Here is a 54,848-nt window from a genome sequence, read left to right as displayed (position 1 = left end):
CGTGCCGCTCTGGGGCCTCGCGCTGCTCTTCAACTGGTTGCAGACCGAGGCGCTGACCAGCGGGAACATGGGCGAGGTGCCGGCCGACCAGGCGGACCAGGTGCAGGCCGTCTCCAGCGCCGACAGCCTGGCCGCCAACCTCTACACCAACGGCCAGTTCTTCGGGCTGCTCATCGTGATGCTGCTCGGCATCGTGGTGGTGACCAGCGAGTTCTTCCACCAGACGGTGACCACCACCTTCCTCACCGCGCCGCACCGCACCGCGGTGATGCTGGCCAAGCTGGCCGCCGCCGGGACGCTGGCACTGCTCTTCTGGCTGGGCACCACGCTGCTGAACCTGATCTTCGCGCCGCTGATCCTGAGCGCGACGGACGTCGGCGCCCAGCTGGGCAGCGGAGCGGTGTGGCGGGCGGTGGCCCTCAACGGGCTGGCCTACCTGCTCTGGTCGGTGCTGGGCGTCGGGCTCGGCGTGCTGATCCGCAGCCAGATCGGCGCCACGGTGACCGGCATCCTGCTCTACCTGGGCGGCGCCATCGGCGCGGCCATCGCGATCGGCCTGCTGGCCGCGAAGTTCGGTGACTGGATCAACCAGCTCCAACTCCTCGTGCCGTCGCTGGCGTCGTCGCTGATGGTGAGCGGCGCCGAGATCCCCGGCAACCCGCCGCGCTGGGCAGGTGCCGCCGTGCTGGTCGGGTACGCCGTGGTGGCCGGCGTGATCGGCGTGCTCACGATCCGCCGCCGCGACATCTCCTGAGTCGGCTGCCCGACACGGCCCCGGCCGGTGACTCCACGTCACCGACCGGGGCCGTCCGTGCCTAGCAGGAGTGGACGGGACACGCAGCGTTTGCCGAACTTCTGGCATCTTCTGTGAAACGGACCACCAGCCGGAGGCGAGAATGCCTGCGCCAATCGCACGGCGTAGCCTGGGACCCGTCTCCCGCGCGTAGCGAAACGGGCACGGGAGCCACCGCGTGACATTCACAACCGCGTGAAAGAGGCGATTAGCGGCCGTGTCGACCCAGCAGACTTCGCAGGAGAACCCACTGGCGGGTTTCGGCCCGAACGAGTGGATCGTCGAGGAGATGTACCAGCGCTATCTCGCCGACCCCTCGAGCGTCGACTCGGCCTGGCACGATTTCTTCGCCGACTACCGGCCGGCGCCCGGCGCCGCCACCCCGCGCCCCGAGGCCCAGGCCGCCCCGGCCGCTCGTCCCGAGCCGGCCGAGCAGCAGGAGGCCGTCGCCACGGTCACCCAGGAGCCCGCCGCCAAGCCCGCGCCCGCGCCCGCCCCGGCCAAGCCGGCCGCCAAGCCGGCGGCGAAGGCGCCGGAGCAGCCCCCGGCGAAGAAGGCCGCCCCGGCCAAGCCGGCGGCCAAGGCGCCGACCGTGAGCGCCGCCGGCACCACGCCGCTGCGCGGCGTCGCCGCCAAGATCGTGCAGAACATGGACGCCTCGCTCGCCGTGCCGACCGCCACCAGCGTCCGCGCGGTGCCGGCGAAGCTGCTGGTGGACAACCGCATCGTGATCAACAACCACCTGGCCCGCGGTCGCGGCGGCAAGGTGAGCTTCACCCACCTGATCGGCTACGCGATGGTCCGGGCGCTGGTCGAGCACCCGGAGATGAACAACTCCTTCGCCGAGGTCGACGGCAAGCCGGCGGTGGTCCGCCCGGAGCACGTCAACCTGGGCATCGCCATCGACCTGGCCAAGCCGGACGGCTCCCGCAACCTGGTGGTGCCCTCCATCAAGGGCTGCGAGCAGATGGACTTCCGGCAGTTCTGGCAGGCGTACGAGGACGTGGTCCGGCGCGCCCGCCGCAACGAGCTGACCATGGAGGACTACGCCGGCACCACGATCTCGCTGACCAACCCGGGCGGCATCGGCACGGTCCACTCGATCCCGCGGCTCATGCAGGGCCAGAGCGCCATCATCGGCGTCGGCGCCATGGAATACCCGGCGCCCTACCAGGGCATGAGCGAGGCGACCCTGGCCGAGCTGGCGGTCAGCAAGATCATCACGCTGACCAGCACCTACGACCACCGGATCATCCAGGGCGCCCAGTCGGGCGAGTTCCTCAAGGTGATGCACGAGCTGCTGCTCGGTGAGCGCGGCTTCTACGACCAGATCTTCACCTCGCTGCGCATCCCCTACGAGCCGGTCCGCTGGGTGCGGGACGTGGCGGTCGACTCCGAGGGTCAGATCAACAAGACCGCCCGGGTGCACGAGCTGATCCACGCGTACCGGGTGCGCGGCCACCTGATGGCCGACACCGACCCGCTCGAGTTCAAGATCCGCAAGCACCCGGACCTGGACGTCCTCCAGCACGGGCTGACCCTGTGGGACCTGGACCGGGTCTTCCCGGTAAACGGCTTCGCCGGCCGGCAGCGGATGAAGCTGCGCGAGATCCTCGGCGTGCTGCGCGACTCCTACTGCCGCCGGGTCGGCATCGAGTACATGCACATCCAGGACCCGGAGGAGCGGCGCTGGATCCAGGAGCGGATCGAGCGCAAGTACGAGAAGCCCACCGCGGACGAGCAGAAGCACGTGCTCAACCGGCTCAACGCCGCCGAGGCGTTCGAGACCTTCCTGCAGACCAAGTACGTCGGGCAGAAGCGCTTCTCGCTGGAGGGTGGCGAGTCGCTGATCCCGCTGCTCGGCGAGGTCCTGGAGTGCTCCGCCGAGGGCGGCCTCGACGAGGTCGTCATCGGCATGGCCCACCGCGGCCGGCTCAACGTGCTGGCCAACATCGTCGGCAAGCCGTACGAGAAGATCTTCTCCGAGTTCGAGGGGCACCTCGACCCGCGCTCCACGCAGGGCTCGGGCGACGTGAAGTACCACCTCGGCCAGAACGGCAAGTTCACCACGCCTGACGGCGACCACGCGGTCAAGGTGTCGGTGGTGGCGAACCCGTCGCACCTGGAGGCCGTGGACCCGGTGCTGGAGGGCATCGTCCGGGCCAAGCAGGACCGGATCGACCTCAAGCTGGAGGGCTACACCGTACTGCCGCTGGCGGTGCACGGTGACGCCGCCTTCGCCGGCCAGGGCGTGGTCGCCGAGACGCTCAACCTGTCCCAACTGCGCGGCTACCGCACCGGCGGCACCGTGCACGTCGTGGTCAACAACCAGGTCGGCTTCACCACCGCCCCGGAATACAGCCGGTCCAGCCTCTACAGCACCGACGTGGCCCGGATGATCCAGGCGCCGATCTTCCACGTCAACGGCGACGACCCCGAGGCCGTCGTCCGGGTGGCCCGGCTCGCCTTCGAGTACCGGCAGGCGTTCAACAAGGACGTCGTGATCGACCTGGTCTGCTACCGCCGGCGCGGGCACAACGAGGGCGACGACCCGTCGATGTCCAACCCGCAGATGTACAAGATCATCGACTCGAAGCGGTCGGTCCGGAAGCTCTACACCGAGGAGCTCATCGGGCGGGGTGACATCACCGTGGAGGACGCGGAGGAGCTGCTGCGCGACTACCAGTCGCAGCTGGAGCGGGTCTTCAAGGCCACCCGGGACGCCGCCACCACGCCGCGCCAGCTCAGCCGCCCGCGCCGCGAGGACGAGCCGGAGCCGCAGGTCGACACCGCCACCGACGTCGCCGTGGTCAAGGCGATCGGCGAGGCGCACGTCGACCTGCCGGAGGGCTTCACCCCGCACAAGCGGATCCAGCAGCTGCTGGAGCGGCGGCGCAAGATGTCCGTCGAGGGCACCATCGACTGGGGCTTCGGCGAGATCATCGCGTTCGGCGCGCTGCTGCACGACGGGGTCACCGTCCGGCTCGCCGGGCAGGACTCCCGCCGCGGCACCTTCGTCCAGCGGCACGCGTCGGTGGTCGACGCGAAGACCGGCGACGACTACCTGCCGTTGAAGTCGCTCACCGCCGACGGCGAGCGGTCCCGCTTCTTCGTGCACGACTCGCTGCTCTCGGAATACGCGGCCATGGGCTTCGAGTACGGCTACTCGGTGGAGAACGTCAACGCGCTGGTCTGCTGGGAGGCCCAGTTCGGTGACTTCGTCAACGGCGCCCAGTCGGTGATCGACGAGTTCATCTCCTCGGGCGAGGTGAAGTGGGGCCAGCGCTCCGCCGTCACCCTGCTGCTGCCGCACGGCCACGAGGGCCAGGGCCCGGACCACACCTCCGGTCGCCCGGAGCGCTTCCTGCAGCTCTGCGCCGAGGACAACATGCGGGTAGCCATCCCGACCACCCCGGCGAACTACTTCCACCTGCTGCGCCGCCAGGCCCTGTCGCCGAAGCGCAAGCCGCTGGTGGTGTTCACCCCGAAGTCGCTGCTGCGGCACAAGCTCTGCGTGTCGCAGGTGGAGGACTTCACCACGGGCACCTTCCAGCCGGTGCTGGCCGACACCGCCGCCCCGGCGCCGGAGCAGGTGAAGCGGGTGCTGCTCTGCTCGGGCAAGGTCTACTACGACCTGTTCCAGGCCCGGCAGGAGCGGGGCGTCACCGACACCGTGATCCTCCGCATGGAGCAGCTCTACCCGCTGCCCGTCGAGGAGGTCCGGGCCGCCCTGTCGCAGTACCCGAACGCCGAGGACTTCGCCTGGGTCCAGGAAGAGCCGGCCAACCAGGGCGCCTGGTCGTTCGTCGCGCTCAACCTGCTGGAGCACCTGCCCGAGGTCCGGCTGCGCCGCATCTCCCGCCCGGCCGCCGCCGCCCCGGCGGTCGGCTCGGCGAAGATGCACGAGGTCGAGCAGAACGCCCTGATCGAGGCGGCTCTTCCGCGCCGGTGATCTGACCGCACCGCCAGCACGAGGGGCAGCGACCGCACGACGGCCGCTGCCCCTCGTGGCGTGGCCCTTCTCCGCCGAGAGGACGCACATGTACTTCACCGACCGTGGCATCGAGGAGCTGGTCGAACGCCGGGGCGACGAGCAGGTCAGCCTGGAGTGGCTGGGCGAGCGGCTGCGCGACTTCGTCGACCTGAACCCGGAGTTCGAGACCCCGATCGAGCGGTTCGCCACCTGGCTCGCCCGGCTGGACGACGAGGACGACGAGTAGGCGCGGCCCGGTTCAGCGGGCCGCCGCCCCGAGCAGGCCCAGGTAGCGCTCGACGACCGCGGTCGTCCGTTCGGCGTCGCCGGTGGCCAGCAGGTCGAGCAGGGCGCCGCGCAGCAGCGCCAGGTCGAGGGCCAGATCCTCGCCGCCGCTGTCGGCCGCGCCATGGACCTCGGCCAGCAACCCGAGCCAGTCCTCCACCGTCTGCCGGGCGAATCCCGCCCACGGCCCGTCCGCCTCGCTGAGCGAGCGGGCGTACGCCTGAACCCAGAGGACCAGCATCGGGCGGTGCGCCGGATCCACGAGCCAGCCCCAGGTCGTCCGCACCGCCGCCGCGAAGTCGTCGACGCCGCCCGCCTCCCGGGCCTGCCGGAGCGCGGCCAGCTCGTCGGCCCGGGCCCGCCCGAGCAGGGCGCGGATGAGCTGGTCCTTGGAGCCGAAGAGGAAGAGCAGCACGCGGGGGCTGGACCCGATGGCGGCGGCGAGCGGGCGCAGCGACAGCTCGGCCAGCCCGTGCGCGAGGGCGTACGCGTACGCCCGCTCCAGGAGTTCGTCGCGGCGGGCGCTCCCGGGTCGCTCGTTCTGGCTCACGGCGCTACTCTGCCACTGAAACGACTGTTTCAGTAATGGAGGGGTGCCGATGAGCGCGGAGGTTCTCATTCGTCCGCTGGGCCGTCCCGGTGACCTCGGCTGGGTGGTGCAGGCCCACGGCGAGACGTACGCCGCAGAGTTCGGTTGGGACACCAGCTTCGAGGCGCTCGTGGCGCGGATCGTCGCCGACTACGCCGCCGGCCACGACCCGGCACGGGAGGCCGCCTGGATCGCCGAGGTCGACGGGGAGCGGGTCGGCTGCGTCTTCTGCGTCGCGGCCGACGAGCAGACCGCCCAGCTGCGGATCCTGCTGGTCGATCCCGCGGCCCGGGGGCGGTCTCTCGGCGGCCGGCTGGTCGACGAGTGCCTCGCCTTCGCCCGGCGGGCGGGATACGCCCGGATGCGCCTCTGGACCAACCACCCGCTGGTCGCCGCCCGCCGGATCTATCTCTCCCGCGGCTTCCGCCTGGTCCAGGAGGAGCCGCACCACAGCTTCGGCACGGACCTGACCGGGCAGGTCTACGAACGGGAACTGGCACCGGCGGGCGGGTGACGCCGGGGCGGGCAGACCGTTGACGCGGGCGGCCGCATCCCGTCCACTGGAGAGCAGAACCGACCAGGACACGGGCGGACCACCCGCCGCCCGACGACGGGGAGGCGGCGATGAATCCCGAGCCCCGCAGGCGACCGCAGGACGCCGTGACCGTCCGCCACCTGCGCCTCGGCGTCGGATCCGTCGGCATCGCGCTGCCCGTGGTGCTGGTGGTCGGTCACGCGATCGTCGCCCGCCGGCTCACCCTGCTCGACTCGCTCAGCGGCTACTACCACACCGAACTGCGGGACGTCTTCGTCGGCGCGCTCTGCGCCATCGGGGTGTTCCTGATCAGCTACCGGTACCGCTGGCCCGACGACCTGCTCGGCACGGTCGCCGGCGGGCTGGCGATCCTGGTGGCGCTCTTCCCCACCACGGTCGGCGCGCCGGCCCACACCGTCGGCCCCGGCGACCGGATCGTCGGGGTGGTGCACCAGGTGGCCGCCGCGGCGCTCTTCGTGCTCCTCGCCGTCTTCTGCCTCGTCCTCTTCACCCGGCCGGACCGCGTCGGGGTGCCGCCGCGCCGGTCCGCGGTCCGGTTCTACCGGATCTGCGGCGGGGTGATCCTGCTGGCCATCGTGCTCGCGCTGGCCGGCTCCCAGCTCCCGGCGGAGGTGCGGCACACGCTCAAGCCGGTGCTGTGGTGCGAGACGCTCGCCGTCTTCGCCTTCGGCGCGGCCTGGGTGGCGAAGAGCGACGCACTCTTCCGGGCCGCCGGTGACGGGTCCAAGGACCCGGGCGAGGCGTCCCGCGATCTTGTAGCGTGAGGTCGTGGCGCGCAGCGTGTACCTGACCAGCGTGGGGTCGGGCGGGGGCAAGTCGACGATCGCGCTCGGGCTGGCCGAGCTGCTGTCCCGGCAGGTCGAGCGGATCGGCGCGTTCCGGCCGCTGGTCTCCGGTCAGGGCCCCGACCCGATCCTCGCCCTGCTCACCGAGCGCTACCGGGTGGAGCTGCCGGTCGACGAGCTGCACGGCGCCACGTACGCCGAGGCGACCGCACTGGTCGCGGACGGCCGCCGGGAGGAGCTGATCTCCCGCATCGTGGCCCGCTACCGGGCGGTCGAGCGGCGCTGCCCGGCGGTGGTCGTGGTGGGCAGCGACTTCGCCGACGGGGACGGCGCCGGCCCTCGCGAGCTGGCCTTCAACGCCCGGCTGGCGACCGAGTTCAGCAGCGTGGTGGTGCCCGTGGTGGACGGGTTCGGGCAGCCGCCCGAGGCGATCGCGGCGGCGCTGCGCGGGGCGTACCACGACGTGGAGGACCTGGGCGCCACGGTGGTGGCGGTGGTCGCCAACCGGGTGCCCGAGCCGATGACGCTGCCCGAGCTGCCCGTTCCCGCGTACGCCATCCCGGAGGTGCCGACCGTGTCGGCGCCGACGGTGGCCGAGGTGGCGGCGGCGCTCGGCGCCACCCTGCTCGCGGGCGACCGGGCCGCGCTGGACCGCGACGTGCTCGACTACGTGGTCGGCGCGGCGCACGTGCCCACGCTGCTGGACCACCTGACCGACGGCGCGCTGGTCATCACCCCCGGCGACCGGGCCGACCTGCTGGTGGCGGCGAGCGCCGCGCACGTGGCCGGGCAGGTGTCGGTGGCCGGGCTGGTGCTCACGCTCGGCGAGCAGCCCGACCCCCGGGCCATGCGGCTGGTCGAGCGGATGAACACCGGGCTGGCCGTGCTCTCGGTGACCAGCGACAGCTACGACACGGTCGCGGCGTCCAGCCGGATCGAGGGGCGGCCCAGCGTGGCGAACCCGCGCAAGGTGGAGGCCGCGCTGGGCGCCTTCGAGCGCTGCGTGGACACCGTCGACCTGGCCCGCCGCCTGCGGGTCAGCCGGTCGGAACGGGTCACCCCGCTGATGTTCGAGAACGACCTGATCGACCGGGCCCGGGCGCAGCGGCGGCGGCTGGTGCTCCCCGAGGGCACCGACGAGCGGATCCTGCGCGCCGCGGAGGTGCTGCTGCGCCGGGGCGTGGCCGACCTGACCCTGCTCGGGCGTTCCGACGAGGTGGCGCGGCGCACCCGCGAGCTGGGCATCGACATCGGCGACGCCCAGGTGATCGACCCGGTCACCAGCGAGTGGCGGGACGAGTTCGCCGCCGGGTACGCGAAGCTGCGCGCCCACCGCGGCGTCACCGCCGAACTGGCGCACGACATCGTGGCCCAGCCCAACTACTTCGGCACCATGATGGTGGGAACCGGCCGCGCCGACGGCATGGTCTCCGGGGCCACCCACACCACGGCGGCCACCATCCGGCCCGCCTTCGAGATCATCCGCACCGTGCCGGGCGTTTCGGTCGCCTCCAGCGTGTTCTTCATGCTGCTCGCCGACCGGGTGCTGGTCTACGGCGACTGCGCGGTCAACCCCGACCCGGACGCCGCCCAACTCGCCGACATCGCCCTCTCGTCGGCCGACACCGCCGCCCGGTTCGGCATCGAGCCACGGGTGGCGATGCTGTCCTACTCGACCGGCGACTCCGGCTTCGGGGCCGACGTGGAGAAGGTCGCGGCAGCCACCAAGCTGGTCCGGGAGCGCCGGCCGGAGCTGCTGGTCGAGGGCCCGATCCAGTACGACGCGGCGATCGACCCGCAGGTGGCGGCCACCAAGCTGCCGGACAGCCCGGTGGCGGGGCGGGCCACGGTGTTCATCTTCCCGGACCTGAACACCGGCAACAACACCTACAAGGCGGTGCAGCGCTCGGCCGGCGCGGTGGCGGTCGGCCCGGTCATGCAGGGCCTGCGCCGGCCGGTCAACGACCTGTCCCGGGGCGCCACGGTGCCCGACATCGTCAACACGGTGGCGATCACCGCCATCCAGGCCGCCGCCGGGGAGACGGAATGACCCGGATTCTGGTCCTCAACTGCGGTTCCTCGTCGGTCAAGTACCGGCTGTACGACGACGACGAGACGCGCGACAAGGGCACCGTCGAGCGGATCGGCGAGCCGGGCGGCGGGCCGGCCGACCACGAGAGCGCGGTGCGGCAGATCATCGAGGGGCTCGACCTGGCGGGACTGGCCGGCGTGGGGCACCGGGTGGTGCACGGCGGGCGCACGTTCAGCGCGCCCGTGCGGATCGACGACCAGGTCATCGCCGCCATCGAGGCCCTCGTCCCCCTCGCCCCGCTGCACAACCCGGCGAACCTGGCCGGCATCCGGGTCGCCCGGGAGGCGCTGCCGGACACCCCGCAGGTCGCCGTCTTCGACACCGCGTTCCACCACACGCTGCCCGAGGCCGGCGCCACGTACGCCATCGACCGGGAGATCGCCGAGCGGTACGGCGTGCGCCGGTACGGCTTCCACGGCACCTCGCACGCGTACGTCTCGCGGCGCACCGCGGAGCTGCTCGACCGGCCGTACGACGAGCTGAACACCATCACCCTGCACCTGGGCAATGGGGCGAGCGCCTGCGCGGTGCAGGGCGGGCGGAGCGTGGCCACCTCGATGGGCATGTCACCGCTGGAGGGCCTGGTCATGGGCACCCGCAGCGGGGACCTCGACCCGACCATCATCTTCCACCTGCGCCGCGAGGCCGGGATGCGCGTGGACGACATCGACGACCTGCTCAACCACCGCAGCGGTCTGCTCGGGCTGTCCGGGGTCAACGACATGCGGGAGGTACTGGCCCGCCGGGACGCCGGCGACCCGGCCGCCGCGCTCGCCTTCGACGTCTACCGCCGCCGGCTCACCGGCTACGTGGGCGCGTACTACGCCCTGCTCGGGCGGGTCGACGCGATCACCTTCACGGCCGGGGTCGGCGAGCACGCCGCCCCGGTCCGCGCGGCGGCGCTGGCCGGCCTGGACCGGCTCGGCATCGCCGTCGACCCGGCTCGCAACGCCGGCAGCGGTGACCGGGTCATCTCCCCCGACGGCAGCGAGGTCACGGTCTGCGTGATCGCCACCGACGAGGAGCGCGAGATCGCCCGCCAGACCCGAGACGTCCTCAACGCCTGACCCCCTCCCCCGCACCCGCACCGCCTCCACACACCCGGCACCGCCTCGGCGATCATGAGGTTGGCGGCGACAGATCCGGCAGATCGCGCCGCTAACCTCATGATCAACGGGGCCGGCCGGGGGCGGCCGGGCGGACAGGGGGTTGCGGAGGAGGCGGGCGGGAGGGCGGCGGGTCAGCCCAGGGCGAGCCAGGCGACGAGGGCGACCACCACGACGGCGGCGACGCCGATGCCGACGATCAGCGGCAGTCGGGACGGGGTCTCCGCCGGCGTCGCCGCGCTGTCGGGCGCGTCGACGAACGCGCGGAACTGCGCGGTGTTGCCACTCGGGTCGGTGTAGTTCTCAGCCATGCGCGTGACCCTAGCGAAGCCGGTCGAGCCGCCGCGCCCCGCCGGGCCGGTGGCGGCGTACCCGGTCCGGCCGGTGGAGGGGCGTCGGCCCGGTCGGCGGGGCCGGACCGGCCGGCCGGCCGCCTACCGTGAGGGGGTGAGGGTGCAGCGGCTGGTCGCCGCGCTGCTGGTGGCGCTGGTGGCCGGTTGCGGCCCGGCCGCCGCCGCCACCGACGGCGGGGTCCCGTCCTTCCGCCCGGCGCCGCCGCGGGCGTACGCCGTGGGCGTGCGGCAGTTCGTCCTCGACCCCGGCGGCCCCCGGCCGCTGCCGGTCACCGTCTGGTACCCGGTGGAGCCCGGCGCCCCGGTGGTCGCCACCGCCCCGGCGGCCGCGACGAGCAGCGGTGCGCAGGCGGGGCCGGTGCCGCGGCCCGACGCGCCGGTCGCCCCCGGCCGGTTCCCGGTGGTGGTCCACAGCCACGGGCTGCGTAGCCTCCCGGAGCTGCACGCCCCGCTGACCACCCGTTGGGCGGCGGCCGGGTTCGTGGTGGCCGCGCCGACCTACCCGCGGACCAACCTGCGGGCGCGCGACTTCACCCGGGCCGACGTACGGAACCAGCCGGCCGACGGCTGGCGGCTGATCCGCCACCTGGTCCGCCTCGACGCCCGGCGCGGGGACCCGCTCGCCGGGCACCTCGCGGTCGACCGGTTCGCCGCCTCCGGGCACTCGGCCGGCGGTTTCACCACGGCCGGCATGTTCACCTCGGGGCACTCGCCCCGGCTGCGCGCCGGCATCATCATCGCCGGCGGCGGGCTGGCCGGCAGCTTCGCCGGACCGGCCGCGCCCCTGCTGTTCGTGCACGGCGGCGCGGACCCCGTCGTGCCCGAGTCGGTGGGCCGGGCCGCGTACGCCCGCAGCCTCGGGCCGGCCGCCTTCCTGGGCCTCCCCGGCCAGGGCCACGGCGAGTACCTGAACCCGGGCCGCCCCGGGTTCGCCCAGGTCGTCGCCGCCACCACCGACTTCCTCCGGTGGACCCTCTACGACGACCGCGCCGCCCTCCGCCGCCTCCCCGCCGACGCCCGCCTCCCCGGCACCACCACCCTCACCACCCGCGCCCTGCCCGACTGAGCGCGGGGCGGCGCGGCCGGTCGGCGGGCGGTAGCGTCGCCCGGATGGACGGGCTGGCCGGGCGGCAAGTCGACGCGATCCGCGAGGTGGTCGAGCTGACCGGCGCGGCCGGGATCGCCGTGTGGCTGCGCGGCGGGTGGGCCATGGACTTCCACCTCGGCGCGGTGAGCCGGCCCCACGTGGACGTCGACTGGTACTGCTGGCGACACGACGCCGGCCCGCTGGCGGCCCGGCTCGGCGGGCAGGGCTGGCGCCCCGACGCCCGGATGCCGGTCGAGAAGCAGCTCGACCTCGTCCGGCGTGACGTCGAGCTGAGCTTCGCGTACCTGGACCGGGACCCGGCGGGCCGGGTGGTGGTCGGGGCCGGGCCGTGGGCCGGCACCCCGCTGCCGGAGGGGATGCTGAACGCCCCGCCGGGCCGGATCGGGCCGCTCACCGCCCCGGTGATCAGCGTCGCCGCCCAGATCGAGTTCAAGGAGATGTACCCGGTCTGGATGCCCGAGCGGCCCCGCCGGTCCAAGGACGCCGCCGACCTGGCCCGGCTGCGCGCGGGCCGGCCGCCAGCCGGCTGAGGCGATCGCGTCACGCTGCGTGCGATGCCGGCCGGTCACCCCCGCGCGCGAGGCACAATCGTGTTCATGCGCCGACGCCCCGCCGCCCTGGTCACCGCCGCCCTGCTCAGCGCCGGTCTGGCCGGCTGCTCGGGCGGGACCGCCCCGGCCGCGCGACCCGCGCCCGACGCCCCGCCGAAGGCCACCACGCCCGCGCCGCGGGTACCCGCCGGGCACGCCCCCACCGAGAGCTTCGCGGTCGGCGTACGCCAGCTGAAGCTGAACCGCGACGGCGACCGCCCGCTGCCGGTGACCCTCTGGTACCCGGCTCGGGGCGAGGCCGGCGGCGTGGCCGAGCGGTCCGCGCCGGTGGCGGACGGGCGGTTCCCGGTGGTGCTGTTCAGCCACGGGCTGGGCGCCCGGCCGGAGGACTACCACCTGCTGCTGAGTCGCTGGGCGGCCGCCGGGTTCGTGGTGGCCGCGCCGAAGTTCCCGCACACCGGCGCCGGCGGCGACGGCAACCCGCTCGACGTGCTCAACCAGCCGGCCGACGTGTCGTACGTGCTGACCCAGGTGCTCGCCCTCGACGGCCGGGCGGGCGACCCGCTGCGCGGCCGGCTGGACCCGGAGCGGGTGGCCGCCACCGGGCACAGCGCGGGCGGGGTGACCACGATCGGGCTGTTCACCGCGGGCCGGGACGAGCGCCTGGACGCGGGCATCGTCTTCGCCGGCACGGCGCTCGGTGTCGGCACCGCGTTCGCCGGGGCGGCCGCGCCGCAGCTCTTCGTGCACGGCGAGGCCGACGAGGTGGTGGGCTACGCCGCGGGCAAGGCGGTCTACGACGCGGTGCCCTGGCCGAAGGCGATGCTCAGCCTGCCGAACGGCGACCACGGGCGGGCCCTGCTCGGCGACTCCACGGCGCTCCGGGTGGTCGCCGACACCACCGTGGAGTTCCTCCGCTGGACGCTCTACGGCGACGCGGCGGCGAAGAAGCGGCTGCCCGCCGACGCCACCCGCGGCGGCCTGGCCACCCTGGACGACCACCTCTGACCGGTCGTCCAGGGCGGCGACGCCGGTCAGGCGGTGTGGTCGATGACCACCTTGCCGAAGACGTCGCCGGAGTTCAGGCGGGCGAACGCCTCCTCGATCCGGCCGAACGGCACCACGCGGTCCACCACCGGGCGCACCTCGTGCTCGGCGCAGAACGCCAGGAGCTGGGTCAGCTCGTCGGGGGTGCCCATCGAGGTGCCGAGGATCTCCAGCTGCATGGCGAAGACCCGGCGCAGGTTGACCTTGGCCTCGTGGCCGGCGGTGGCGCCGGAGACCACGATCCGGGCCATCGGGGCGGCCGACTTGAGCGAGTGGTCGAAGGTGGCCGCGCCGACCGTCTCGATCACCACGTCGACCCGCTCGGGCAGCCGGGCGCCGGGCTCCAGCGCGGTCGCGCCCAGCTCGGTGATCCGCTCCCGCTTGTCGGCGTGGCGGCTGGTCGCGTACACCCGCTTGCCGAGCGCGACGCCGAGCGCCACGGCGGCGGTGGCCACGCCGCCGCCGGCCCCCTGGACCAGCACCGACTCGCCGTCGCCGACCCGGCCCTTGGTGGTGAGCATCCGCCACGCGGTGAGCCAGGCCGTGGGCAGGCAGGCCGCGTCGATCGCGGAGAGGCCGTCGGGCAGCGGCAGCAGGTTCATCTGGGGTACGGCCACCCGCTCGGCGAAGGTGCCCGCGAAGTGCTCGGAGAGGATGGAGACCCCGCGGGGGTCGCCTGGGGTGGGCACCACCGGGTAGATGACCACCTCGTTGCCGTCCGGGTCGGTGCCGACCGCGTCGCAGCCGAGGATCATCGGGAGCTGGTCGGCACTGAGGCCCACCCCGCGCAACGACCAGAGGTCGTGGTGGTTGAGCGAGCTGGCCCGGACCTGCACGGTGACCCAGTCCTCCTGCGGATGGGTCGGCTCGGGGCGGTCGCCGACGGTGAGCGCGGCGAGCGGGTTGTCGGCGTCGAAGGCCGAGGCGAAGGCGGCACGCATGATCGGCACCGTAACAAGCTCAGCGCTCGTCAAGAAGGCGACCTTCCCCACCGGCGCCGTTTCTTCCCGTCGCTCAGCGGCGGGCGACCCCGTCCCGCCGGGCGGCCTCCGCGACCGCCTCGGCGACCGCGGGGGCGACCCGCGGGTCCAGCGGGGAGGGCACGATCGCCTCCGGCGTCAGCGACTCGGCCACCACGTTGGCGATGGCGTCGGCCGCGGCCACCTTCATCCCGTCGGTGATCCGGGTGGCCCTTGAGTCCAGCGCGCCCCGGAACACGCCCGGGAAGGCGAGCACGTTGTTGATCTGGTTGGGGTAGTCGCTGCGCCCGGTGGCGACCACGGCCACGTGCCGGGCGGCCACCTCGGGGTGCACCTCCGGGGTGGGGTTGGCCAGCGCGAAGACGATGCCGCTCGGGGCCATGCCGGCCACCGCCGCCTCGGGGATCTGCCCACCGGAGACGCCGACCAGGACGTCCGCGCCGCGCAGCGCCTCGGTGATGTCGCCCTGCCGCCCCTCGGCGTTGGTGATCTCGGCCAACTCGGCCTTGGTCCCGGTCAGCTCGCGGTGCCGCCCGATGATGCCCTTGGAGTCGCAGACCACCACCTGGTCCGGGTTGACACCCCCGGCGACCAGCATCTTCGTCACCGCCACACCGGCCGCGCCGGCCCCGCTGACCGCCACCCGCAGGTCGCCCAGCTTGCGGTTGAGCAGGGTGGCGGCGTTGCGCAGCGCGGCCAGCACCACGATCGCGGTGCCGTGCTGGTCGTCGTGGAAGACCGGGATGGAGAGCGCCTCGTCCAGCCGGCGCTCCACCTCGAAGCAGCGCGGGGCGCTGATGTCCTCCAGGTTGATCCCGCCGAACGAGGGGGCGAGCGCCCGCACGATCGCCACGATCTCGTCCACGTCCTGGGTGTCCAGGCAGACCGGAACCGCGTCCACGCCCCCGAACTGCTTGAACAGCACCGCCTTGCCCTCCATCACCGGCAGCGCCGCGCGCGGACCGATGTTGCCCAGGCCGAGCACGGCGGAGCCGTCGGTGACCACCGCGACGGTGTGCGACACCCAGGTGTAGTCGTCGGCGAGGTCGGGGTCGGCGGCGATCGCCTCGCAGACCCGGGCCACGCCCGGGGTGTACGCGAGGGACAGGTCCTCCCGGCTGGTGAGCGGCACCGTCGAGGCGACGGCCATCTTGCCGCCGAGGTGCAGCCGGAAGACGGGATCAGCGGGGTCCGGGGTGGACGCAGACATTGGTGACTCCAGGATCTGTCGAGCAGACGGACCGGCCGGCTCGGCACGCGTGGTCAGCGGCCAGCGGGGCGGCGGTGCGGGGGGTCACCCGGGCACTTTCCGAGCATAGTCAGCCATCCGGCACCGGGATGTGAGCGGGGTCATATCACCGGCGAACGAGCTTTGACCAGCCCGGGACGCGGCCAGTACCGCGCCACCACCCGGCCCCGGACGTCGGCCACCCCGTACGCCCGGGAGTCGTCGGTCACCAGATCGTTGTCGCCGCGCAGCCACCAGCCGCCGTCCTGCCGGCGGACCACGCGCTTGACCACGAGCAGGTCGGGGCGGCTGCGGAAGACGGCGACGACCACGTCGCCGGGGCGTACCGGCCGGCCCCCGGTCCGCACCAGCACGGCGTCGCCGTGCCGCAGAGTGGGCGCCATGGACGGGCCGGTCACCAGGACGGCGGCCAGCGGCCCGCGGAGCACTGGCGCGGCCGGGCCGTTCGCGGCGTGCACCGGGTTTCACCTCCCGCCCGCCGGGGAGCATGTCCAGGAGTAATGTCGTCTCGGATCATCGCAAACATCCCATGGAGGACCCTGATGCGCCTTCCTCGCATCCTCACGCCCCGTGTGACCGCCAGCGCGCACTGCGACCTGCCGTGCGGCGTGTACGACCCGGCGCAGGCCCGGATCGAGGCCGAGTCGGTCAAAATGATCTGCGAGAAGTACCAGGCCAACACCGACCCGGAGTACCGCACGCGCGCCATCCTCATCAAGGAGCAGCGGGCCGAGCTGGTCAAGCACCACCTGTGGGTGCTCTGGACCGACTACTTCAAGCCGCAGCACTTCGAGAAGTACCCGCACCTGCACGAACTGTTCAACGAGACCACCAAGCTCGCCGGCTCCGCCGGCGCGAAGGGCAGCATGGACCCGGCCGTGGCCGACAAGCTGCTGCAGAAGATCGACGAGATCTCGAAGATCTTCTGGGAGACCAAGCAGGCGTGAGCCTGCCCGCCCAGGCACCGACGATCCGGCCGGCGCGTCCCGAGGACGTGCCGGCCGTCGTCGCGATGGTGCACGAACTCGCCGACTACGAGCGCGCCCCCGAGCAGTGCCACCTCACCGAGGAGCAGCTCACCGCCGCCCTCTTCGGTCCCGCGCCGGCGCTGTACGGGCACGTCGCCGTGGATCCCGCCGACCAGCCGATCGGCTTCGCCCTCTGGTTCCTCAACTTCTCCACCTGGGAGGGCGTGCACGGCATCTACCTGGAGGACCTGTACCTCCGGCCGGCCGCCCGCGGCACCGGCGCGGGCCGCCTGCTGCTCGCCACCCTCGCCGCGATCTGCGTCGAGCGCGGCTACCGGCGGCTGGAGTGGTGGATGATCAACTGGAACCCCGCCGCCCGCTTCTACGCCGCCATCGGGGCCGCACCGATGGACGAGTGGGTGCCCTACCGGCTGGCCGGGACGGCGCTGCACGACCTCGCGGCGCAGGCCGCGGCCACCCCCACGCGGCCGGACGCCTGACCGGGTAGAGTCCCGCACCGGGGGGATGAGGCGTGACTCAACTGACCGGCCAGCCGACGACCGACGACGACGTCGTGCACCTCACGGTGCCCGCGGACGGCGGCTACCTCGGCGTGCTGCGCACCGCCACCGCCGGTCTCGCGGCCCGGCTCCAGTTCGCCCTCGACGAGATCGAGGACCTGCGCATCGCGGTCGACGAGGCGTGCGCCATGCTGCTCGCCATCGCCACTCGCGACGCCGAGCTGGAGTGCCGCTTCGCGGTCACCGAGGACGCGCTCACCGTCGAGGTGACCGTGCCGACCGTGCGGGGCGCCACGCTTCCCTCGGAGTCGTCCTTCGCCTGGAAGGTGCTCACCGCGCTGACCACCTCGGCGAGCGCCCGGGCCGCCGACGGCCGGGCCACCATCTCCCTGCTCACCCGCCGCGCCTCCGGCTACTGACCGGCCCGGCGGGCGCGGCGTCAGTCGAAGCCGAGCGCCCGGTTGGTCGGGGTGCTGACCAGCAGGCCGGTGACGGCGAGGCCGAGCGCCATGAGCGGCAGGCCCAGCCAGCCCAGCCCGCCCTGGATCATGTACCAGCCGACCGGCAGCAGCATGAGCTGAAGCACGATGGCCGGCGCCCGGGCCCCCGAGCGACGACGGCCCAGCGCGGTGCCGAGCGCCCAGAGCACGGCCGCTCCTGCGACCGCGAAGGCGGTCACCAGCAGCGCCGAGGTCAGGTCGGTGGTACGCGCCGTCAGGTCGGACCAGATGAGCCACACCGCGACCAGGCCGAGCGCCACCGCCTCGGCGCGCAGCAGGAGCACCGCCCAGCGGAGCGTGCCGGGAACCGGGCCGGAGTCGATCGTCACGCGCGACACGATACCCGTGGGTAGGCGCGGTACAGTGCCGCCCATGCGGGCCGTCCTGGTGGTCAATCCGAAGGCCACCACCACCAGCGAGCGCAGCCGGGACGTGCTGGTCCGGGCGCTGCGCAGCGAAGTCGACCTGTCGGTGCGATACACGCGCCGGCGGGGCCACGCCATGGACCTGGCGCGGGAGGCCGCCCAGGAGGGCGTCGACCTGGTGGTCACGCTCGGCGGCGACGGCACGGTCAACGAGGTGGTGAACGGCCTGATGGCGGCCGAGCCGCCGACCTTCCGCACCGGGCAGACCCCGGCGGAGCGGCTGCCGGCGCTGGCGACCGTCCCGGGCGGCTCGACCAACGTCTTCGCCCGGGCCCTCGGCCTGCCCCGGGAGTGGCCGGACGGGACCAGCATGATCCTGGAGGGGCTGCGGCTGGGCCGGTCCCGGACCATCGGGCTGGGCCGGGCGGACGACCGCTACTTCACCTTCTGCGCGGGCTTCGGCATCGACGCGGCCGTCATCCAGCGGGTCGAGCGGGCCCGCAAGCGGGGCCGGGTGTCCACGCCGACGCTCTACTTCCGCTCCACGGTGAGCCAGTACTTCCTCGCCTCGGACCGGCGGCACCCGGCGATCACGCTGGAGCGCCCCGGTGAGCCCGCCGAGACCGACCTGGGCACGATCATCATCCAGAACACCGCCCCGTGGACGTACCTGGGCGACCGGGAGATCAACCCGAACCCGGAGGCCTCGTTCGACCTCGGCCTCGACGTGCTCGCCCTGCGGCGCCTCAAGGTGGCCAGCACGGCACGGACGGTGACCCAGTTCTTCGCCCGGGAGCCCGACCCGCGCGGCCGGCAGGTGCTCCGGCTGCACGACGTGGCGGAGTTCACCCTGCTCTCGGCCCGTCCGCTGGCCTTCCAGTTGGACGGCGACTACCTCGGCGAGCGGGAAAAAGTCAGATTCGCATCCGTGCCTGCCGCACTGAGAGTAATCTGCTAGGTCTCGGGTACTCCCGTCGGTTGACGCGGACCCCCTCACCGCATCCGGCGGTGACCGCCACACCGAGGGAAGGTGCCGGAAATGTCAGCAACGTCACGCAGACCGTACTATATTGATCCTCGACTGTGGCACGCCGGGTAACCAGAGCGCTCTGAAACCCGGACAAAAGGGTGGTGAGCCCGCTCACTGTTCGGAGTTTTTCCGAGCGCCACCCTTGACATCGCGACAGTTCGTGAAAGTATTCACAAGCGAAGTCGTGTTACCGGGACATTGCCTGGATATGCTCGGCAGGTTGAGCTGTTCCAGCAGGTCCACGGCCCGCAAGCCTGCTCACGCAGCGCCGAATTGATGGACGCTGACCGTCACCGATCGGCAATGCGGACGCATATAGGAATAGCAACGAAGCGTTATCTGGCCACCCATTTGAGAATGAGGAGTGTTGCCGCCATGGACTGGCGCCACGATGCCGTCTGCCGCGACGAGGACCCGGAGCTGTTCTTCCCGATCGGGACGTCCGGCCCGGCCCTCCTGCAGGTGGAGCAGGCCAAGGCCGTCTGCCGGCGCTGCCCGGTGACCGACCACTGCCTCCAGTGGGCGCTGGAGTCCGGTCAGGACGCCGGCGTCTGGGGCGGGATGAGCGAAGAGGAGCGCCGCGCGGTGAAGCGCCGCGGCGGGCTCCGGGTGCTGCGCGCTCACTCCGCCTGATTCGCACGCAACTGAACGCCCCGGCCGGATTCCGGCCGGGGCGTTCTGCTGTCCGGAGCACGTGACACCCCGCTACCCCGGCGCCGCCCTGGTTGATCATGGAGGCGACGCGCGTCACACCGGGCTGCCGACCGGCACGGCGTCGACCCGACGCAGCACCAGATCGGCGAGTTCCGGCAGGTCGGTCAGCGGATCGGCGACCGCCACCGCGCCGGCCCGCTCCGCCGTCGCCCGGACCGCGTCGTGGAACAGCCCCGGGGCCAGGAAGTAGCCGGCCACCGCCACCCGGCGGGCACCCGCCGCGCGCAGCCGGGACACCGCGACACCGGCGCCCGGGGGCGCCGCCGACGCGTACGACACCCGGCAGGGCACGCCCAGCTCGGCGCCGAGCGCCGCGGCGACCCGCCCCACCGAACCGCGCGCCCGCGGATCCCGGGTGCCCGCCGCGGCCAGCACCAGGGCGTCGAAGCCGCCCGGCGCCGCCTCGGCCAGCCGACGGCGCAGCCCGGCCAGCAGCCGGGCGTCCACCACCCCGTCCGCCGGCCCCAGCACGTCGGTCACCCGCACCTCGATGGCCGCGCCGCCCGCGCGGGCCGCCGCCACCGCCGCCGGGATGTCGACCTTCCGGTGGTACGCGGCGGTCAGCAGCAACGGCACCAGCACTGCCCGCGAATGACCGGCGGCGGCCAGGTCCCGCAGCACCGCGGCGGGACCGGGATTGGTGTGGTCCAGCCAGCTCGGCAGCACCGGGACGCCGGGACGGGCGGCCGCCACGGCTCGGGCCAGGGCCCGGATCGCCGCGGCCGCCCGGGGGTCCCGACTGCCGTGCGCGACCAGCACCACCGGCGGCTCGGCGGTCAGGTGTGCAGGCCGCACTCGGTCTTCTCGAACATGGCCCAGCGGCCCGCCCGCGGGTCCTCCCCCGCCCGGGTGCGGCGGGTGCAGGGCCAGCAGCCGATCGAGCCGTAGCCCCGGGCGAACAGCTCGTTGACCGGGATGTCGTAGCGGGCGATGTAGGCGTCCACGTCCCGCTGGCTCCAGGCCGCGATCGGGTTGACCTTGACCTTGCCGCGCCGCGTGTCGAAGGCCACCACCGGGGTGTTGGCCCGGGTCGGCGACTCGTCCCGGCGCAGCCCGGCGGCCCAGGCGTCGTACCCGGTCAGCGCCCGCTCCAGCGGCTCCACCTTGCGCAGCTGGCAGCAGTCGTCCGGGGACTTGCTGAACAGCCGGGGGCCGTACTGGCCGTCCTGCTGTCCGACGGTCATCCGGGGCCGGATCGAGCGCACGTTCACCGGCAGCCGCCGGGCCACCTCGTCGCGGACCTTGAGCGTCTCCGGGAAGTGCAGGCCGGTGTCCAGGAAGACCACGTCGACCCCGGGGGCGACCCGGGAGACCAGGTGGGCCAGCACCCCGTCGGCCATCGAGCTGGTCACGCAGAACCGGTCGCCGAAGGTCTCGGCGGCCCAGCGGGCGATCTCCAGCGCGGGCGCGCCCTCCAGTTCCCGGCCGGCCCGCTCGGCCAGCGCGCGCAGCTCCTCCGGGTCGCGCCGGGCCGGGTCGGCCGGGGCCGGCCCGCCGATCCCGACCAGGCCCAGGCCGGCGGCGGAGGGCAGGGCGCTCATCGGGTCACCGCCCGGGAGAGCAGTCCGGTGAACTTCACGGTGAAGACCCGCGCGCAGGCGTGGCACTCCCAGGCGCCGTGCCCGGCCTCGTGCGGCCGCAGGTCCTCCTCCCCGCAGTACGGGCAGTAGAGAGGCGCAGATCGGGCATCGCTCATCGCAATTCCTCCTCGTCGACCCTGATCACCCAGTTGGCGAAGCTCTCGCCCTCGTGCCGGCCGGCCAGGTAGCGGCGGGCCAGCCGTTCCACGTACTCCGGAAGCGCCTCGGCGGTGGTCTTCAGGCCGCGCAGCTTGCGGCCGAAGCCGGCGGTCTGCCCGGCGGCCATGCCCAGGCCGCCGCCGAGGTGCACCTGGAAGCCCTCCACCTGCTGGCCGTCCGGGCCCACGACGAGCTGGCCCTTGAGGCCGATGTCGGCCACCTGGGTGCGGGCACAGGCGTTCGGGCAGCCGTTGAGGTGGATGGAGATGTCGGCGTCGAAGTCGCGCAGCCGCTCCTCCAGCCGGGCCACCAGCTCCTCGCCGCGCCGCTTGGTCTCCACGATGGCGAGCTTGCAGAACTCGATCCCGGTGCAGGCCATGGTGCCGCGCCGCCAGGCCGAGGGCCGGGCCTCCAGACCGATCCCGCGCAGCTGGGCCACCAGCGAGTCGGTCCGCTCCGGCGCCACGTCCAGCACCAGCAACTTCTGGTACGGGGTGAGCCGCACCCGGTCACTGCCGTGCGCCTCGGCCACGTCGGCGAGCCGGGCGAGCTGGGTGCCGGAGACCCGGCCCACCACCGGGGCGGCCCCGACGTAGTTGTTGCCGTCGCGCTGCGGGTGCACGCCGATGTGGTCGACCGGCTTCGCCGGGAGCGTCGCGGCCGGCCCGTCGAGCAGCGCCCGGCCCAGGTACTCCTTCTCCAGCACCTCGCGGAACTTCGCCAGGCCCCAGTCGGCGACCAGGAACTTCAGCCGTGCCCGGTTGCGCAGCCGGCGGTAGCCGTAGTCACGGAAGATGCCGACCACGCCGGCCCAGACGTCCGGCACCTCGGCCAGCGGCACCCACGCGCCGAGGCGCTTGGCCAGCATCGGGTTGGTGGAGAGGCCACCGCCCACCCAGAGGTCGAAGCCGGGCCCGTGGTCGGGGTGCTCGACGCCGAGGAAGGCGACGTCGTTCGCCTCGTACGGGGTGTCGACCAGCCAGGAGATCGAGGTCTTGAACTTGCGGGGCAGGTTGGAGAATGCCTTGTCGCCGACGTACCGGCGGACGATCTCGTCGATCGCCGGCGTCGGGTCGAGCACCTCGTCCCGGGCCACCCCGGCGACCGGGCTGCCCAGCACGATCCGCGGGCAGTCGCCGCACGCCTCGGTGGTCTGCAGGCCGACGGCCTCCAGCCGGCGCCAGATCTCCGGCATGTCCTCGACCCGGATCCAGTGGTACTGGATGTTCTGCCGGTCGGTGATGTCGGCGGTGTCGCGGGCGAACTCTCGCGAGATGTCCGCGACGACCCGGAGCTGGGCCAGGGTGAGCTGGCCACCGTCCACCCGCACCCGGAGCATGAAGAACTCATCCTCCAGCTCGTGTGGTTCCAGCACGGCCGTGCGCCCGCCGTCGATGCCCGCCTTGCGCTGGGTGTAGAGGCCCCACCAGCGGAACCGGCCGCGCAGGTCCTGCGGGTCGATCGAGGCGAAGCCCCGGTGCGCGTAGATGTTCTCGATCCGGGCCCGCACGTTCAGCGGGTCGTCGTCCTTCTTCATCCGCTCGTTGGGGTTGAGCGGCTCGCGGTGCCCGAGCGCCCACTGCCCCTCGCCGCGCGGGCGGCGGGGGGCCCGGGCGGCGGGCGCCGGGTTCTCGGGCCGGGTCGTGGTGATGCTGCTGACCGCCATCGCGGCGTCCTCCGTTGTCTGCTGTGCCTGGAAGCGCGGACGCGGCGGCCGGCCCTGGGTGAGGGCCGAGGACGGCGATGTCGATGACGGCCGGCGCGGAACGCGCCCGAGACGGATGGGTCGGGCGTCGTCAGATGGCCGGACAGATCGCGCTGCGGACACGGCCGTAATCGACGTGGCGACGGGCCACGAAGCGGCGGATGACAGCGGCGGTCATAGGCCACATGCTGCCACACCCGCAAGTCCCCGACTACCGGCCGCCCATGTGATCCCACATCACGGGCCACCGCCGGGCCATAGACGGTGGTACGCTGCCGCGCCCTCGCCTTGATCGACTCCAGCTCGCCGAGGTGGGCTTTCAGGAGCGGGGCGACCTGGGGTGGATCCTTCCGGGATCGGCGGACCGGCCCGGCGCGCGGCGTCGTCGTGTGAGGCTGCGGGATGTGACCGCGCCATCGGAGTCCGCGCCGCCCGACGACCGCCGGGGCTGGCCGGTGTGGACGATCCCCGGCCTGCTCACCCTCGCGGTCACGCTCGCCGGGATCGGGCACGCGCAGCCGTGGCGCGACGAGCTGGCGACGTGGAGCGCCGCCACCCGCCCGGTCCCCGACCTGGTCCGGCTGGCCGGCACCATCGACGCCGCGACCGGGCCGTACTACCTGCTCATGCACGGCTGGACCGCGCTCGCCGGGACGTCAACGACCGCGCTGCGGCTGCCGTCCGCGCTGGCCATGGCCGGGGCCGCCGCGCTCACCGCCCGGCTCGGCGCCCGGCTGGCCGGTCCCCGGGCCGGGCTGCTCGCCGGGCTGCTCCTCGCCGTGCTGCCGGCCACCTCCCGGTACGGCCAGGAGGCCCGCCCCTACGCGCCGGCCACCCTGCTGGCCGTGCTCGCCACGCTGCTGCTGGTCGGGGCGCTGCGCCGGCCGACCTGGCGGCGCTGGGCCGGATACGCCGCGGCCGTCGCCGCGCTCGGGCTGCTCCACCTGATCGCCCTCACCCTGCTCGCCGCGCACGCCGTCGTGGTGCTGCTGGCCGCCGGGCGCGGTCTCGCAGCGGCCGGCGTCCCCCCGCCCCCGGGCCTCGCTGACGGCACCCCGCCAGAGGTCGCCACACCATCGGCCCCGGCCGAGGCGACGACGGGTCCGGGCCGGACCGGCGCGGAGCGCGACGGGGACCGGGAGGGCCGGACCCGGTCCGCTACGGCCGCCCGGGCCGGGGTGCTGTGGCGGTGGCTGGTGGCCCTGCTGCCGGCGGTCGTGCTGGTGGCCCCGCTGGTGCTGGTGGCCGGGGGCCAGCGCGGCCGCCAGCTCGACTGGGTCCGCCTGGTCCGCGTCGACGACCTGGCCGCGCTGCCCGGCGCGCTGGCGCAGAGCGGGGTGGTGGGCGGCCTGCTGCTCGGTCTCGCCGCGCTCGGCACGGCCCGGCTCGGCCGGCGGGCGCTGCTGCCGGGGCTCGCCGTGCTGCTGCCGGTGCTGCTGCTCTACGCCGCCGGCACGGTGGTGCCGCTCTGGGTCACCCGGTATCTGATCTTCACCGTGCCGTTCGCCTGCCTGCTGGCCGGGGCCGCGCTGGCCGGCGTACGGCTGGTGCCCGCGCTGGCCGTGGTGACCCTGGCCGGCCTGGTCGGGCTGCCGGACCAGGCCGCGCTGCGGCGCACCCACGAGTGGCCGCGGACCGCCCCGGTGGACTACGCGGGCGTGGCCCGGGTCGTCGCCGACCACCAACGGCCGGGCGACGCGATCGTCTACTCGCCCCGGGACAGCTGGCTCTTCCCGGATCTCGGCCTGGCGTACCACCTGGGGGCGCGGCGGCCGCGCGACGTGCTGGTGGTGCGCGACCAGCGGCAGCGCGCGGACCTCTGGGCCGCCGAGTGCGGCCGCCCGGCGGAGTGCCTGGCCGGCGTGGACCGGGTCTGGCTGGTGGTCACCGGCCGGCGCGCCGACCCGCTGGCGGCGGTGCCCGGCGCCAAGGGCGACGCCCTGCGCGGCGCCTTCACGGTCCGCCAGGTCTGGCCCCGCCCCGGCCTGACCGTCGCCCTGCTCACCCGGTGACCTCTCGGCGGCGAGGGCAGCCGGTCAGCCGGCGAGGCGGTCGGCGGTGCCGCGCGCCAGGGGAACGACCAGCATGGCCTCGGTGCCGCCCTCGGCGCCGTTGCGCAGCTCGATCGTGCCGCGCAGCTCGCCGGTGACCAGGGCCCGGACGATCTGGAGCCCGAGGTTGCCGCCCTTCTCCGCGTCGAACTGCTCGGGCAGGCCCCGTCCGTTGTCGGCGACCGAGACGTGCAACTGCTTGCGGAACCGGTGCGCGGAGACCACCACGGCCGGCTCCGGCGCGCCGTCGGGGCCCGGGGCGCCCTCCTCACCGGCCGGTGGGAAGCCGTGCTCGACGGCGTTGAGCAGCAGCTCGTTGAGGACCATCACCAGCGAGGTGGCGATCTCGGCGGGGAGCACGCCGAAGCTGCCCTGGCGGCGCATGCCGACGGTCACCTCGGTCGCCGCCACCTCGGTGGCCGCGCTGGCGACCCGGTCGACGATGCCGTCGAACTCGACCGCCTCGTCACTGGACATGGAGAGCGTCTCGTGCACCAGGGCGATGGACGCGACCCGGCGTACCGACTCCTCCAGGGCGACCCGGGCCTCGGGCATGGCGACCCGGCGGGCCTGGAGGCGGAGCAGCGCGGCGACGGTCTGGAGGTTGTTCTTTACCCGGTGGTGGATCTCCCGGATGGTGGCGTCCTTGGTGATCAGGGCGCGGTCGCGGCGGCGTACCTCGGTGATGTCGCGGACCAGCACCAGCGCGCCGATCGGCACGCCCGCGGGCATCAGCGGCAGCGCCCGGGTGAGCATGGTGGCGCCCCGGGCGTCGATCTCCCGGCGGGGCGGGGCCTCGCCGCGCAGCGCGGCGAGCACCGCGTTGCCGGCGTCGGTGCCTTCGAGGGGGTCGCCGGCGAGCCGGCGGTGCAGCTTGGCCAGGTCCTCGCCCACCAGGTGGGAGGCGAAGCCCAGCCGGCGGTACGCGGACTGCGCGTTGGGGCTGGCGTAGGTGACCTTCCCGTTGGCGTCGAGCCGGACCAGGCCGTCGCCGACCCGGGGCGCCGAGGTGGTCTCGCCCGGGTGCCGGGGCGGCGGGAAGGTGCCGTCGGCGATCATCTGGGCCAGGTCGTCGGCGGTGGTCAGGTAGTTCAGTTCGAGCTGGCTGGGCGTGCGCGCGGTGGAGAGGTTGGTGTCCCGGCCGACCACCGCCACCACCTCGCCGGACTCCCCGTCGGCCGTGCGCAGCCGCACCGGGATGGCCTCGTGGCGGGCGGGCACGTCGCCGTACCAGACCGGGTCGCCCTCCCGCCAGATCCGGCCCTGCCGGAGGGCGACCTCCAGGTGCGCCACCTCGGGCCCGCCGACGATCCGGCCGACCTGGTCGTCCAGGTACGCGGTCGGCGCGGTCGTCGGGCGGACCTGGGCCACGCAGAGGAACGTGCCGTCGGCGTCGACCGGCACCCAGAGCAGCAGGTCGGCGAAGGACAGGTCGGAGAGGAGCTGCCAGTCGCCGGCGATCCGGTGCAGGTGGTCGATGTCGGCCGGCCGGAGCGAGGTGTGCTCCTCGGCGAGGTCACGGAGGGTGGACACGCTGAACAGCGTGCCACGCCGGGCCTCACATCGTCGCCGTGACCTTCTTCAACCCGCGGGGGGCGTCCGGGTCCTCGCCCCGGGCCAGCGCCAGGGCCAGGGCGAGCCGCTGCAACGGCAGGATGTCGAGCAGCGGGGCGTACCGCTCGTCGACCTCGGGCACGGCCATCCGGGCGGTCGCCCCGACGTCGGCGGAACCGACCACCACGACGTCGGCGCGGCGCTCGCCGAGCCGGGGCAGCACCTCGCGCATCGAGCGCCCGCCGGGGCCCGAGCCGACCACGGCCAGCACCGGCACGTCCGGGTCGGTCATGGCGAGCGGGCCGTGCAGCAGGTCGGCGCCGGAGAAGGCCAGCGCCGGCAGGTAGGAGGTCTCCATCAGCTTCAGCGCCGCCTCCCGGGCGGTCGGGTACGCGTAGCCCCGGCCGGTGGTGACGAGCTGGGCGGCGAACCGGTAGCGCGGGGCGAGCTGCGCCGGGGTGGCGTCGGACAGGGTGCGCTCGGCCAGCTCGGGCAGGCGGGCCAGGGCGGCCCGCTCCTCGGCGGGGAGCACGCCGTCGCCGGCGCGTACCCCCTCGACGAGCATGAGCAGCGCGAGCAGTTCGGCCGTGTAGGTCTTGGTGGCGGCCACGGCCCGCTCGTGCCCGGCGGCGATGTCCACGCTCAGCTCGGCGGTGTCCACCAGCCGCGAGTCGGGGTTGTTGGTGACGGCCAGGGTGAGCGCGCCGGACTCCCGGGCCACCCGCAGCACCTCGGCAAGGTCGGGCGATCCGCCGCTCTGGCTGACCCCGACCACCAGGGCGTCGGAGAGGTCGGGCCGGGCGCCGAAGACGGTGATGGCGCTGGGCGAGGCGAGCCCGGCGGGCAGGCCGAGCCGGATCTCGGTGAGATAGGCGGCATAGAGCGCCGCGTGGTCGGAGGTTCCGCGGGCGGTGAAGACCACGTGGCGGGGCCGGCGCTCGGCGATCACCGCCGCGACCCGGGCGATCGCCCCGGCGTGCTCGGCGGAGAGCAGGCGGTCGTAGCCGGCCGGCTGCTCGTCGATGTCGGCGGCCATCCCGGCCCCTGGACGCGTCACGGAAGACCCCCTCCTGCGCGTTTGCCGCGCGTTCGGTGCTCAGTCTTGCACCTTTCGGCGGCGACGAGCAACGGAACGAACAGTAGTGCGCAGTGGATCACCATCCGCGGCCATGATCCCCTAGGCTTGCCCGGCTGGCGGACCGACCACCCGAGAGGACGACGTGCCCGAGGACGACCCCGCGCTCTCCGCGGAGGAGGAGCTCGCGCTGGCCCGGCTGGCACTGGCCGAGGGGGACCTCCGGCACGCCGCCGACCACGTCGCCGCCGCCCTCGTCCAGGCTCCCACGCTGCCCGAGGTGCACGAGACGCTCGCCCGGCTCGCCGCGGCCAGCGGGGGCGACCTGGACCTCTTCCCGCTCGGCCACCACGCCTTCGTCGGCGCGGTGGTGGCCCGCGCCCACCTGCTCGCCGCCGCCGGCCGCCCCGCCGAAGGGCTCGACCTGCTGGCGGCGGCCACCGGCTACGCCCCCACGGCCGAGTGGGCCGCGGTGCCCTGGGTCACCGCGCCCGACCTGCCCGAACGGCTCGACCCCGAGCGCACCGCCCGGATCCTCATGCAGGTCTGCGCCACGGCGCCCGACCCGGTCCCCCGCCGGCTGCGCGAGCCACTGCGCCCGTACCTCACCCTGGCCCGCAACGCGGTCACCGTGCACCCCGCCCACCCGCTGCTGCTGGGCGCGGCGTCCGCGCTGGCCCGGCGCCTCGGCGAGGTCGCCCTCGCCGTCACCTGGGCCTCCCGAGGGGTACGCGCACAGCCCACCAAACTCGGCGAGGTGTGGCTCGGTTACGCGTACCGCAGCGCCGGCCGGACCCGGGACGCGCTCGCCGCGCTGGAACGGGCCGTCGCCCTCGACCCCGACGACCTGGCCGTCTATGCCGACATCGCCGGCACGCTGGCCGACCACGGCCGGCTCGACGAGGCGCTGGACTGGATCGACCAGGCCCTGGCCAAGGATCCGAATTTCGACTGCGCCGTGCACACCGCGCACCGGCTGCGCTTCCAGCGCGACGGGGACGTGGCCCACCTGGTGGCGCTCGCCGACTTCGTCCGGGACCACCCCGACGACACCCACGAGCACGGTGACCTGGCCGAGTGCTGCCGCGGCCGTCCCTGGCTCGGCCAGGTGACCCCGGCCGGCGGGCCGGTGCTGGACGCACTGCGCCGGGCGCTCGCCGCCGACGCCCCCGTGGCCGTACGCCTCGACGGGCTGGAGCCGCCGAGCGCCATGCGGACCGCGGCGGCGGCCGCGCCCGGGCTGGCCGTGGAGGTGGCCGCGGTGGCGGACCCGGACCCGCGGGAACCCCGCCGGTCCACCACCTGCCAGCTCTGGCGCTACGACGGCACTGTGGCCGCGCCCACCCTGCCCACCCCCTCGGCCGAGGCGGCGGAACGGATCCGGCAGCTCGCCCACCCGGCCTGGCCGCACCCGCCGGCCGCGTACGACGCCGCGGTGGGACTGGCCACCCTGGACCTCGCCGACCTGCTCGGCCTGCTGGTGCACCCGCCGGCCGCGCCGGCCACCGCGCTGGGGCGGGTGCTCGCCGGCCAGGACCCGTCGCTCTGGGTGCGCTGCGTGCAGGTCTGGGCCTGCCTCGGCCTGCTGCACCACCGCACCGACGAGCCGTGGGCGGAGTCCACCCGGCGCCGCGTGCTGCTCGAACTGGTCTGGGGCGTGGAGGACTGGATCACCGAGGCAGCGCTGTTCGCGCTGGTCACCGCCGCCTGGGTGGACCCCGCCGCCCGCCCCGACGTGGCGCGGGTGGTGGCCGAGCGGCTCGCCGACGTGGCGGCCGTGGCCCGCGAGCGCCGGGTGCCGATCGCGGTGTCCCTGGCCCACCTGGCGCTGGCCACCCCGGACCTGGATCCGCCCACCCGCGCCCTGGCCGACACCCTGATCATCAGCCCGGTTCCGGCCGCTCCGGCCGGCGCCCTGCACCGCCTCTGGCGCCGCCTCACCGCCCTCTTCCGCCGCCACCCCTGACGGCAGCGCTCCGGAAACGACGCGGCCACGCCGTACCCGATGACGGGTCGGCGTGGCCGCGGCGGGTGGGTCAGACGGGCGCCTTGCCGAGGGCGGCCTCGGCCTGCTCCTCCGGGGTCGCGTCGGCCGGCGGGACGTCGTTAGCCGTGCGCAGTGGGACCTCCTTGATGAACCAGGCGAGCACCGGGACCGCCACGGTGAAGAAGACCGCCCAGAAGAAGACGTGCGAGATGGCGTCGGAGAGTGCCCCGAGCACGACCTCCCGCACCGGCCCGGCGAGTTCCTTGAGCTTGTCCAGGTTCATGGCCCCGCCCTCGCCGCCGCCGGCGAAGGCCGGGCCGGCGGCGGAGTCGGCGAGCCGGTTGGCGAAGATCGCGCCGAAGAGCGAGACGCCGAACGAGCCGCCGATGGACCGGAAGAAGGTGGCCGCACCGCTCGCCGCGCCCAGGTCCTTCTGCTCCACGCTGTTCTGCGCGATCAGCATCGAGGTCTGCATGAGGAAGCCCATGCCGACGCCGAGCACCACCATGTAGAGCGAGGAGACGACCTTGCTGGTGTTCAGGTCGAGCTGGGTCAGCAGGCCCATGCCGGTGGCCATCACCACGCCGCCGACGATCGGGAAGGCCCGGTAGCGCCCGGTCTTCGTGATGGCCCGGCCGACCACCAGCGAGACCACCAGCATGCCGAACATCAGCGGGAGCAGCAGCAGGCCGCTGTTGGTGGCCGAGGCGCCCTGCACGGTCTGCTGGTAGAGCGGCAGGAAGTTCATGGCGCCGAACATGGCGAAGCCGAGCAGGAAGCCGATCGCCGAGATGAGGGCGAAGTTGCGGTTGGCGAACAGGCCCAGCGGCAGGATCGGCTCGGGGGCCCGGCGCTCGACGAGACCGAAGGCCACCAGGGCGACCAGGGCGAGCGCGGCGAGGCCGAGGATCTGCGGGGAGGACCAGTCGTACTCGTTCCCGCCCCAGGTGGTGACCAGCACGATCGCGGTGATGCCGACGGAGAGCAGCGCGGCGCCCAGCCAGTCGATCTTGTGCTCGGTGCGGTACTTCGGCAAGTGCATGGTGGTGGCGAGGACCAGCAGGGCCGCGCCGCCGAGCGGCAGGTTGACGTAGAACGCCCACCGCCACGAGAGGTTGTCGGTGATGAAGCCGCCGACCAGCGGGCCGGCCACCATGGCGATGGCCATGATGCCGGCGATCATGCCCTGGTAGCGACCCCGCTCGCGAGGCGGCACCAGGTCACCGATGATCGCCATGACGCCGACCATGAGGCCACCGGCGCCGAGGCCCTGGACGGCCCGGAACGCGATCAGCTCGATCATCCCGGTGTCGACCCCGCCGAAGACGCCCGACCCGGACATGCCGCAGAGCGCGGAGCCGACCAGGAAGACGACCACCGAGGTCAGGAAGACCGCCTTGCGGCCGTAGAGGTCACCGAGCTTGCCCCAGATCGGGGTGGAGACCGTGGTGCCCAGCACGTACGCGGTGACCACCCAGGTGAAGTGGTCGGCCCCGCCGAACTCGAAGACGATCCGCGGCAGCGCGGTGCTGACGATCATGTTGTCGAGCATCGCGAGCATCATCGCGATCATCAGGCCGAACAGCACGACCCGGACGTTGGGTCTCGCCGTCACCTGGGCTGGTTGACTCATGGGTAAGCTCCCCCGAAGATCTGTGACCAACTTACTTGCCGTCCGGCTAGTTACCTTACTAGCCGGACGGTAAGTTGGGCAGTAGGAACCGTCAAGCGAATTGGGTGGTACGGGTGAGGGAGAGCACAGGCGGCACGCGGGAACGCATTCAGGCCGTCGCGCTGGAGCTCTTCACCGAGCAGGGGTACGAGAAGACCTCGCTCCGGGAGATCGCCGAGCGGCTCGGCGTGACCAAGGCCGCGCTCTACTACCACTTCAAGAGCAAGGACGAGATCGTCAGCAGCTTCGTCGAGGACCGGCTGCGCCGGATGGACGAGCTGATCGAGTGGGCCGGCACCCAGCCGGCCACGCTGGCGACCCGGCGCGCGCTGATCGGCCGGTACGCGGACGCGATGTTCGCCGGTGAGCTGCCCACGGTGATGCGGTTCTTCGAGCAGAACCAGACGGTGCTCAAGAGCCTCGCCTCCGGGCAGCAGATGCGCGACCGGATGATGCGGCTGGCGCACGAGCTGAGCCGGGGCGACGACTCCCCCGCCGCCCAGCTGCGCGCCGTGCTGACCCTCTTCGCCGTGCACAGCAGCTGGTTCGCGGTCCGCACCCCGGGCATCACCGCCGAGGAGCGCAAGAAGATCGCCCTCGAGGTGGCCGACGAACTCCTGGCGCGCATCGGCGACGGCTCCTGACCGGGGCGGGCCGCCGGCGCGGCGGCCGGCGGGCCGGCCCGGGTCAGGCCGGCGGCGTCAGGTCCAGGCGCAGGCCGAGCAGCTCCACGCCGGGCACCGGGGTCCAGTCCTTCTCGGGCGCCCGCACGAAGCCCAGCCGCCCGTAGAGCCGGCGCGCCACGGCCGCCATCCCGCTGCGTACGCAGATCACCACGGCCGAACAGCCCAGCTCGGTGGCGCGCGCCACGCACGCGTCGACGAGGGCCGCCCCGGCGCCCCGGCCCTGCGCGGCCGGGTCGACGGCGAGCATCCGGAACTCGGCCTCCCCCGGGCCGGCGAGCTCGGCGTACGGGGTGCCGGGCAGCACGAACGTCACGGCGCCCAACACCTCGCCGGTGGCCTCGTCGGCGGCGACCAGCACCTCACCGGTCTCGGCCCGGGTGGCCACGTCGGCGAGCACCGGCCCGTAGCCGCTCTCGCCCTTGAGCTGTCCGTCGGCCTCGTACGCGGCGACCGTGAGGCGGGCCACCGCCGGGAAATCGGCCGGCTCGGCCCGACGGACCCGCAGCCCGGTCAACCGATCACCGCGATCAGGTCACCGTCCTGCACGACGTCGCCCTCGTTGACCGCGATCTGCGACACCACGCCGTCGGACTCGGCGATCACCGGGATCTCCATCTTCATCGACTCCAGGATCACCAGCGTGTCGCCCTCGGACACGCTGTCCCCGGCCGACGCCACGACCTTCCAGACGTTCGCCACCATCTCGGCGCGGATCTCCTCGGCCATCTCCAGGCCCTCCCTCTCCACCGGTGTTGCTGCGAACGGTATCCAATCATGACCCCGGTCACGCCCCGGCACAGCGCGCCCGGCACGCCGGTTCCGCCCCCGCCGGTCCCCGGGCACCGCCGTCGGCACTAGCATCAGCGGGTCGGTTCCCGGCGTCCGGGAACCGGTACGCGACCTCCGCCGCGCTCGCCCGCGGCCGGACCGTGACCAGCACAAGGAGGCAGAGCATGGCCAAGAAGGCCCGCAAGAAGAAGGCCCGGAAGAAGAGCGGCGCCAACCACGGCAAGCGCCCCAACTCCTGATCCCCGGATCAGCGCGGTGCCGGCCCCCGGGCCGGACACACGGGTGGCCCGGGTCCACACGGACCCGGGCCACCGGTGTCTTCAGCTCGTTCCCGCTACGGTCAGTCGGCCAGCTCGCGGGACTCGGTGGTCTCGAAGACCACCAGCTCGGTCAGGCGGACCCGCAGCCGCTCGCGCAAATGCTCCGGCGCGGTCTCGTTGCCGCAGCAGCGGGCGACCAGCGCCTTCACCTCCTGCTCGATGCCGTACTCGTGCAGGCAGGGCCCGCACTCCTCCAGGTGCTCCCGGATGAGGACGCGGCGCTCCTCACCGCACTCCAGGTCCAGGTAGAGGTAGACCTCGGCGAGCACCTCGCGGCAGTCCGTCTCGTGCGGCTTCCCACAGCTCACGGTCACACCTCCCGGCCGGCGGCGGCGGTCGAGCCCTTCGACGGCGCGGCGGTGAAGCCCCGCTCAGCCGCGTACTGCTCGAGCAGCTTGCGCAGATTACGACGGCCGCGGTGCAGCCGCGACATCACGGTGCCGATCGGCGTGCCCATGACGTCGGCGACCTCCTTGTAGGAGAAGCCCTCGACGTCGGTGAGGTAGACCGCCATGCGGAACTCCTCCGGCAGCTGCTGGAGGGCCTCCTTGACGTCGCTGTCCGGCAGCCGGTCCAGCGCCTCGGTCTCCGCCGAGCGCAACCCGCTGGACGTGTGCGACTCCGCCTCGGCGAGTTGCCAGTCGGTGATCTCGTCCGTGGGCGCCTGGACGGGCTGGCGCTGCCGCTTCCGGTAGGAGTTGATGTAGGTGTTGGTCAGGATCCGGTACAACCAGGCCTTCAGGTTCGTGCCCTGCTCGAACTGGTGGAAGGCGGCGTACGCCTTCAGGTACGTCTCCTGGACCAGATCCTCGGCATCCGCCGGGTTGCGCGTCATCCGCAGCCCAGCAGCGTAGAGCTGATCGACGAAGGGCATCGCGTCCCGCTCGAAGCGGGCCCTGCGCTCGTCCGTCTTCTCGGTCGTCAACCGCACGTCCCCTCGCGTCGGATGCTTTCCCGCCGAGGATACGCGTACCCGCCTGTCGGCAGATTCACTTCCGGACTGTGTGCTGGTGCTCACGGCCGATGCCGGCGTGGGCCACTCCGGCGCGTCGAGCAACCGCTTCAGCTGCCGCGCGTCCCGTTCGTCCCGCTCCCGGCTGCGTGTCTCGGTCGGCACCGGTCACCCCCCTCGGCTGCAAATGTCATCCGGAGGTAGTAACGCCCGCCGCGGGGCGGGACATTCCGTCACCGCCCACCCGTTCCTGGCCCCGACCTCGGCCGCGACCGACGCTGGGACCAGGAAGGGCCTGGGAGGGTGGCCCCGGACACCCGAACCGGGCACCCGACACCACCCCTAGCAACGACCCGCCGCCACCGACGGTCACGCCGACCCCGCGCCGCCGGAGTGTCACCCCTCCACGCCGGGCGGCCTCATGCGCGGCAAGCGCCCCCGCACACCTTCCGAGCCGAGCCGCGCGACATCACCGCCGACGGGATGCCCGGATGCGCCCTCCGCTGCCCCGGCAGCCTCATGCCGGAGAGTGGCCGGCACGCCCTCCTTGCTGACTCGCCCACGCCCACGAATGCCTGGCCGTCTGCCCGCCGTCGGTGGAACACCAGGTAGGTCAAACGGCACGTTTGACCTACATGCCGTTCCACTCAGCCCTACCTGACTCCGCTTCGGGTGCGTCTGTTGTCGCCAGCGTGACAACAAGCGCACCCGAACGTGCGCTTCGCAGCGGCGGCGGTCGGGAGGGCCCCAAGGCGCGGGCCGGGCCGCATGAGGGAGACGGCCTCAGCACGGACACCGCCAACTCGGCGAGGTGGAGTCGACCGAGGCGACCAAGCCGGACCTCGGCGAAGTGGAGTGGAGTGGATCAGCGGGTACCGGCGGGAGCCGGCGCGGCCACGCGTACCCGGTGGCGGGCGGCGGGCGGGCGCGGTGACAAGCTCAGGTGGGGAGCCAGCCGCGGGCGTGGAGCCAGTCGCGGACGACGGCTGCCGTGGCCGCCGGGTCGCCGCGCAGGTCGTGCCGCTCCCCCGGGCGGGTCACCACCTCGACACCGGGGCCCGGCTCGGGCACCCCGAACGGGTCCCGGTCACCGTTGACCACCAGGGTGGGCAGGCCGGTGCGCAGTTCGTCGGCGCGCGAGCGCTCCGGCCGCCCGGGCGGGTGCAGCGGGAACGCCAGCGCGACGATCCCGGCCGCGCCGACCTCGTGCGCGGTGCGGCAGGCGACCCGGGCGCCGCTGGACCGGCCGCCGACCACCCAGCGGGCCGCCTCCGGGTGGCGGGTCCGGAGTTCGGCCAGCACCGCCGTCCACGCCTCGTCGAGGTGTCCCGCCGGGGCCGGGGCGCGCCGGCCGGCCACCCGGTACGGCTGGGTCACCCGGACCACGCCCGCCCCGGCGCCGACCAGCGCGTCCCGGACCGCCACCAGGTCCGGGGCGTCCACGTCGCCGCCCGCCCCGTGCCCGAGCACCAGCATGGTGGCGCCGCCGGCCGCCGGCAGGTCGGTGTGGACCCGGGCCGGCCCGCGGGGTGTCCCGATCTCATCGCTGTGCCGCACCGGCCCATTCTGCGTGCGGCGCCGGGCGCTACGGCCACCAGGTGCGGAAACACCCTCGCCCGCCATCCCGTTGACGGAACGCCGGCCCCCGCCGTCCCGGTGGCGGAACGCGCTCGCCCGCCGTCCCGGTGGCGGAACGCCGTCGCCCGCCATCCACGGCGGAAAGCCGCGCCGCCGATGGCGGAAAAGCCGTCGCCCGCAGTCCCGATGGCGGAACCGCGGGCGACGGCGAAACGAGAATCAGCTGGACGGCACCAGCGTGAGCAACCGGTCACGGACCGGCGGACCGGCCTCGTCGACCACGTCCGGATCCGGCTGCACCTCACTGCGCCAGGCGACCAGCATGGCCCGCCGCTCGCGCGGTGTGGTGCCGCCCCACACGCCGTGGCAGTCGCCCACCTCCAGCGCCCAGGCCAGGCAGGACCCCTGGACGTCACAACTGCGGCAGAGCGCCACGGCCGCGTCGGCCGGTTCGTTGGGCGCCGGAAAGAACGTCTCCGGGTCCACGCTCTGACAGGTTCCTCTGGTCCGCCACGCCTCGTCCTGGCGCCGCTCGTGCAGGGCCCGCAGCAGTCGCGGATCTCGCCGCGCGGCGGCCACCTCGTGCGGGCGGGGCATACGTGCCCGTGTCAATACACCCACCTCCCCCGTGGGACCGGCAAATGATCATGAATGATCGATGGGTGTCATCCGCCCCGTGCGAACAGACGCCCAACACCGGCGCTGTGTTCTATCGCACTTGCGCAGGCGGGGACAAGAGCCTTCGGTAAACATGGCTAAACGGCCGGGCGACGTTTCAGGCGCAACCCCGGCAAATCAGCACACGACAATGTGCTGAGCGTGATCAGAACAGCGTCATTTCCGTGTCGGCCTCCGCACGCGCCAGGGGGACCCGGGCGGTTAGCTCCGGGCCGTCGTTGCGGACGTCGCCGACCGCCGGCGAGACCGGGCGGATCTCCAGGCCGGCGAGCCAGGCCGGAGCGGGCGGCGCGAGCAGCGCGGCGGGCTCCTCGGTCGGGCCGAGCCAGGACGCCCAGCGCTCCTTGGGCAGCAGCAGCGGCATCCGGTCGTGCACCTCGGCCAGCTCGCCGACCGCCGCGGTGGTCAGCACGCTGAAGGTGAGCCTGGTCTCGTCGCCCGCCTCCCAGACCGACCAGATGCCGGCGAAGGCCAGCACCGAACCGTCGCGGGGGGTCATGAAGTAGGGCTGCCGACGGCCGTCGGCCTGGCGTACCCACTCGTACCAGCCGTCGGCCGGGACCAGGCAGCGCCGGCGAGCGAACGACGGGGCGTACGCGCGGCTGGTGGCGACCGTCTCCGCCCGCGCGTTGATCATGCGAGCGGCGCCCGAGGCGGTGCGGGACCAGTGCGGGACCAGCCCCCAGCGGCCGACGGAGAGCAGCCGGTGCCCCTCCGGGGCCAGTCGGACCAGCGGCACGGGATCGGTCGGGGCGACGTTGAAGTCCGGGCCGACCCCGCCGGTCTCGTCGGACGACTCGAACAGCGCGCTCAGGTCGCCCGCGCTCCGGGTCGTCGCGTACCTCCCGCACATGGCGCCAACGCTAACCCGCCGTCGGCGTTCCGGCTGTCCCGCCAACCGGGAGCAGGTAAGACGGGCGGTTCCACCGGCCCGCGGAGTTGGCAGAATGTGAGCGTGGGGAATCTGACCGCGACGCGGCCGCCGCAGCCGTGGACCGCGCCGACCGCGAGCGACCCGGTCGCCGCGACGCTGCGCCTGCCCGGCTCCAAGTCCATGACCGCCCGGGCGCTGGTGCTCGGCGCGCTGGCGAGCGGCCCGTCGACGCTCGACCGGCCGCTGCGCGCCCGCGACACCGAGCTGATGGCCGCTGGCCTGCGCGAGCTGGGCGCGCACATGTCGGTCTCCGACGACGACCGCTGGCTGGTCCGGCCGCATCCGCTGGTCGGCCCGGCGCACGTCGACGTCGGCCTGGCCGGCACGGTGATGCGGTTCCTGCCGCCGGTGGCCGGCCTGGCCGAGGGCCGGGTGACCTTCGACGGCGACCCGCACGCCCGGACCCGCCCGCTCGGCCCGCTGATCGGCGCGCTGCGCTCCCTCGGCGTGCGCATCGACGCCCCGCCGACCGGCAGCCTGCCGCTGGTCGTCCTCGGCGCCGGCCGGGTCACTGGCGGCGAGGTGGTCATCGACGCCTCCGCCTCCAGCCAGCTCGTCTCCGGGCTGCTGCTGGCCGGGCCCCGGTTCGACCGGGGCGTGGTGGTCCGGCACGTCGGCCCGCCGGTGCCGTCCGCGCCGCACCTGCGGATGACCGTGCAGATGCTGCGCGCCGCCGGGGCCGCGGTCGACGACACCACCCCCGACGTCTGGGCGGTCGAGCCCGGCCCGCTGACCGGGCGCGGCTGGGAGATCGAACCGGACCTCTCCGGAGCGGCGCCGTTCTTCGCCGCGGCCCTGATCACCGGCGGTGAGGTGACCCTCCAGGGCTGGCCGCGCAGCAGCCTCCAGCCGGTCGAGCAGCTGCGCGCGCTGCTGCACCGGATGGGCGGCGAGGTGACGCTGGGCACCGCCGGGCTGACCGTCCGGGGCACCGGCACGGTCCGCGGGCTGGACGCCGACCTCTCCGACGTCGGCGAGCTGACCCCGGTGCTGACCGCCCTGGCCATGCTCGCCGACTCCCCCTCCCGGCTGACCGGCGTCGGGCACATCCGGGGGCACGAGACCGACCGGGTCGCCGCTCTGGCCAAGGAGTTCACCGCGCTGGGCGCGGACCTCACCGAGACCGCCGACGGGCTGGAGATCCGGCCCCGCCCCCTGCGCGGCGGGACGTTCCGGACCTACGACGACCACCGGATGGCGCACGCCGCGGCGGTGGCCGGGCTGGCCGTCCCCGGCATCGAGGTCGACGACGTGTCGTGCACCTCCAAGACCATGCCGGAGTTCCCGGCACTATGGTCGGGGATGGTGACCGGCAAGAGCTGACGACGGGGGGATGTCCTGGCGACCAGGCGGCGGGAGTACGACGAGGACGACGTCCGGGTCCGACCCGGCAAGTCGTCACGCCCACGTACGCGCACCCGGCCCCGGCACGAGGACGCCGTCGACGGGTTCGTGATCGCCGTCGACCGGGGGCGCTACACCTGCGTGCTCCCGGACGCCCGGCCGGTCGACGCGACCGTCACCGCGATGCGGGCCCGCGAGCTGGGCCGCAAGTCGGTGGTGGTGGGCGACCGGGTGGGCCTGGTCGGCGACACCTCGGGCGCCCCCGGCGCGCTGGCCCGGATCGTCCGGATCGCCGAGCGCCGCTCGGTGCTGCGGCGGACCGCGGAGGACGACGCCACCACCGCCGAGGGGCGACTGGAACGGGTGGTGGTGGCCAACGCCGACCAGCTCGTGATCGTCAGCGCGCTGGCCGACCCGCCGCCGCGCACCGGGTTCATCGACCGCTGCCTGGTGGCCGCGTACGACGCGGACATCGAGCCGCTGCTCTGCCTGACCAAGGCCGACCTGGCCGGCCCGGAGGCGGTGCTCGGCTACTACACCGAGCTGGAGCTGCCGTACCTGCTGATCCGGCCGGACTCGGACCTGGCCGCGCTGCGCGCCCTGCTCGCCGGCCGGATCTCCGTCATGGTGGGGCATTCCGGGGTGGGCAAGTCGACGCTGGTCAACCGCCTCGTCCCGGAGGCCGAGCGGGCGGTCGGCGTGGTCAGCGCGATCGGCCGGGGCCGGCACACCTCGACCAGCGCCGTGGCACTGCGGCTGCCCCCGCTCGCCTCCGGCGACTCCAGCTCGGCGCGTCCCGCGCCGCGCCGCGACCTGGAGCCGCCGACCGACAGCGACCCCGGCTGGATCATCGACACCCCGGGAGTCCGCAGCTTCGGGCTGGCGCACGTCTCGGCGGAGAGCCTGCTGCACGGCTTCCCGGACCTGGTCGAGGCGACGGTCGACTGCCCGGCCAACTGCCAGCACACCGCCGAGGAGGCGGAGTGCGCGCTGGACGCCTGGGTGGCCGCCGGCAAGGCGGACCCGCGCCGGCTGGCCTCGTACCGCCGGCTGCTGGCCTCCCGCAGCGGCGAGAGCGGCGACCCGCGCGAGCCCGAGCGGAACCCGGGCGACCCCCTCGCCGGTTCCTGACCGGCGGAACCGCGGCCACCCGCCGGATGCGGCCGGGCGGGCGCCGCTAGCGTGTCCGGCATGACCGGGTACGCCGACGATCTCGCCCTCGCCCACCAGCTCGCGGACGCCGCCGACGCCGTCGCCTCGGCCCGGTTCCGCGCCCTCGACCTGCGGGTCGAGTCGAAGCCCGACCTGACCCCGGTCTCCGACGCGGACACCGCCGTGGAGCGGGAGATCCGCGCCCTGCTGGCCGCTCACCGCCCCGGCGACGGCCTGCTCGGCGAGGAGTACGGCGAGCAGCCCGCCACCGACCCGGGCGGGCGGCGGTGGGTCGTCGACCCGATCGACGGCACCAAGAACTTCGTCCGGGGCGTACCCGTCTGGGCCACCCTGATCGCGCTGCTGGAGGGTGACCGGCCGGTGCTCGGCCTGGTGTCCGCCCCGGCGCTCGGCCGGCGCTGGTGGGCGGCCCGCGGCGCGGGTGCCTTCGCCGGCCCGGACCCGGCCTCCGGCGCGCCGATCCGGGTCTCCGGGGTGACCACCCTGGCCGATGCCAGCGTCTGCTACTCGTCGCTGACGGGCTGGGAGGAGGCCGGCCGGCTGGACGCGATGCTCCAGATGATGCGGGACGCCTGGCGCAGCCGGGCGTACGGCGACTTCTACGGCTACATGCTGCTGGCCGAGGGGGCGCTGGACGTGATGGTGGAGCCGGAGCTGTCGCTCTGGGACATCGCCGCGCTGGTCCCGATCGTCACCGAGGCCGGCGGCACGGTCACCGACCTGGCCGGCCGGCCGGCCCCGGGCGGGGACGGCTCGGGTGGATTCAGCGCCATCGCAAGCAACGGCGCGCTGCACGACGACATCCTGAGCCGGCTCGGCCGGCCGACCGCGCGCTGACCCGTCGGTAACCTCTATCCTCGCCAGGTGGTCTCCTCCGGTTGGTGCTTTCTGGCGGCGATGATCGTCGCGTACGGCTTCGCCAACCTCCTCCAGTCGGTCGCCGCGGCGCGGACCACCGTGCATCACACCTTCGACCCCGGGCTGCTGCTCCGGCTGGCCGGGCACCGGACCTACCTGGTCGGGCTCTCCTGCCAGGTCGTCGGCTTCGTGCTGGCCTTCCTGGCCCGCCGCGACCTGCCGCTGTTCCTGGTCCAGGCCAGCGTGGCGGCCGGGCTGGGGGTGACCGCGGTGCTCGGCGTGCTGGTGCTGAAGTGGCGCCTGCCGGCCGCCGAGGTGGCGCTGCTGGTGCTGCTGTTCGGCGGGATCACCGCGCTGGTGCTGGCCGCCCAGCCCGCGCCGTCGCGACAGCTCGGCACCGCCGGGCTGGTCGGCCTGGCGGTGGCGATCGGGGTGATCGCGGTGCTCGGCTTCTTCGCCGCCCGGCTGCACGGCGCGCCCGGCTCGGTGGCGCTGGGCTCGCTGGCCGGGATGGCGTTCTCCGCCGCCGCGGTGGCGGCCCGGCCGCTCGCCTCGGCCGATTCGGCGGAGGCGTTCGTCCGGAACCCGCTGCTCTACCTGCTGATCGCCCACTCGCTGGTCGGCCAGCTCCTGCTCGGCCTGGCCATGCAGCGCGGCTCGACCACGGCCGCGGTGGCCGCCATGGACGCCGCCGGGGCGGTGCCCGCGGCGATCATCGGCTTGCTGCTGCTCAACGACCGGATCTGGCCGGGCCGGGAATGGCTGGCCGGGGTCGGCTTCCTGGCCACGCTGGCCGCGGTGGTCGGCCTGACCCGCTACGCCGAGCCGCAGCACCACCACGCGGTCGCCCGGGAGCGGGAGCCCTCGATGATCGGCGCCGGCTCGGCGGTCCGCGCGCGGCGCTGAGTCAGGCCGCCTCGACGGGTCCGCGCCGATCGGCGGCGACCTCGACGGGGCGCGGGGCTGCCTCGACCGGCTCGACCGGCTTCCGGCGCCCGATCACCCGCTCGTAGAGCCGCTCCAGCGCGCCGGCCGTCCGTTCCCAGGTGTAGCTGCACCGGACCCGGTCCACCGCGGCGTGCCCGTACGCGAACCGCCCGGCGTTGTCGGCGAGGATCCGCCGCAGGGTGACCCCGAGGGTGCGGACGTCGCCGGGCGGCACCAGCTTGCCGGTCACCTCGTCGACCACCGCGTCGGCGATGCCGCCCATGGCGTAGCCGACCACCGGGACGCCGCAGGCCATCGCCTCCAGCGACACCCGACCGGCGGACGAGTAGTGCGGGGTGCAGGCGACCACGTCGGCGGAGCGGTACCAGGTGGCCATCTGGTCGTGCGGGACCGCGCCGACCAGCTTGACCTGCTCGGCCACCCCGGTCCGCTCGGCCAGCTCGCGCAGCCGGCGCGCCTCGGCGTGGGTGGCGAGCTGCTCGGCCGGCGGACCGCCGGCGATCACCAGCTCGGCGTCGCCGACCAGCCGCATGGCCCGGATCAGGTCGTCCTGGCCGTGCCCGGCCGCGAGCCCGCCCACCGAGAGGATGCGGGCCCGCTGGTCGCGCGGGGCCGCCTCGCCGTCCGGGTGGAACTGGGCGGTGTCCACCCCGGTCGGCACCATCGCCACCGAGGTGCGCTGGAGCCCCATCCGGGTCAGCTCGTCGACCTCGTCGTTGCACTGGGCGACCGCGATGTCCACGGCCCGGGTCAGCGCCCGCTCCAGCGGGATCCGCTCCCCCGGCCCGTCGTACCCGCGCCCGAGGTGGCGCAGCTGCTCGACGCCGAGGGAGTGGAAGGTCTGCACCACCGGGATGTCGGTCTCCCGGACGGCGTGGGCCGCGGCCAGTCCGCCGACCCAGTAGTGCCCGTGCACCACCTCGGGGGTCCAGTCGCCGGACCACCGCTGCGCCAACCAGCGGCCGAACTCGGTCACGTACGGCACCAGCTCGGCGGTCGGCAGCGGGGCGGCCGGGCCGACCGGGACGCGCTCCAGGTGGTAGCCGTCCACCTCGACGGACTCCTGGTCCGGCGCGTCGCGGCGCTCGTACACCCGGACGTCGTGGCCCCGCGCCGCGAGCTCGGCCGCCACCCGCGCGATGTGCTGGTGCGTCCCGACGGTGGGACCGTCGACGGACGGGCCGGCGTGCGCGCACACAAGGCCGACGCGCATGGTGCACCTCCATGCGTTCTCGGGAGCGGTGGGTCCTCCGGTCAGAGGGTCCCATTAACCCGACCCCGGTGCGCCGAAACCTGGCAGATCGGGAGCGGACCGACGGAACCGTCGCACGAACGGGACAGCACGCAGGTCGTGTCGGCTACCGGGACATCTGCCCGCCGCGGCGACGATCGAACCGTGATCCCGGCGACTCAGGCGGCATGACCCGGCCGGAGCGGGGGTACGGGCGGAGAATGCCTCTCACCCGCAGCCTCGACGACGCCACCGTCGTGATCACCGGCGCCTCCAGCGGGATCGGCGCGGCCACCGCGTACGCGCTGGCCCGTCGGGGCGCCGACGTGGTGCTGGCCGCCCGGACCGAGGAGGCGCTGCGCCGGGTCGCCGATCGCTGCCGGGAGTTGGGCGGGCGGGCCCTCGTGGTGCCGACCGATGTGACCGACCCGGAGGCGGTGGAGCAGCTCGCGGCGCGGGCGGCGGCCGAGTTCGGCCGGATCGACGCCTGGGTCAACAACGCGGCCGTGGGCACGGTGGGGCTCTTCGACGAGATCCCGGTGACCGAGTTCCGCCGGGTGGTCGAGGTGAACCTGCTCGGCACCGTGTACGGGACGAGGGCGGCGCTGCCCTGGCTCGACGCGGCCGGAGGCGGGGTGCTGGTCAACAACGCCTCGGTGCTGGCCGAGGTGGCCATGCCGTACCAGTCGCCGTACAACGCCACGAAGCACGCCATCCGCGGGCTGGCCGACACGGTCCGGCAGGAGCTGCGGGTCACGGGCCGGGGCCACATCTCGCTCTGCACGGTGCTGCCGGCCAGCATCGACACGCCGTTCTTCCGGCACGCCGCCAACCACACCGGTCGGGAGCTGACCCCACCCCCACCGGTCTACCCGCCGGAACTGGTGGCCGAGACGATCGTCCGGCTGCTGCGCCGGCCGCGCCGCGAGGCGTACGCCGGGGGCGCGGCCCGGCTGATGGGGCTCCAGTGGCGGCTCGTCCCGGCGCTGGCCGAGCGGGCGCTCGGCTGGTACACCGCGCGCACCCAGTTCGGCCCGGGCGTCCGCCTGGACGCCACCGGCAACGTGTTCCATCCCGACGCGGCGGCCGAGCGCACCGACGGGTGGCAGGGCCGGCGCGGGCAGCTGATCCGGCTGACGGCGGCCTTCGGGCTGGCGGCGGCCGGCACGGCTGTCGGCACCATGGCGGCGATGAGTCGCCGATCGCGGACGGACCGCTGATGGGTCCCGCGGACCGGACTGATGCGCGTCGGAGGGCGGGCATGCACAATGGGACGATCATGCCGACGGACGTGCGCTGCCTGGTCGAGACGGATGAGTCCTCCGCGCTCGTCCGGCTCACCGGCGTGCTGGACCTGGCCGGGCTCGATGCCGTCCGGGGCGCGCTGCTCGCCCGACTCTGGCAGCGGCCGGGCGCGCTGATCGTCGACCTGTCCGGGGTGCGGATCGCCGACCCGGCGGCCCGGGGCGTGCTCGACCAGGTGCATCACGTGGCGGCCGACTGGCCCGCCGCCGGCCTGCTGGTGCTCGACCCGGCCGGCCGGTCGAACGGCGCCGCACCGGTCCACCGGTCCCTCGACTCGGCGCAGGCGGCGCTGCGGGACGCGCCGCTGGCCGCGGTGCTCACCGCCGACCTGCCTCCGGTGGTGGGGGCGGCCCGGGAGGCGCGGGCGCTGGTCAGCGACGGCTGCGCCCGGTGGGGCGTGCCGGAGTTGGCCGAGCCGGCCTCCATCGCGGTCACCGAGATGGTCAACAACGTGGTCGCGCACGCCGGGACGCCGATGACGGTCCGGCTGGCGCCCCGGGACAGCACAATGCACCTGGCGGTCCGGGACCACTCCGACCGGCGGCCGGCGTACGCCGGGCTGGCCCCGCTCACCTCCACCGGCGGGCGGGGACTGCTGTTGATCGACACGGTGGCCCGGCGCTGGGGCAGCACTCCACTGTTGCCCGGTGGCAAGGTCGTCTGGTGCGTCCTGCACCCCGAGGACGAGGCCCCGCTCGTGGGCTGAGGGCCCTTTTCGCCCCGTTCCTCCCGATCCACCCCGCCGGAAGCGGTTAGTCCGGCGAGCGCAGTGGGTAGTTCCCGGTCATGCGCGACGACGAGTACCCCACCCCCGTGTCCGACCCCGAGGCGGAGGGCCTGCCGGACACCGCCGACGACGACTCGACCGCCAACGACGACGTCCTGACGGGACGCGAGGCGGACGGGCCGGAGCCGGCCCAGTTGCCCGGCGACCGCACCCCGGTGGCCGTGGACCGCTTCGGCACCACCGCCGAGGAGCAGCTCGACGGCGAGTCGCTGGACTACAAGCTCCAGCGGGAGCTGTACGAGCGCCCCGCCGACGACCCGCTGGCCGGCTCGGTCGACCCGGACATCGCCGCGGAGGCGGACAGCGAGGAGGCCGCCGCGCAGGCCCAGCTCGACGCCGACGTGATCGACCCGGGCCCGACCTCCGACCCGCACTCCCCGGTCTCCATCTACGACCACGGCCAGCTCGGCACGGTCGCCGACCACCAGGTGGGGCGGCTCGTCGAACCGGACGAGGGCGCGCACACCGACCAGGAGACCGACAACGTCGCGTACGACGCCGGCGCGGCCGGCGGCGGGGCGACCGCGGAGGAACTGGCCGTCCACGAGACCCGGCCGCCCGAGGCGACCTGAGCCTCAGTCGTCCAGGCCCCGCTCGATCGCGTACCGGGTCAGCTCCACCCTGTTGTGCAGCTGGAGCTTGCCGAGCGTGTTCTGCACGTGGTTCTGCACCGTCCGGTGGGAGAGCCCGAGCCGCTCGGCGATCTGCTTGTACGACAGGCCCTTCGCCACCAGACGCAGCACCTCGGTCTCCCGCTCGGTGAGCCGGGGTGCGTCGTCGTGCGGGGCGGCCGGCGCGGCGGCCAGCCGGCGGTACTCCCCCAGCACCAGCCCGGCCAGGCCCGGGGTGAAGACCGGCTCGCCGGCCGCCGTGCGGCGCACCGCGTCCAGGAACTCGGCCGGCGCGGCCGACTTCAGCAGGTAACCGGTGGCGCCGGCCTTCACCACGTCCAGCACGCTCTGCGGCTCCCCGCTGGCCGACAGCATCAGCACCCGCACCTCGGGCAGCACGGCCCGCAGCCCGAGGATCACCTCGACGCCCGAGACGTCCGGCAGTTGCAGGTCGAGCACCACGACGTCGGGGCGGGCGGCGGCAGCCACCCGGACCGCCTGGCGCCCCTCCCCGCTGGTCGCCACCACCACGTGCCCGGCCTCGGTGAGGTCGCGGGCCACGCCCTCCCGCCACATCGGGTGGTCGTCGACCACCATCACCCGGATGCTCACCGGCCGCTCCGCGGCACGGTCAGCTCGATCTCGGTCCCGGCGCCCGGGGCGGAGACGACCCGCACCTCGCCGCCCAGGTCGGCCACCCGGCCCCGGATGGACTGGGCCATCCCGAGCCGGCCCTGCGCGGCGGCCTCGGCCAGCCGCCCGTCCGGAATCCCCGGTCCCTCGTCGCGTACCGAGACGGTCACCGTCTCCCCCTCGTCCTCGATCAGCACCCAGGCCCGCCCGCCGGCGTGCCGGGCCACGTTGTCCAGCGCCGCGCCGACCGCGGCGGCCAGTTCGCCGGCCACCCGTCCGGGCAGCGGCACCGGGGTGGCCGGCGCGGCCACCTGCACCGTCGTCGAGGCGTACCGGTCGAGCAGGTCGCGCAGGTCCCGGGCATCGCCCGCGCCGTCCGGCGCGGCGCCCGCCCGGCCGATCAGTGCGCGCAGCGCGGCCTCCTGCTCGCCGGCCAGCCGGGCCAGCTCCGCGGCCTCGCCGTCCAGGTCGGCCCCGCGCCGCCGGACCAGCGCCAGCACCTGGAGCACCGAGTCGTGGATGTCCCGGGCCAGCCGCTCCCGCTCCCGGGTGGCCGCCTCCAGCTCCACCGCCCGTTGCAGCCGCGCCTCGGCCTCCACGGCCAGCCGGGCCACGTGCCCCACCACCACGCCGGCCAGCAGCATGAGAATCGCCCCGGTGAGCGAGGACTGGCTGATCCGCTCCCGGGTGGCCAGGTCGGCCCCGCCGAGCACCAGCGCGGCCACCGCGCCACGCCGCCGGCCGCCGGAGACCGCCCAGGCCAGCACCGGCGCGGCCAGCCAGGCGACGGTCAGGGTCGGCACGCCCGCGGCCAGCGCCGCCCGGCCGACCAGCCACGGCGTGGCCAGCATGATCGCCAGCACGACGCCGAGGTCGGCCAGGAGCAGCGGCCAGCGCCGCCCGGCCGGGCGCGCGTAGCCGGCCGCGGTCGCCCCGGTCCAGGCCAGCATCCCCAGGAGTACGCCGCCGGCGGCGACCGGGTGCGCGTAGCGGTCCGCGTCGCGGAGGACCAGCAGCCCCACGTACGCCAGCGAGGCGAAGCGGAACACCGCGATGGACCGCCAGAGCGGGACCTCCAGGCCTCCCGGGGACGACGGCATGGCCGACACCCTGCCACAGCCGCCCACCCACGGGCCGCGAGGTGCGGCGCGAGAAACCCTGACGTACGGTGGAAATGCCGCGAAAATCACCGAGATCCATCGCCGGGACGGGGCCATGACGAACGCAGATTCCCCCGCACCGCGTACGGTTGTGCCCATCGAACCTTCCCTCCTCATCGCCGAGGCCTTCAACCAGGCCCAGGTGACCGAGCTGCGCCACTCGGTCACCTCGTGCGCGCACGCGGCGGGGTTGGGCGGGCAACGGCTGGACGACTTCGTGCTGGCGATCAACGAGCTGATCACCAACGCCGTCCGGCACGGCGGCGGCCAGGGCCGGCTGCGGCTGTGGCGCGGCCCCGCCGAACTGGTCTGCGAGGTCGCCGACCACGGCCACGGGATCAGCGTGCAGCGACTCCGCGACCGGGCCCGGCCCGCCCCGGACACCGCCGGCGGCTGGGGCCTCTGGCTGGCCCGGGAGCTGAGCGACACCATGGCGGTGGAGACCGGCGAGGCCGGCACGATCGTCCGGATCACCGCGGCGCTGGCCGCCCAGCCCGTCGCCGGTGCGACCGACAACTGACCGGGCGGGCCGCGGGGCCGCCTCAGCCGAAGAGGGCGCTCACCGACTCGCCGTTGTGGATCCGCCGCATCGCCTCGGCCAGGGCCGGCGCCACCGAGAGCACCTCCAGCTTCGGCACCCGCTTCTCCTCCGGGATCGGCACCGTGTTGGTGCAGACGACCTCCAGCACCCCGTCCTGCTCAGTGAGCCGCTTCAGCGCGCCGCTGGAGAAGAGGCCGTGGGTGCAGGCCAGCCGGATCGAGCGGACGTTCCGCTCCCGCAGGTGGCTCATCAGCTCGATCACCGTGCTGCCCTTGGCGATCTCGTCGTCCAGCACGATGACGTCCCGGTCCGCCACGTCACCGATGATGGCGCTGATCCGCACCCGGTCGTCGCTGAACCGCTGCTTCGCGCCGGCCGCGACCGGGGTGCCGAGCATCCGGGCGAACGCCGCCGCCTCCTTGGCGTTGCCCAGGTCCGGCGAGACCACCACGGTGTTGCTCAGGTCCCCGCCCTTGAAGTGGGCGGCCAGCTCACGCAGCGCGTGCAGGTGGTCCACCGGGACGCTGAAGAACCCGTGCACCTGCGGCGAGTGCAGGGTCATGGCGAGCACCCGGTGCGCGCCGGCCGAGGTGAGCAGGTCGGCGACCAGCCGGCCGCCGATCGAGATGCGCGGGGCGTCCTTCTTGTCCGACCGGGCGTACGCGTAGTGCGGCAGCACCACGGTGATCCGGCCGGCGGACGCGCCGCGGGCCGCGTCGATCATGAGCAGCAGCTCGACCAGGTGCTCCTGCACCGGCGGCACCAGCGGCTGGATGAGGAAGACGTCGCGCTCCCGGCAGTTCGCCTGCAACTGCACCTCGAGGCAGTCGTTGGCGAACCGGGACACCCGCACCGGGTGCAGCGGAACGTCGAGGTGGGCACAGATCTCGGCGGCGAGGTCCGGGTGGGCGGTCCCGCTGAACACGGCAATGTCACGCACGTCTGCTGATCGTACGGGTGGATCGGGGCGAGACGGTGGACGCTCCCGGCGGGTACGGTGCTGCGGTGACCGGAGAGTTCGTCGCCGCCATCGATCAGGGCACCACCTCCTCGCGGTGCATCGTCTTCGACCGGGCCGGGGAGATCGTCTCCGTGGCGCAGCGCGAACACCGGCAGATCTTCCCGCAGCCGGGCTGGGTGGAGCACGACGCCGAGGAGATCTGGGCCAACGTCCAGCAGGTGGTGCTGGAGGCGCTCGCCGCCGCCGGCACCGGGCCGGACGGGCTGGCGGCCGTGGGCATCACCAACCAGCGGGAGACCACCGTGGTCTGGGACCGGGCGACCGGCCGGCCGGTGGCGAACGCCGTGGTCTGGCAGGACACCCGCACCGGGCCGCTGCTGCGCGAGCTGGCCGAGGCGTACGACGAGGAGCGGCTGCGCGCCCGCACCGGCCTGACCCTGGCCACCTACTTCGCCGGCCCGAAGCTGCGCTGGCTGCTCGACCACGTCGACGGTCTGCGCGGCCGGGCCGAGCGGGGCGAGGTGCTCTTCGGCACCATGGACAGCTGGTTGATCTGGAAGCTCACCGGGCGGCACGTCACCGACGTGACGAACGCCAGCCGCACCATGCTGATGGACCTGGAGACCCTGGACTGGGATCCGGAGCTGCTCGACGCGCTGCGCATCCCGGCCGCCATGCTGCCCGAGATCCGCTGCTCGGCCGAGGTCTACGGCACCGCCGACGGCGTGCTCGCCGGGGTGCCGGTGGCCAGCGCGCTCGGCGACCAGCAGGCCGCCCTGTTCGGGCAGACCTGCTTCCAGCCCGGCGAGGCCAAGTGCACCTACGGCACCGGCAGCTTCCTGCTGCTCAACACCGGGGCCAGCCCGGTCCCCTCCCGGCACGGCCTGCTCACCACCGTCGCCTACCGGATCGACGGTCACCCCGCCGTGTACGCCCTGGAGGGCGCCATCGCGGTCACCGGCTCGCTGGTGCAGTGGCTGCGCGACAACCTCGGCCTGATCTCCACCGCCCCCGAGGTCGAGGAGCTGGCCCGCACGGTCGACGACAACGGCGGCTGCTACGTGGTGCCGGCCTTCTCCGGCCTCTTCGCCCCGCACTGGCGCAGCGACGCCCGCGGGGTGATCGCCGGGCTGACCGGCTACATCACCAGGGGGCACCTGGCCCGGGCGGTGCTGGAGGCGTCGGCCTGGCAGACCCGCGAGGTGGTCGACGCCATGAACGCCGACTCGGACGTGGCGCTGCGCCGGCTGCGGGTGGACGGCGGGATGACCGGCAACGCCCTGCTCATGCAGTTCCTCGCCGACGTCCTCGACGTGCCGGTGGTCCGCTCCCGGATCACCGAGACCACCTGCCTCGGCGCCGCGTACGCGGCCGGCCTGGCGGTCGGCTTCTGGCCCGACCTGGAGACGCTGCGCGCGCAGTGGCGGTCGGACGCGCGGTGGACGCCCGACATGGACCCGGCGCACCGGGAGCGGGAGCTGCGCAACTGGCGCAAGGCCGTGCAGCGCAGCCTCGACTGGGTGGAGTGAGTCAGTCCCAGCGGTTGCCGGTGAGCTTCTCGTAGACCTCGACGTAGCGAGCCCGGGTCGCCTCGACCACCTCGGCGGGCACCTCGGGGGCGGGCGGCTGCCGGTCCCAGCCGCTGCCGGTGGCCCAGTCGCGGACGTACTGCTTGTCGAAGGAGAACTGGGCGCGGCCCGGCTGGTAGGACTCGGCCGGCCAGAACCGGGACGAGTCGGAGGTGAGCAGCTCGTCGGCGAGGACCAGGGTGCCGTCCGGCGCCCAGCCCAGCTCGATCTTGGTGTCGGCGATCAGGATGCCCCGGTCGGCGGCGATCTCCGCGCCCCGCCGGTAGACGTCGATGGTGATCTGCCGCAGCCGCTCGGCGGTCTCCGCACCCACCTTGTCGACCACCTCGGCGTAGGTGATCGGCTCGTCGTGCTCGCCCTTGGGCGCCTTGGACGACGGGGTGAAGATCGGCTCGGGCAGGATCGACGCCTCCACCAGGCCGCGGGGCAGTTCGACGCCGGAGACCGCGCCGGTGCGCTGGTATTCGGCGAAGCCGCCGCCGGTGAGGTAGCCGCGGGCCACGCACTCGACCTGGACCATGTCCAGCCGCTGGCAGCGGATCGCCCGGCCGGCGAACTCCGCAGGCACGTCGGTGGCCGAGATCACGTGGTTCGGCACCAGGTCGGCCAACTGCTCGAACCACCACAGCGACAGCGCGGTGAGCAGGCGGCCCTTGTCCGGGATCGGGGTCGGCAGCGCCACGTCGTAGATGGAGATGCGGTCGGAGGCGACCAGGATCAGGTCCGCGCCGTCGGCGTAGACGTCCCGGACCTTGCCCGAGTGCAGAAGTTCCACGGCGCTAGTACACCATGGGCGGAGTCGGCGCCCGGTGCGGCCACCGGCCGTCCCGGCGTTGACACCCCCGCCCGGGGCCTGGGTAAATGGTCCGTCCGCACCAGCCGCCGTCCGCACCCCGGAGAAACCCGTGCGCGCACCGCAGTCCGTACCCCGCCCCGGCGTCGACCGGCGGCGGCTGCTCGGCGCGCTGGCCGGGTTGCCGCTGCTCACCGGCGGGCTGGCCGGCTGCGGCCCGGAGGAGGAGACCCCGGTCGAGGACGGCCCGATCGAGCTGTCGGTGTTCTGGTGGGGCGGGACCCGCCGGGCCGAGGCGACCGAGAAGGCGCTGCACCTCTACTCCCAGCAGAACCCCCGGGTCAGCTTCCGGGTGACCTGGCAGGGGCTGACCGGCTACTACGACCGGCTGGCCACGCAGGCCACCGGGGGCAACGTGCCCGACCTGTTCCAGATCGACGACACCGTGCTCACCGAGTACGCCCACCGGGAGATCGTCCTCGACCTCAGCGCCTACGTGGCCGACAACCGGCTCGACCTGCGCGGCCTCCCCGAGCACCTGGCCCGGTACGGCCGGGTGGACGACCGGACCGTGGCGGTGCCCGCCGCGCAGACCAGCGCCGCGCTGGTCTACAACCGCGACCTGCTGGGCCGGCTCCGGGTGCCCGAGCCGGGCACCGGCATGTCGTGGCGGGAGTACGTGCGGTGGGCCGCCCGGGTCACCCGAGCCTCCGGCAGCCGGGTGGCCGGCACCATGGACCCGTCCGGCGACTACCGCGCACTCTGGCTCTGGCTGCGCGGCCAGGGCAGCGAGCTGTACCAGGGGCGGCAGCTCGGCTTCAGCTCCGGCGAGCTGCTCGACTGGTTCGAGTTCTGGGAGGTCGCCCGATACGACCGGGCCACCCCGAGCGCCGCCCTGGTGGAGCAGGCCGACAGCGGCGAGCTGGCCCGCCAGCTCGTGGTCACCGGCCACGCGGCCGCGTCGTTCGCCTGGTCGCACCAGTTGCCGGAGCTGCAGCAGCTCACCGACGGCGAGCTGGGCCTGACCGCCTTCCCGGGCACCCCCGCGGCGCAGTGGCCTCGGGCGTCGATGTACTGGGCGGCCTTCCGCGGCAGCCGTCACCCGGACGTGGTGGTCGACGTGATCAACTTCCTGACCACCAACGTGGAGGCCGGCCGGATCCTCGGCATCGAACGCGGTTTGAACGCCGCCGCCCCGGTCCGCGCGTTCGTGGTCGAGGGCGTCACCGACCGCACCGAGAAGCGGGTGGTGGCCCTCGGCGCGGAGCTGGACGAGCTGTCCGGACCGGCGCCCGCGCCGCCGCCGAAGGGGCACGCCAAGGTGCGTACCCTGCTCATCGACGCCGCCGAGAGCATCCGGGCCAAGCGCTCAGGCGCCCGCACGGCGACCTCACGCTTCATGGCCCAGGCCACCGCCGCCCTGGCCGAGTGACCGCCGCCCGCCGCGCCCGGGGCGCGGCGGGCGGACCGGTTCCCGTCAGCGCGGCGGGCCGCCGCGCCGGCCGCGCATCAGGCGCAGCACCAACAGCACGATCACCACGACCACCACCAGGCAGCAGAGCAGCCCCAGGAAGCCGAAGCCGCCCCGCGACCGCCGCCGGGCGGCCTCCACCACCAGCTCGCCCGTACCCGTGGAGGCCCAGGCCGCGACCGGCACGAACACCGAGAGCACGACCGCACCGAGGACCGCGCTGAGGCGGCCCCACCATCTGTTCCAACCAGACATGCCCCCATCCTCGCCGAGAAGCGCAACCGGGGCAGGACGGACGGGCCGGATCACCATTGCCCGGATACGGCGAAAGGCCCCGGAGTTTCCTCCGGGGCCTTTCCTGACAGTAGCGGGGACAGGATTTGAACCTGCGACCTCTGGGTTATGAGCCCAGCGAGCTACCGAGCTGCTCCACCCCGCGTCGGCTTGTACAGCCTATCTCATGTCCGCCGTGGAGATCAGCCGGGTTCCCCGATCCCGCCGCGAGGGCTCCGAGGCCACCTCGACACCCGGCACGGCGAAGGGCCCCGGAGTTTCCTCCGGGGCCCTTCGTGACAGTAGCGGGGACAGGATTTGAACCTGCGACCTCTGGGTTATGAGCCCAGCGAGCTACCGAGCTGCTCCACCCCGCGTCGGCTCGTTAACCGTAGCGCACGAGACCCCGGACCCGCAAAACGGGTCCGGGGCGCACTCAGCGCAACCAGTCGCGGATCGCCAGCACCGCCCGCCGGCTGTCCTTGTCGACCTGGGACCGCGGGCTCGACGTCCCCTCCCAGCCCTGTTCCCAGAGCACCGTCACCACGTCCCCGATCCGCACCGCGCGGACCAACCGGACCACCTCCGTCACGGTCGGGCCGCCCTCGTGGTCCGCGGCGGGCCGGCGCACCTCGAACAGCACCGACTCGTCGCCGTAGCCGGCGTCCGGCAGCAGCCGCTGGGTCGACGTCAGCCCTTCGCCGCCCTCCGCCCCCGGCTGGGTCGGGCAGTCACGCACGGCCTGCCGCAGCTCGGCCAGCGCGTCGTCGGCCCGCCCGGGCCGGTAGACGGTGATGCTGTGCCGGTAGCTGCCGTCCGGGATGTACCCCTCCGGGGTGGCGCTCAGCTTGAACGCCAGGCTGCGGGCGCGGCGGGCGACGATCCCCGCCTCGCCGGGCGTCGCGCCGCAGAGCGCCGGCAGCACCGGTCCCGGGACGAACGCGTTGCCGGTGCCGGCGTCGTTGGCGGCGGCCAGGGTGAAGAAGGCCCGGTCCGGAATGCTCGTCGGGCTTGCGGCCGGCGGCCGGGCGCTCGTCTTCGGCGGCGCGTCCGGGGTGCGTACCAGGGGTGGCGGGGTCGTGGGGCTCGGCAGCGGAGAGGGCGGGGTCGCGGTGGGCGACGGCGACGGGCTGCCGGTGGTGGCGGGCGGCCCGGGGTCGGCCTCCGGCGCGGCGGCGAGCACCCACCGCGTGCCGGCGGCGGTGCCGGCGACCAGTACGGCGACGGTCAGCGCCCCGAACGCGGCCCGGTGCCGGGCCCGGCGGTCGGCCAGCCGGCGCAGCCGGTCCGGGGCCGGGAGCACCCGCTCGTCGGTGTCCGCGGCGAGCGCCCGGTAGAGGCGGTTCAGCTCACGCGACATCGTTCACCTCCAGCTCCTCGTCGGCCACGCCGGGCAGCAGCTCGGCCAGCCGGGCCCGGCCGCGGGACAGCCAGGACTTCACGGTGCCGGTGGGGACGGCGGCCTCCCGGGCGATCTCCTCCACCGACAGGTCGAACAGGTAGTGCAGGGCGAGGGCCTGCCGGTGCCGGGCGGGCAGTTGCCGCAGCGCGCCGACCAGCAGCACGGTGTCCTCGCCCGGTGGCCCGACGTCGTCGGGCGGACCGGTGCGGCTGGCCGCGAGCCGCCAGCCGCGCAGCCGCCGCCAGCGGTCGGCGGCCAGGCGGCTGATCACCAGCCGCAGCCAGGCCTCCGGGGCCGGGTGGGTGGCCAGCTTCCCCCACTGCCGCCAGGCCCGGGCGTACGCCTCCTGGACGAGATCCTGGGCCTCGCCGGGGTCACCGGTTACCGCGTAGCCGTACCGGAGCAACCGGCCCGACGTGCTGCGGTAGAAGTCGTCGAAGCTGTTCACATCGCGCATCTGGATTCCCGCCTCCCTCACGCCCA

The 54,848-nt window shown here is 74.2% G+C and carries 56 protein-coding genes and 2 tRNA genes (1 of these 58 only partly in view); 28 read left to right on the top strand and 30 right to left on the bottom strand.

Annotated elements, in window-relative coordinates; translation table 11 throughout:
• From AB0F68_RS17980 to AB0F68_RS17970, 3 genes are all read left to right on the top strand, one after another.
• Positions 1-754: the 3' portion of an ABC transporter permease gene (locus tag AB0F68_RS17980; protein WP_357339169.1), read on the top strand. The gene continues 71 nt to the left of window position 1, outside the view; 754 of the gene's 825 nt are visible here — the last part of the coding sequence; the start codon falls outside the window, past its left edge; its stop codon occupies positions 752-754.
• A 256-nt stretch (positions 755-1,010) separates the two neighbouring features.
• Entirely contained in the window at positions 1,011-4,745 is a 3,735-nt protein-coding gene (locus tag AB0F68_RS17975; protein WP_357339167.1) for a multifunctional oxoglutarate decarboxylase/oxoglutarate dehydrogenase thiamine pyrophosphate-binding subunit/dihydrolipoyllysine-residue succinyltransferase subunit, read from the top strand.
• Positions 4,746-4,833: 88 nt separating this feature from the next.
• On the top strand, positions 4,834-5,013 hold the full coding sequence (locus tag AB0F68_RS17970; protein ID WP_089009804.1) for a DUF6104 family protein: 180 nt from the start codon (positions 4,834-4,836) through the stop codon (positions 5,011-5,013).
• Between the two features lie 12 nt (positions 5,014-5,025).
• On the opposite strand, the gene AB0F68_RS17965 is transcribed toward AB0F68_RS17970, so the two are convergent.
• A complete protein-coding gene (locus AB0F68_RS17965) occupies positions 5,026-5,601 on the bottom strand; it encodes a TetR/AcrR family transcriptional regulator (protein ID WP_357339165.1) in 576 nt (191 codons plus the stop codon).
• A gap of 49 nt (positions 5,602-5,650) precedes the next feature.
• Here AB0F68_RS17965 and AB0F68_RS17960 point away from each other — a divergent pair, with 49 nt between their 5' ends.
• The 4 genes from AB0F68_RS17960 (at position 5,651) to AB0F68_RS17945 (ending at position 10,140) form a co-directional block, all read left to right on the top strand.
• On the top strand, positions 5,651-6,154 hold the full coding sequence (locus tag AB0F68_RS17960) for a GNAT family N-acetyltransferase (protein ID WP_357339163.1): 504 nt from the start codon (positions 5,651-5,653) through the stop codon (positions 6,152-6,154).
• A 110-nt stretch (positions 6,155-6,264) separates the two neighbouring features.
• The gene (locus AB0F68_RS17955; RefSeq protein ID WP_357339161.1) at positions 6,265-6,960 is read left to right on the top strand and encodes a DUF998 domain-containing protein; all 696 of its coding nucleotides are present in this window, start codon (positions 6,265-6,267) and stop codon (positions 6,958-6,960) included.
• A gap of 4 nt (positions 6,961-6,964) precedes the next feature.
• Positions 6,965-9,031: a phosphate acetyltransferase gene (gene pta, locus AB0F68_RS17950; protein ID WP_357339159.1), complete on the top strand. Its 2,067-nt coding sequence runs from the start codon at positions 6,965-6,967 to the stop codon at positions 9,029-9,031.
• On the top strand, positions 9,028-10,140 hold the full coding sequence (locus AB0F68_RS17945) for an acetate kinase (RefSeq protein ID WP_357339157.1): 1,113 nt from the start codon (positions 9,028-9,030) through the stop codon (positions 10,138-10,140). Before pta ends, AB0F68_RS17945 begins: the two co-directional genes overlap by 4 nt.
• Before the next feature lie 173 nt (positions 10,141-10,313).
• On the opposite strand, the gene AB0F68_RS17940 is transcribed toward AB0F68_RS17945, so the two are convergent.
• Entirely contained in the window at positions 10,314-10,490 is a 177-nt protein-coding gene (locus tag AB0F68_RS17940; RefSeq protein WP_357339155.1) for a hypothetical protein, read from the bottom strand.
• Here AB0F68_RS17940 and AB0F68_RS17935 point away from each other — a divergent pair.
• The 3 genes from AB0F68_RS17935 to AB0F68_RS17925 all read left to right on the top strand — a co-directional run bounded on the left by AB0F68_RS17935 (position 10,489) and on the right by AB0F68_RS17925 (position 13,199).
• Positions 10,489-11,598 carry an alpha/beta hydrolase gene (locus AB0F68_RS17935; RefSeq protein WP_357339153.1) on the top strand — a complete coding sequence of 370 codons (1,110 nt, stop codon included), beginning with the start codon at positions 10,489-10,491 and terminating at the stop codon, positions 11,596-11,598. The genes AB0F68_RS17940 and AB0F68_RS17935 overlap by 2 nt on opposite strands.
• Positions 11,599-11,642: 44 nt before the next feature.
• Positions 11,643-12,170, top strand: coding sequence for an aminoglycoside adenylyltransferase (locus AB0F68_RS17930; RefSeq protein ID WP_357339151.1), 528 nt, complete (start codon positions 11,643-11,645; stop codon positions 12,168-12,170).
• A gap of 66 nt (positions 12,171-12,236) precedes the next feature.
• The gene (locus tag AB0F68_RS17925; RefSeq protein WP_357339149.1) at positions 12,237-13,199 is read left to right on the top strand and encodes a chlorophyllase; all 963 of its coding nucleotides are present in this window, start codon (positions 12,237-12,239) and stop codon (positions 13,197-13,199) included.
• A gap of 26 nt (positions 13,200-13,225) precedes the next feature.
• On the opposite strand, the gene AB0F68_RS17920 is transcribed toward AB0F68_RS17925, so the two are convergent.
• From AB0F68_RS17920 to AB0F68_RS17910, 3 genes are all read right to left on the bottom strand, one after another.
• Positions 13,226-14,188, bottom strand: a complete 963-nt coding sequence (locus AB0F68_RS17920; protein WP_357339329.1) for a zinc-binding dehydrogenase — start codon at positions 14,186-14,188, stop codon at positions 13,226-13,228.
• Between the two features lie 64 nt (positions 14,189-14,252).
• The gene (locus tag AB0F68_RS17915) at positions 14,253-15,428 is read right to left on the bottom strand and encodes an NADP-dependent malic enzyme (protein ID WP_357339147.1); all 1,176 of its coding nucleotides are present in this window, start codon (positions 15,426-15,428) and stop codon (positions 14,253-14,255) included.
• Positions 15,429-15,568: 140 nt separating this feature from the next.
• Complete coding sequence (locus AB0F68_RS17910; protein ID WP_357339145.1) at positions 15,569-15,925, bottom strand: S24/S26 family peptidase; 357 nt, start codon at positions 15,923-15,925, stop codon at positions 15,569-15,571.
• Positions 15,926-16,009: 84 nt separating this feature from the next.
• Here AB0F68_RS17910 and sodN point away from each other — a divergent pair, with 84 nt between their 5' ends.
• From sodN to AB0F68_RS17895, 3 genes are all read left to right on the top strand, one after another.
• A complete protein-coding gene (gene sodN, locus AB0F68_RS17905; protein WP_357339142.1) occupies positions 16,010-16,414 on the top strand; it encodes a superoxide dismutase, Ni in 405 nt (134 codons plus the stop codon).
• 65 nt (positions 16,415-16,479) lie between these two features.
• On the top strand, positions 16,480-16,935 hold the full coding sequence (locus AB0F68_RS17900; RefSeq protein WP_357339325.1) for a GNAT family N-acetyltransferase: 456 nt from the start codon (positions 16,480-16,482) through the stop codon (positions 16,933-16,935).
• Between the two features lie 32 nt (positions 16,936-16,967).
• Positions 16,968-17,375, top strand: a complete 408-nt coding sequence (locus AB0F68_RS17895; protein WP_107076638.1) for an ATP-binding protein — start codon at positions 16,968-16,970, stop codon at positions 17,373-17,375.
• A 20-nt stretch (positions 17,376-17,395) separates the two neighbouring features.
• On the opposite strand, the gene AB0F68_RS17890 is transcribed toward AB0F68_RS17895, so the two are convergent.
• On the bottom strand, positions 17,396-17,785 hold the full coding sequence (locus tag AB0F68_RS17890) for a hypothetical protein (RefSeq protein WP_357339140.1): 390 nt from the start codon (positions 17,783-17,785) through the stop codon (positions 17,396-17,398).
• A gap of 43 nt (positions 17,786-17,828) precedes the next feature.
• Here AB0F68_RS17890 and AB0F68_RS17885 point away from each other — a divergent pair, with 43 nt between their 5' ends.
• Both AB0F68_RS17885 and AB0F68_RS17880 read left to right on the top strand, forming a co-directional pair.
• Positions 17,829-18,779 carry a diacylglycerol kinase family protein gene (locus AB0F68_RS17885; protein ID WP_357339138.1) on the top strand — a complete coding sequence of 317 codons (951 nt, stop codon included), beginning with the start codon at positions 17,829-17,831 and terminating at the stop codon, positions 18,777-18,779.
• Positions 18,780-19,226: 447 nt separating this feature from the next.
• A complete protein-coding gene (locus AB0F68_RS17880; RefSeq protein ID WP_088975879.1) occupies positions 19,227-19,484 on the top strand; it encodes a WhiB family transcriptional regulator in 258 nt (85 codons plus the stop codon).
• A gap of 114 nt (positions 19,485-19,598) precedes the next feature.
• Here AB0F68_RS17880 and AB0F68_RS17875 read toward each other — a convergent pair whose 3' ends face one another.
• The 4 genes from AB0F68_RS17875 to AB0F68_RS17860 are packed head-to-tail and all read right to left on the bottom strand — an operon-like array spanning position 19,599 to position 22,970.
• Positions 19,599-20,360: a CbiX/SirB N-terminal domain-containing protein gene (locus tag AB0F68_RS17875; RefSeq protein ID WP_357339136.1), complete on the bottom strand. Its 762-nt coding sequence runs from the start codon at positions 20,358-20,360 to the stop codon at positions 19,599-19,601.
• Positions 20,342-21,106 carry a phosphoadenylyl-sulfate reductase gene (locus AB0F68_RS17870; protein WP_357339134.1) on the bottom strand — a complete coding sequence of 255 codons (765 nt, stop codon included), beginning with the start codon at positions 21,104-21,106 and terminating at the stop codon, positions 20,342-20,344. Before AB0F68_RS17870 ends, AB0F68_RS17875 begins: the two co-directional genes overlap by 19 nt.
• Entirely contained in the window at positions 21,103-21,261 is a 159-nt protein-coding gene (locus AB0F68_RS17865) for an IS1 family transposase (protein WP_139131928.1), read from the bottom strand. Before AB0F68_RS17865 ends, AB0F68_RS17870 begins: the two co-directional genes overlap by 4 nt.
• Positions 21,258-22,970: a nitrite/sulfite reductase gene (locus AB0F68_RS17860; protein ID WP_357339131.1), complete on the bottom strand. Its 1,713-nt coding sequence runs from the start codon at positions 22,968-22,970 to the stop codon at positions 21,258-21,260. The genes AB0F68_RS17865 and AB0F68_RS17860 overlap by 4 nt, the downstream gene beginning before the upstream one ends.
• Positions 22,971-23,413: 443 nt before the next feature.
• On the opposite strand from AB0F68_RS17860, the gene AB0F68_RS17855 reads away from it, so the two are divergent.
• Positions 23,414-25,021 (top strand): glycosyltransferase family 39 protein, encoded by a 1,608-nt coding sequence (locus AB0F68_RS17855; RefSeq protein WP_357339129.1) that lies wholly within the window; start codon positions 23,414-23,416, stop codon positions 25,019-25,021.
• A gap of 24 nt (positions 25,022-25,045) precedes the next feature.
• On the opposite strand, the gene AB0F68_RS17850 is transcribed toward AB0F68_RS17855, so the two are convergent.
• The gene (locus tag AB0F68_RS17850; RefSeq protein WP_357339127.1) at positions 25,046-26,593 is read right to left on the bottom strand and encodes a histidine kinase N-terminal domain-containing protein; all 1,548 of its coding nucleotides are present in this window, start codon (positions 26,591-26,593) and stop codon (positions 25,046-25,048) included.
• 25 nt (positions 26,594-26,618) lie between these two features.
• Positions 26,619-27,650 carry an SIS domain-containing protein gene (locus tag AB0F68_RS17845; protein ID WP_357339323.1) on the bottom strand — a complete coding sequence of 344 codons (1,032 nt, stop codon included), beginning with the start codon at positions 27,648-27,650 and terminating at the stop codon, positions 26,619-26,621.
• Positions 27,651-27,834: 184 nt separating this feature from the next.
• Here AB0F68_RS17845 and AB0F68_RS17840 point away from each other — a divergent pair, with 184 nt between their 5' ends.
• Positions 27,835-29,655, top strand: coding sequence for a tetratricopeptide repeat protein (locus AB0F68_RS17840; RefSeq protein ID WP_357339125.1), 1,821 nt, complete (start codon positions 27,835-27,837; stop codon positions 29,653-29,655).
• Between the two features lie 70 nt (positions 29,656-29,725).
• Here AB0F68_RS17840 and AB0F68_RS17835 read toward each other — a convergent pair whose 3' ends face one another.
• Positions 29,726-31,309, bottom strand: coding sequence for an MDR family MFS transporter (locus AB0F68_RS17835; RefSeq protein WP_357339123.1), 1,584 nt, complete (start codon positions 31,307-31,309; stop codon positions 29,726-29,728).
• A gap of 113 nt (positions 31,310-31,422) precedes the next feature.
• Between AB0F68_RS17835 and AB0F68_RS17830 the strand changes: the two genes are divergently transcribed.
• Positions 31,423-31,992 (top strand): helix-turn-helix domain-containing protein, encoded by a 570-nt coding sequence (locus AB0F68_RS17830; protein ID WP_357339121.1) that lies wholly within the window; start codon positions 31,423-31,425, stop codon positions 31,990-31,992.
• A gap of 43 nt (positions 31,993-32,035) precedes the next feature.
• Here the strand turns inward: AB0F68_RS17830 and AB0F68_RS17825 are convergent, their stop codons facing one another.
• The 7 genes from AB0F68_RS17825 to AB0F68_RS17795 all read right to left on the bottom strand — a co-directional run bounded on the left by AB0F68_RS17825 (position 32,036) and on the right by AB0F68_RS17795 (position 37,204).
• Positions 32,036-32,548: a GNAT family N-acetyltransferase gene (locus AB0F68_RS17825; RefSeq protein WP_357339119.1), complete on the bottom strand. Its 513-nt coding sequence runs from the start codon at positions 32,546-32,548 to the stop codon at positions 32,036-32,038.
• The gene (locus tag AB0F68_RS17820) at positions 32,545-32,766 is read right to left on the bottom strand and encodes a biotin/lipoyl-binding carrier protein (protein ID WP_357339319.1); all 222 of its coding nucleotides are present in this window, start codon (positions 32,764-32,766) and stop codon (positions 32,545-32,547) included. Before AB0F68_RS17820 ends, AB0F68_RS17825 begins: the two co-directional genes overlap by 4 nt.
• A gap of 397 nt (positions 32,767-33,163) precedes the next feature.
• On the bottom strand, positions 33,164-33,451 hold the full coding sequence (gene rsrA / locus AB0F68_RS17815) for a mycothiol system anti-sigma-R factor (protein ID WP_357339117.1): 288 nt from the start codon (positions 33,449-33,451) through the stop codon (positions 33,164-33,166).
• Positions 33,452-33,453: 2 nt separating this feature from the next.
• The gene (locus AB0F68_RS17810; RefSeq protein ID WP_357339115.1) at positions 33,454-34,260 is read right to left on the bottom strand and encodes a sigma-70 family RNA polymerase sigma factor; all 807 of its coding nucleotides are present in this window, start codon (positions 34,258-34,260) and stop codon (positions 33,454-33,456) included.
• 774 nt (positions 34,261-35,034) lie between these two features.
• Positions 35,035-35,652: an alpha/beta family hydrolase gene (locus AB0F68_RS17805; RefSeq protein ID WP_357339113.1), complete on the bottom strand. Its 618-nt coding sequence runs from the start codon at positions 35,650-35,652 to the stop codon at positions 35,035-35,037.
• Between the two features lie 240 nt (positions 35,653-35,892).
• Positions 35,893-36,285, bottom strand: a complete 393-nt coding sequence (locus AB0F68_RS17800; protein WP_357339111.1) for a WhiB family transcriptional regulator — start codon at positions 36,283-36,285, stop codon at positions 35,893-35,895.
• 211 nt (positions 36,286-36,496) lie between these two features.
• Positions 36,497-37,204 (bottom strand): SOS response-associated peptidase, encoded by a 708-nt coding sequence (locus AB0F68_RS17795; protein ID WP_357339109.1) that lies wholly within the window; start codon positions 37,202-37,204, stop codon positions 36,497-36,499.
• A gap of 102 nt (positions 37,205-37,306) precedes the next feature.
• Between AB0F68_RS17795 and aroA the strand changes: the two genes are divergently transcribed.
• The 4 genes from aroA to AB0F68_RS17775 all read left to right on the top strand — a co-directional run bounded on the left by aroA (position 37,307) and on the right by AB0F68_RS17775 (position 41,566).
• Positions 37,307-38,608, top strand: a complete 1,302-nt coding sequence (aroA, locus tag AB0F68_RS17790) for a 3-phosphoshikimate 1-carboxyvinyltransferase (RefSeq protein WP_357339107.1) — start codon at positions 37,307-37,309, stop codon at positions 38,606-38,608.
• Between the two features lie 204 nt (positions 38,609-38,812).
• Entirely contained in the window at positions 38,813-39,760 is a 948-nt protein-coding gene (gene rsgA, locus AB0F68_RS17785) for a ribosome small subunit-dependent GTPase A (protein ID WP_357339317.1), read from the top strand.
• A 60-nt stretch (positions 39,761-39,820) separates the two neighbouring features.
• Positions 39,821-40,639, top strand: coding sequence for a histidinol-phosphatase (gene hisN / locus AB0F68_RS17780; RefSeq protein WP_357339105.1), 819 nt, complete (start codon positions 39,821-39,823; stop codon positions 40,637-40,639).
• Between the two features lie 60 nt (positions 40,640-40,699).
• Positions 40,700-41,566 carry a hypothetical protein gene (locus AB0F68_RS17775; protein ID WP_357339314.1) on the top strand — a complete coding sequence of 289 codons (867 nt, stop codon included), beginning with the start codon at positions 40,700-40,702 and terminating at the stop codon, positions 41,564-41,566.
• A gap of 1 nt (position 41,567) precedes the next feature.
• Here AB0F68_RS17775 and AB0F68_RS17770 read toward each other — a convergent pair whose 3' ends face one another.
• The gene (locus tag AB0F68_RS17770) at positions 41,568-42,821 is read right to left on the bottom strand and encodes a glycosyltransferase (protein WP_357339103.1); all 1,254 of its coding nucleotides are present in this window, start codon (positions 42,819-42,821) and stop codon (positions 41,568-41,570) included.
• Positions 42,822-43,060: 239 nt separating this feature from the next.
• Between AB0F68_RS17770 and AB0F68_RS17765 the strand changes: the two genes are divergently transcribed.
• The 3 genes from AB0F68_RS17765 to AB0F68_RS17755 all read left to right on the top strand — a co-directional run bounded on the left by AB0F68_RS17765 (position 43,061) and on the right by AB0F68_RS17755 (position 45,503).
• Positions 43,061-44,059 carry an SDR family oxidoreductase gene (locus tag AB0F68_RS17765; protein ID WP_357339101.1) on the top strand — a complete coding sequence of 333 codons (999 nt, stop codon included), beginning with the start codon at positions 43,061-43,063 and terminating at the stop codon, positions 44,057-44,059.
• A 59-nt stretch (positions 44,060-44,118) separates the two neighbouring features.
• Complete coding sequence (locus AB0F68_RS17760) at positions 44,119-44,850, top strand: ATP-binding protein (protein ID WP_357339099.1); 732 nt, start codon at positions 44,119-44,121, stop codon at positions 44,848-44,850.
• A gap of 80 nt (positions 44,851-44,930) precedes the next feature.
• Positions 44,931-45,503: a DUF5709 domain-containing protein gene (locus AB0F68_RS17755; RefSeq protein ID WP_357339097.1), complete on the top strand. Its 573-nt coding sequence runs from the start codon at positions 44,931-44,933 to the stop codon at positions 45,501-45,503.
• Between the two features lie 3 nt (positions 45,504-45,506).
• Here the strand turns inward: AB0F68_RS17755 and AB0F68_RS17750 are convergent, their stop codons facing one another.
• On the bottom strand, positions 45,507-46,139 hold the full coding sequence (locus tag AB0F68_RS17750) for a response regulator transcription factor (RefSeq protein WP_357339312.1): 633 nt from the start codon (positions 46,137-46,139) through the stop codon (positions 45,507-45,509).
• 11 nt (positions 46,140-46,150) lie between these two features.
• Entirely contained in the window at positions 46,151-47,275 is a 1,125-nt protein-coding gene (locus AB0F68_RS17745) for a DUF5931 domain-containing protein (protein ID WP_357339095.1), read from the bottom strand.
• 115 nt (positions 47,276-47,390) lie between these two features.
• On the opposite strand from AB0F68_RS17745, the gene AB0F68_RS17740 reads away from it, so the two are divergent.
• Positions 47,391-47,855 carry an ATP-binding protein gene (locus tag AB0F68_RS17740; protein ID WP_357339093.1) on the top strand — a complete coding sequence of 155 codons (465 nt, stop codon included), beginning with the start codon at positions 47,391-47,393 and terminating at the stop codon, positions 47,853-47,855.
• A 22-nt stretch (positions 47,856-47,877) separates the two neighbouring features.
• Here AB0F68_RS17740 and AB0F68_RS17735 read toward each other — a convergent pair whose 3' ends face one another.
• On the bottom strand, positions 47,878-48,816 hold the full coding sequence (locus tag AB0F68_RS17735; protein ID WP_357339091.1) for a ribose-phosphate pyrophosphokinase: 939 nt from the start codon (positions 48,814-48,816) through the stop codon (positions 47,878-47,880).
• Between the two features lie 65 nt (positions 48,817-48,881).
• Between AB0F68_RS17735 and glpK the strand changes: the two genes are divergently transcribed.
• Entirely contained in the window at positions 48,882-50,366 is a 1,485-nt protein-coding gene (gene glpK / locus AB0F68_RS17730; RefSeq protein WP_357339089.1) for a glycerol kinase GlpK, read from the top strand.
• A 1-nt stretch (position 50,367) separates the two neighbouring features.
• Here glpK and AB0F68_RS17725 read toward each other — a convergent pair whose 3' ends face one another.
• The gene (locus tag AB0F68_RS17725) at positions 50,368-51,201 is read right to left on the bottom strand and encodes a phosphoribosylaminoimidazolesuccinocarboxamide synthase (protein ID WP_357339086.1); all 834 of its coding nucleotides are present in this window, start codon (positions 51,199-51,201) and stop codon (positions 50,368-50,370) included.
• Positions 51,202-51,331: 130 nt separating this feature from the next.
• Here AB0F68_RS17725 and AB0F68_RS17720 point away from each other — a divergent pair, with 130 nt between their 5' ends.
• Positions 51,332-52,651 (top strand): extracellular solute-binding protein, encoded by a 1,320-nt coding sequence (locus AB0F68_RS17720; RefSeq protein WP_357339084.1) that lies wholly within the window; start codon positions 51,332-51,334, stop codon positions 52,649-52,651.
• Positions 52,652-52,696: 45 nt separating this feature from the next.
• On the opposite strand, the gene AB0F68_RS17715 is transcribed toward AB0F68_RS17720, so the two are convergent.
• The 5 genes from AB0F68_RS17715 to AB0F68_RS17695 all read right to left on the bottom strand — a co-directional run bounded on the left by AB0F68_RS17715 (position 52,697) and on the right by AB0F68_RS17695 (position 54,822).
• Complete coding sequence (locus AB0F68_RS17715; protein WP_151465371.1) at positions 52,697-52,945, bottom strand: hypothetical protein; 249 nt, start codon at positions 52,943-52,945, stop codon at positions 52,697-52,699.
• Positions 52,946-53,055: 110 nt separating this feature from the next.
• Positions 53,056-53,129: transfer RNA gene (locus AB0F68_RS17710), tRNA-Met, on the bottom strand.
• A gap of 137 nt (positions 53,130-53,266) precedes the next feature.
• Positions 53,267-53,340, bottom strand: a tRNA-Met gene (locus AB0F68_RS17705).
• Positions 53,341-53,399: 59 nt separating this feature from the next.
• Positions 53,400-54,323: a hypothetical protein gene (locus AB0F68_RS17700; RefSeq protein WP_357339082.1), complete on the bottom strand. Its 924-nt coding sequence runs from the start codon at positions 54,321-54,323 to the stop codon at positions 53,400-53,402.
• Positions 54,313-54,822, bottom strand: a complete 510-nt coding sequence (locus AB0F68_RS17695) for a SigE family RNA polymerase sigma factor (RefSeq protein WP_357339310.1) — start codon at positions 54,820-54,822, stop codon at positions 54,313-54,315. The genes AB0F68_RS17700 and AB0F68_RS17695 overlap by 11 nt, the downstream gene beginning before the upstream one ends.
• Positions 54,823-54,848: the final 26 nt, after the last annotated feature.

Origin of the sequence: Micromonospora sp. NPDC023966 (genome assembly GCF_040639095.1) — a bacterium.
In the GTDB taxonomy this organism is placed as follows: Bacteria; Actinomycetota; Actinomycetes; order Mycobacteriales; family Micromonosporaceae; genus Micromonospora.
Note: the sequence above shows the minus strand (reverse complement) of the source record. Positions and strands in the feature narration are given on the sequence as shown.

Excerpts from the sequence above, each read along its gene's own strand:
- AB0F68_RS17865 (WP_139131928.1), bottom strand. The coding sequence starts at position 21,261 with ATGAGCGATGCCCGATCTGCGCCTCTCTACTGCCCGTACTGCGGGGAG.
- AB0F68_RS17955 (WP_357339161.1), top strand. The coding sequence starts at position 6,265 with ATGAATCCCGAGCCCCGCAGGCGACCGCAGGACGCCGTGACCGTCCGC.
- AB0F68_RS17715 (WP_151465371.1), bottom strand. The coding sequence starts at position 52,945 with ATGTCTGGTTGGAACAGATGGTGGGGCCGCCTCAGCGCGGTCCTCGGT.
- AB0F68_RS17935 (WP_357339153.1), top strand. The coding sequence starts at position 10,489 with ATGCGCGTGACCCTAGCGAAGCCGGTCGAGCCGCCGCGCCCCGCCGGG.
- AB0F68_RS17870 (WP_357339134.1), bottom strand. The coding sequence starts at position 21,106 with ATGAGCGCCCTGCCCTCCGCCGCCGGCCTGGGCCTGGTCGGGATCGGC.
- AB0F68_RS17970 (WP_089009804.1), top strand. The coding sequence starts at position 4,834 with ATGTACTTCACCGACCGTGGCATCGAGGAGCTGGTCGAACGCCGGGGC.
- rsgA (WP_357339317.1), top strand. The coding sequence starts at position 38,813 with ATGCGGGCCCGCGAGCTGGGCCGCAAGTCGGTGGTGGTGGGCGACCGG.
- AB0F68_RS17700 (WP_357339082.1), bottom strand. The coding sequence starts at position 54,323 with ATGTCGCGTGAGCTGAACCGCCTCTACCGGGCGCTCGCCGCGGACACC.
- AB0F68_RS17835 (WP_357339123.1), bottom strand. The coding sequence starts at position 31,309 with ATGAGTCAACCAGCCCAGGTGACGGCGAGACCCAACGTCCGGGTCGTG.
- AB0F68_RS17960 (WP_357339163.1), top strand. The coding sequence starts at position 5,651 with ATGAGCGCGGAGGTTCTCATTCGTCCGCTGGGCCGTCCCGGTGACCTC.
- AB0F68_RS17945 (WP_357339157.1), top strand. The coding sequence starts at position 9,028 with ATGACCCGGATTCTGGTCCTCAACTGCGGTTCCTCGTCGGTCAAGTAC.
- AB0F68_RS17860 (WP_357339131.1), bottom strand. The coding sequence starts at position 22,970 with ATGGCGGTCAGCAGCATCACCACGACCCGGCCCGAGAACCCGGCGCCC.
- AB0F68_RS17740 (WP_357339093.1), top strand. The coding sequence starts at position 47,391 with ATGACGAACGCAGATTCCCCCGCACCGCGTACGGTTGTGCCCATCGAA.
- AB0F68_RS17695 (WP_357339310.1), bottom strand. The coding sequence starts at position 54,822 with ATGCGCGATGTGAACAGCTTCGACGACTTCTACCGCAGCACGTCGGGC.
- AB0F68_RS17940 (WP_357339155.1), bottom strand. The coding sequence starts at position 10,490 with ATGGCTGAGAACTACACCGACCCGAGTGGCAACACCGCGCAGTTCCGC.
- AB0F68_RS17745 (WP_357339095.1), bottom strand. The coding sequence starts at position 47,275 with ATGCCGTCGTCCCCGGGAGGCCTGGAGGTCCCGCTCTGGCGGTCCATC.
- AB0F68_RS17795 (WP_357339109.1), bottom strand. The coding sequence starts at position 37,204 with ATGTGCGGGAGGTACGCGACGACCCGGAGCGCGGGCGACCTGAGCGCG.
- AB0F68_RS17880 (WP_088975879.1), top strand. The coding sequence starts at position 19,227 with ATGGACTGGCGCCACGATGCCGTCTGCCGCGACGAGGACCCGGAGCTG.
- AB0F68_RS17915 (WP_357339147.1), bottom strand. The coding sequence starts at position 15,428 with ATGTCTGCGTCCACCCCGGACCCCGCTGATCCCGTCTTCCGGCTGCAC.
- AB0F68_RS17770 (WP_357339103.1), bottom strand. The coding sequence starts at position 42,821 with ATGCGCGTCGGCCTTGTGTGCGCGCACGCCGGCCCGTCCGTCGACGGT.
- AB0F68_RS17845 (WP_357339323.1), bottom strand. The coding sequence starts at position 27,650 with ATGGCCGCCGACATCGACGAGCAGCCGGCCGGCTACGACCGCCTGCTC.
- AB0F68_RS17765 (WP_357339101.1), top strand. The coding sequence starts at position 43,061 with ATGCCTCTCACCCGCAGCCTCGACGACGCCACCGTCGTGATCACCGGC.
- hisN (WP_357339105.1), top strand. The coding sequence starts at position 39,821 with ATGACCGGGTACGCCGACGATCTCGCCCTCGCCCACCAGCTCGCGGAC.
- AB0F68_RS17925 (WP_357339149.1), top strand. The coding sequence starts at position 12,237 with ATGCGCCGACGCCCCGCCGCCCTGGTCACCGCCGCCCTGCTCAGCGCC.
- AB0F68_RS17760 (WP_357339099.1), top strand. The coding sequence starts at position 44,119 with ATGCCGACGGACGTGCGCTGCCTGGTCGAGACGGATGAGTCCTCCGCG.
- AB0F68_RS17755 (WP_357339097.1), top strand. The coding sequence starts at position 44,931 with ATGCGCGACGACGAGTACCCCACCCCCGTGTCCGACCCCGAGGCGGAG.
- AB0F68_RS17750 (WP_357339312.1), bottom strand. The coding sequence starts at position 46,139 with ATGGTGGTCGACGACCACCCGATGTGGCGGGAGGGCGTGGCCCGCGAC.
- AB0F68_RS17775 (WP_357339314.1), top strand. The coding sequence starts at position 40,700 with ATGATCGTCGCGTACGGCTTCGCCAACCTCCTCCAGTCGGTCGCCGCG.
- sodN (WP_357339142.1), top strand. The coding sequence starts at position 16,010 with ATGCGCCTTCCTCGCATCCTCACGCCCCGTGTGACCGCCAGCGCGCAC.
- AB0F68_RS17900 (WP_357339325.1), top strand. The coding sequence starts at position 16,480 with ATGGTGCACGAACTCGCCGACTACGAGCGCGCCCCCGAGCAGTGCCAC.
- AB0F68_RS17885 (WP_357339138.1), top strand. The coding sequence starts at position 17,829 with ATGCGGGCCGTCCTGGTGGTCAATCCGAAGGCCACCACCACCAGCGAG.
- AB0F68_RS17930 (WP_357339151.1), top strand. The coding sequence starts at position 11,643 with ATGGACGGGCTGGCCGGGCGGCAAGTCGACGCGATCCGCGAGGTGGTC.